This window comes from Microcystis sp. CS-574 (genome assembly GCF_028329095.1).
Taxonomy (GTDB): Bacteria; Cyanobacteriota; Cyanobacteriia; order Cyanobacteriales; family Microcystaceae; genus Microcystis; species Microcystis ichthyoblabe_A.
On sequence record NZ_JAQMSY010000253.1, the window covers coordinates 1 to 49,288 of the forward strand.

General features: G+C 44.3%; 37 protein-coding genes and 1 pseudogene. 13 read left to right on the forward strand and 25 right to left on the reverse strand.

Annotated features, from left to right (window positions below; translation table 11 throughout):
- Positions 1–40 precede the first annotated feature (40 nt).
- Positions 41–337 (forward strand): NAD(P) transhydrogenase subunit alpha, encoded by a 297-nt coding sequence (locus PN470_RS20650; protein WP_002733247.1) that lies wholly within the window; start codon positions 41–43, stop codon positions 335–337.
- Positions 334–1,743, forward strand: coding sequence for an NAD(P)(+) transhydrogenase (Re/Si-specific) subunit beta (locus PN470_RS20655; RefSeq protein ID WP_002733654.1), 1,410 nt, complete (start codon positions 334–336; stop codon positions 1,741–1,743). Before PN470_RS20650 ends, PN470_RS20655 begins: the two co-directional genes overlap by 4 nt.
- A gap of 59 nt (positions 1,744–1,802) precedes the next feature.
- Here PN470_RS20655 and PN470_RS20660 read toward each other — a convergent pair whose 3' ends face one another.
- The 15 genes and pseudogenes from PN470_RS20660 to PN470_RS20730 form a co-directional block, all read right to left on the reverse strand.
- Complete coding sequence (locus PN470_RS20660) at positions 1,803–2,042, reverse strand: hypothetical protein (protein WP_002794195.1); 240 nt, start codon at positions 2,040–2,042, stop codon at positions 1,803–1,805.
- A 446-nt stretch (positions 2,043–2,488) separates the two neighbouring features.
- A pseudogene (locus PN470_RS20665) lies at positions 2,489–2,809 on the reverse strand (RNA-guided endonuclease TnpB family protein); the annotation flags it as partial.
- Between the two features lie 499 nt (positions 2,810–3,308).
- Positions 3,309–5,039, reverse strand: a complete 1,731-nt coding sequence (locus PN470_RS20670; RefSeq protein WP_272105019.1) for an Rqc2 family fibronectin-binding protein — start codon at positions 5,037–5,039, stop codon at positions 3,309–3,311.
- Positions 5,040–5,240: 201 nt separating this feature from the next.
- A complete protein-coding gene (locus PN470_RS20675; protein WP_002734055.1) occupies positions 5,241–5,915 on the reverse strand; it encodes a DevA family ABC transporter ATP-binding protein in 675 nt (224 codons plus the stop codon).
- Between the two features lie 48 nt (positions 5,916–5,963).
- Positions 5,964–7,160, reverse strand: a complete 1,197-nt coding sequence (devC, locus tag PN470_RS20680) for an ABC transporter permease DevC (RefSeq protein WP_016517232.1) — start codon at positions 7,158–7,160, stop codon at positions 5,964–5,966.
- Positions 7,157–8,479 (reverse strand): ABC exporter membrane fusion protein, encoded by a 1,323-nt coding sequence (locus PN470_RS20685; protein WP_002753531.1) that lies wholly within the window; start codon positions 8,477–8,479, stop codon positions 7,157–7,159. Before PN470_RS20685 ends, devC begins: the two co-directional genes overlap by 4 nt.
- Positions 8,480–8,557: 78 nt before the next feature.
- Complete coding sequence (locus PN470_RS20690; protein WP_272105020.1) at positions 8,558–9,583, reverse strand: SGNH/GDSL hydrolase family protein; 1,026 nt, start codon at positions 9,581–9,583, stop codon at positions 8,558–8,560.
- A 73-nt stretch (positions 9,584–9,656) separates the two neighbouring features.
- Positions 9,657–10,028, reverse strand: coding sequence for a hypothetical protein (locus PN470_RS20695; protein WP_002753524.1), 372 nt, complete (start codon positions 10,026–10,028; stop codon positions 9,657–9,659).
- 128 nt (positions 10,029–10,156) lie between these two features.
- On the reverse strand, positions 10,157–11,920 hold the full coding sequence (locus PN470_RS20700) for an NAD(P)/FAD-dependent oxidoreductase (RefSeq protein ID WP_103112240.1): 1,764 nt from the start codon (positions 11,918–11,920) through the stop codon (positions 10,157–10,159).
- A gap of 47 nt (positions 11,921–11,967) precedes the next feature.
- Complete coding sequence (locus tag PN470_RS20705; RefSeq protein WP_103112241.1) at positions 11,968–13,332, reverse strand: flavin-containing monooxygenase; 1,365 nt, start codon at positions 13,330–13,332, stop codon at positions 11,968–11,970.
- 84 nt (positions 13,333–13,416) lie between these two features.
- Entirely contained in the window at positions 13,417–14,178 is a 762-nt protein-coding gene (locus PN470_RS20710; RefSeq protein ID WP_016517237.1) for an SDR family NAD(P)-dependent oxidoreductase, read from the reverse strand.
- Between the two features lie 127 nt (positions 14,179–14,305).
- Positions 14,306–16,117, reverse strand: a complete 1,812-nt coding sequence (locus PN470_RS20715; RefSeq protein WP_272105021.1) for an NAD(P)/FAD-dependent oxidoreductase — start codon at positions 16,115–16,117, stop codon at positions 14,306–14,308.
- A gap of 141 nt (positions 16,118–16,258) precedes the next feature.
- A complete protein-coding gene (locus PN470_RS20720) occupies positions 16,259–17,812 on the reverse strand; it encodes a thioesterase family protein (RefSeq protein ID WP_103112243.1) in 1,554 nt (517 codons plus the stop codon).
- A gap of 66 nt (positions 17,813–17,878) precedes the next feature.
- Positions 17,879–21,328 (reverse strand): SDR family NAD(P)-dependent oxidoreductase, encoded by a 3,450-nt coding sequence (locus tag PN470_RS20725; RefSeq protein ID WP_272105022.1) that lies wholly within the window; start codon positions 21,326–21,328, stop codon positions 17,879–17,881.
- Positions 21,329–21,349: 21 nt separating this feature from the next.
- Positions 21,350–24,394, reverse strand: a complete 3,045-nt coding sequence (locus PN470_RS20730) for a type I polyketide synthase (RefSeq protein WP_271939643.1) — start codon at positions 24,392–24,394, stop codon at positions 21,350–21,352.
- A 465-nt stretch (positions 24,395–24,859) separates the two neighbouring features.
- Here PN470_RS20730 and PN470_RS22450 point away from each other — a divergent pair, with 465 nt between their 5' ends.
- Positions 24,860–25,096 (forward strand): DUF6444 domain-containing protein, encoded by a 237-nt coding sequence (locus PN470_RS22450; RefSeq protein WP_370445054.1) that lies wholly within the window; start codon positions 24,860–24,862, stop codon positions 25,094–25,096.
- On the opposite strand, the gene gcvT is transcribed toward PN470_RS22450, so the two are convergent.
- Complete coding sequence (gene gcvT, locus PN470_RS20735) at positions 25,065–26,171, reverse strand: glycine cleavage system aminomethyltransferase GcvT (protein WP_103112284.1); 1,107 nt, start codon at positions 26,169–26,171, stop codon at positions 25,065–25,067. The two genes, PN470_RS22450 and gcvT, sit on opposite strands and share 32 nt — an antisense overlap.
- Before the next feature lie 353 nt (positions 26,172–26,524).
- On the opposite strand from gcvT, the gene PN470_RS20740 reads away from it, so the two are divergent.
- On the forward strand, positions 26,525–26,866 hold the full coding sequence (locus PN470_RS20740; protein ID WP_069474035.1) for a hypothetical protein: 342 nt from the start codon (positions 26,525–26,527) through the stop codon (positions 26,864–26,866).
- Positions 26,867–27,002: 136 nt separating this feature from the next.
- Positions 27,003–27,161 (forward strand): hypothetical protein, encoded by a 159-nt coding sequence (locus tag PN470_RS20745; RefSeq protein ID WP_155117891.1) that lies wholly within the window; start codon positions 27,003–27,005, stop codon positions 27,159–27,161.
- 140 nt (positions 27,162–27,301) lie between these two features.
- Here the strand turns inward: PN470_RS20745 and PN470_RS20750 are convergent, their stop codons facing one another.
- Positions 27,302–28,999: a serine protease gene (locus PN470_RS20750; RefSeq protein WP_271939645.1), complete on the reverse strand. Its 1,698-nt coding sequence runs from the start codon at positions 28,997–28,999 to the stop codon at positions 27,302–27,304.
- Positions 29,000–29,162: 163 nt separating this feature from the next.
- Positions 29,163–30,260: a tRNA preQ1(34) S-adenosylmethionine ribosyltransferase-isomerase QueA gene (gene queA, locus PN470_RS20755; RefSeq protein ID WP_002733726.1), complete on the reverse strand. Its 1,098-nt coding sequence runs from the start codon at positions 30,258–30,260 to the stop codon at positions 29,163–29,165.
- A gap of 160 nt (positions 30,261–30,420) precedes the next feature.
- Here queA and PN470_RS20760 point away from each other — a divergent pair, with 160 nt between their 5' ends.
- Positions 30,421–30,810, forward strand: coding sequence for a hypothetical protein (locus PN470_RS20760; protein ID WP_002733765.1), 390 nt, complete (start codon positions 30,421–30,423; stop codon positions 30,808–30,810).
- A gap of 3 nt (positions 30,811–30,813) precedes the next feature.
- Here PN470_RS20760 and PN470_RS20765 read toward each other — a convergent pair whose 3' ends face one another.
- The 3 genes from PN470_RS20765 to PN470_RS20775 form a co-directional block, all read right to left on the reverse strand.
- Positions 30,814–31,866 carry an LOG family protein gene (locus PN470_RS20765; RefSeq protein WP_271939646.1) on the reverse strand — a complete coding sequence of 351 codons (1,053 nt, stop codon included), beginning with the start codon at positions 31,864–31,866 and terminating at the stop codon, positions 30,814–30,816.
- A gap of 134 nt (positions 31,867–32,000) precedes the next feature.
- Positions 32,001–32,675, reverse strand: coding sequence for an HAS-barrel domain-containing protein (locus PN470_RS20770; RefSeq protein WP_002740888.1), 675 nt, complete (start codon positions 32,673–32,675; stop codon positions 32,001–32,003).
- A 2-nt stretch (positions 32,676–32,677) separates the two neighbouring features.
- Positions 32,678–32,872, reverse strand: coding sequence for an NAD(P)H dehydrogenase subunit NdhS (locus PN470_RS20775; protein ID WP_002732940.1), 195 nt, complete (start codon positions 32,870–32,872; stop codon positions 32,678–32,680).
- Positions 32,873–33,041: 169 nt separating this feature from the next.
- Between PN470_RS20775 and PN470_RS20780 the strand changes: the two genes are divergently transcribed.
- The 7 genes from PN470_RS20780 (at position 33,042) to prmC (ending at position 46,118) form a co-directional block, all read left to right on the forward strand.
- Entirely contained in the window at positions 33,042–33,221 is a 180-nt protein-coding gene (locus PN470_RS20780) for a hypothetical protein (RefSeq protein WP_002731657.1), read from the forward strand.
- Between the two features lie 270 nt (positions 33,222–33,491).
- Positions 33,492–34,826: an AAA-like domain-containing protein gene (locus PN470_RS20785; protein WP_069475039.1), complete on the forward strand. Its 1,335-nt coding sequence runs from the start codon at positions 33,492–33,494 to the stop codon at positions 34,824–34,826.
- A 167-nt stretch (positions 34,827–34,993) separates the two neighbouring features.
- Complete coding sequence (locus PN470_RS20790) at positions 34,994–36,826, forward strand: carotenoid oxygenase family protein (protein WP_272105023.1); 1,833 nt, start codon at positions 34,994–34,996, stop codon at positions 36,824–36,826.
- Positions 36,823–42,978 carry an AAA family ATPase gene (locus PN470_RS20795; RefSeq protein ID WP_271937273.1) on the forward strand — a complete coding sequence of 2,052 codons (6,156 nt, stop codon included), beginning with the start codon at positions 36,823–36,825 and terminating at the stop codon, positions 42,976–42,978. Before PN470_RS20790 ends, PN470_RS20795 begins: the two co-directional genes overlap by 4 nt.
- A gap of 625 nt (positions 42,979–43,603) precedes the next feature.
- Entirely contained in the window at positions 43,604–44,038 is a 435-nt protein-coding gene (locus PN470_RS20800) for a hypothetical protein (RefSeq protein ID WP_002733588.1), read from the forward strand.
- 389 nt (positions 44,039–44,427) lie between these two features.
- Positions 44,428–45,228 (forward strand): Tic22 family protein, encoded by an 801-nt coding sequence (locus PN470_RS20805; RefSeq protein WP_271937276.1) that lies wholly within the window; start codon positions 44,428–44,430, stop codon positions 45,226–45,228.
- Positions 45,229–45,233: 5 nt separating this feature from the next.
- Positions 45,234–46,118, forward strand: a complete 885-nt coding sequence (prmC, locus tag PN470_RS20810; RefSeq protein ID WP_271937278.1) for a peptide chain release factor N(5)-glutamine methyltransferase — start codon at positions 45,234–45,236, stop codon at positions 46,116–46,118.
- Here prmC and PN470_RS20815 read toward each other — a convergent pair.
- Genes PN470_RS20815 through PN470_RS20830 form a run of 4 tightly spaced genes read right to left on the reverse strand, consistent with a single transcriptional unit; the run spans position 46,115 to position 48,999 of the window.
- A complete protein-coding gene (locus PN470_RS20815) occupies positions 46,115–46,651 on the reverse strand; it encodes a hypothetical protein (protein WP_271937280.1) in 537 nt (178 codons plus the stop codon). The genes prmC and PN470_RS20815 overlap by 4 nt on opposite strands.
- Positions 46,615–47,316 carry an orotidine-5'-phosphate decarboxylase gene (gene pyrF / locus PN470_RS20820; RefSeq protein ID WP_271937282.1) on the reverse strand — a complete coding sequence of 234 codons (702 nt, stop codon included), beginning with the start codon at positions 47,314–47,316 and terminating at the stop codon, positions 46,615–46,617. Before pyrF ends, PN470_RS20815 begins: the two co-directional genes overlap by 37 nt.
- A gap of 14 nt (positions 47,317–47,330) precedes the next feature.
- Positions 47,331–47,795, reverse strand: a complete 465-nt coding sequence (locus PN470_RS20825; protein WP_272105024.1) for an MEKHLA domain-containing protein — start codon at positions 47,793–47,795, stop codon at positions 47,331–47,333.
- 22 nt (positions 47,796–47,817) lie between these two features.
- The gene (locus tag PN470_RS20830; RefSeq protein WP_272105025.1) at positions 47,818–48,999 is read right to left on the reverse strand and encodes a M20 family metallopeptidase; all 1,182 of its coding nucleotides are present in this window, start codon (positions 48,997–48,999) and stop codon (positions 47,818–47,820) included.
- Positions 49,000–49,288: the final 289 nt, after the last annotated feature.

Here is a 49,288-nt window from a genome sequence, read left to right on the forward strand (position 1 = left end):
CACCCCACACCCCACACCCTATCCCCTATTTCTTTAACCAATGACTGCCCAACTTTTAACCGCTTTAGTGGTATTTGTCCTCGCTTCCTTTGTCGGTTTCGAGGTGATCAATAAAGTCCCTCCCACTCTCCATACACCCCTGATGTCGGGAGCCAATGCAATTTCAGGTATCGCCGTTGTCGGTGCGCTCCTCATCGCCGGAGGCACGGATTGGCACGAATTAACCGTAATTTTAGGGTTAATTGCCGTTATTTTGGCGATGGTTAACGTGGTCGGTGGTTTTGTCGTTACCGATCGAATGCTGCAAATGTTCAAGAAAAAAGAGGCTAAATCATGAATAATGCCCTGATCACAGGGATCGAGTTATCCTATCTACTCGCCGCCATTTTATTTATCATCGGTCTTAAACAATTATCTTCCCCCGCTACCGCCCGTCAAGGCAATTTTCTGGCTGCCATCGGGATGCTAATCGCCGTTATTGCCACCTTAATCAATCAAGAAATCCTCAGCTATGGTTTAATCGCCGTAGCGTTGGTGATTGGTTCAATTATCGGCCTAGTTTCGGCGCAAAAAGTCCCGATGACAGCTATGCCCCAAATGGTGGCGATTTTTAACGGTTTAGGCGGTGCTGCCAGTGCTTTAATTGCCATGGGCGAATACTGGCGTTTACTGCAAAGTGGTGAAAATATTGCCTTTGACTCGATACTGATCGCTATTTTGGGTATATTGATCGGTGGTGTCACTTTTACCGGTAGTGTCCTCGCTTTTGCCAAATTACAGGAATTAATCAGTGGTGCACCCGTAACTTTTCCTTTCCAGCAACCCTTTAACATTCTCTTACTACTCACCTTTTTAGGGGGTAGTGTCTATCTCTTTTTTAATCCCACCTCGATCGATGTTTTCCTGACTTTGGTGGGACTTTCCCTAATTTTCGGGGCTTTATTCGTGCTTCCCATCGGCGGCGGCGATATGCCCGTGGTTATCTCCCTCTTAAACTCTTTTTCGGGACTTGCCGCCAGCGTAGTCGGTTTTATCCTGATGAATAGTATGTTGATCATCGCCGGTGCTTTGGTGGGTGCGTCGGGGATTATCCTAACTCAGATCATGTGTAAAGCCATGAATCGATCGCTGGCTAGTGTACTATTTGGGGCATTTGGTACCGGTGCTAGTGCTGGAGGCGAAGCGAGCGCCACTTCTAGCCTCGATAAATCGGTTCATGCTATTGATTCAGAAGAAGGGGCTATGATGCTCGGTTATGCGCGTTCTGTGGTGATTGTACCAGGTTACGGCATGGCAGTGGCCCAAGCACAACACGCAGTGCGAGAATTGGCTGAACAGTTGGAAAAAAATGGCGTTGAGGTTAAATATGCTATTCACCCCGTGGCGGGAAGAATGCCAGGACACATGAATGTATTATTGGCCGAAGCTAATGTTCCCTATCCGCAGCTCTACGATATGGATGATATTAATCCTGAGTTTGAGCGCGTCGATGTGGCGTTAATTATTGGGGCGAATGATGTGGTTAATCCCGCTGCCCGTCATGATAAAGCTAGTCCGATTTATGGAATGCCGATTCTGGACGTGGATAAGGCACAGCACACGATCGTGATTAAGCGCAGTATGCGATCGGGTTTTGCCGGGGTAGAAAACGAATTATTCTACAATCCTAAAACTTTTATGCTCTTTGGTAGCGCTCAAGATGTGGTAGCACAATTAGTATCACAAGTCAAGGATTTGTCATAATTCTTGACAAATAGGACGGGGTGAAAACCCCGTCTTTTTTTTATCGGATTTTTCAGAGTTTAAAGATAATCAAGAACTAATTCCCCTTTGCTCACTTTTTCGGTAATTAAAGTTCTGACTAACTCTAATTCTTCCAGGGTCACTTTACCATCAGACCTCATAGCTAGAGCAATTCTTTCCCTTTCCCCTTGAGTGATCACGCCATCAACACTAGCCTGTTCGATAATAGCGCGCAACTTTTCTAGTTCCTGATGTTCTTCGGCGGTTAATTCTGCTTGATTAGGACGAGATATTTCCATAAAAATTTCTCCTTGAGTGATCAATACAAACTTGATAATTTTTTTCTAAGTAGTAGAAGCCATGGCAGTTATCCCCAGTCAGGATCAGGAATTACGGACGATGCCTAATCAGTTTACACTCCATATTTGCTCGGAAACCCTCTCAACAAATACGTTTGTATTAAGAAACATTAATAAAGCTGAGAGCCTTGACTATTGCCTCTGATCTATTCCCTTGCCTCACGGTTAACTTTAATTTTGTTCGACCACTTAGAGTTGGCGAATACATTATAGCAGTTATCTTAATGGTGAGAGAAACGCTGTAGTATAACTTTGTGTCTTTGTGCTTGACGAAAAAAGCTGTCTTGTCCGCTCCAGAAACTAGGTTAATTTAATCTAATTCTACCCCCAAAGCTCGCAATTTTGCCTCTAGCATTTGCCCTCTTTGTTCAGCAGTTTCTGCCCGTTACGGAATGGGAATGTTTTTTAAACTTAGGGTAGCCTTTCTTTACTTTAACTTTATTTTGGCAATTATCGTAAAAACGAGTAATTGCCCGCAAGGTTCTTTCTACAGCAGTCTGGCAAGCATGGGAGTTTAAATCATCAACAAATTTAAACTCTTTTCTTAATGCTGTGTTGTACCGAAATAACTCGGTTTTGCCAACACCCCGATTATCCATCCAATAACGCAGGACTTTATTCCGAACAAATTGGGTTGTCCGTATTGCTTCGTTAATGGCTTCTATCTGATTAGGTTTTGGCTTAACCTTGCATTTTAGTACAAACATTTTGACGATGCTTGACCGAGTATCAACATCTTAATACAAAATTCCTTAAGTTGACAATACATATTTATTTAAAGCTGCCCGACCCTACACTAAAGGAAGGGTTTGTACCCAAATTTTCGATCAAACTAATCCTATTGAAAGATTAAAAAGGGTTTTACCATTATTCAGCAAGCCCTAATTTAGGTTATACTTCTGGCTGAATGGAAATTAATTTTGCACCATTACAAAATGTGAGACGGGGACGATCACGGAGTTACAGAACCGGTTAGGTTAAGATAAAATACCAGTGGTCGCTTTAATATCACCTAAATAGTCGGTTTTTTGTGTCTTTCCCTCGACTATCGGCTGCTACCACTGGTTTGCTGTTGTTTGTTGTTGTAATCTGAGGAAATATAGTTCTTGCGTTCCCAAGCGCCTGAACTGCATTTATCTCTCTAGTAAAAATTGTAACAGACAATACCCATTTTGTGTAAAAAAAAGTAAACGATTTGGTAAAAAATTATTTTTTGCGGTAATCCTCAACCCTCTGAGGACAGCCCCAGATTACTGTTTCCTGTTTGTAAACCACCATACCGGGCTTTGCGCCCTTGGGTTTATAGACGTATTTAGGACGGGTATAGACAACGGGAACCTGTTCACTATGGCGAGCGCGGCTATAATAAGCGGCGTAATCGGCGGCAAATTGCAGATCGGCGGCTTCTGGAACTGTACCGGGACTTAAACGCAGTAAAACGTGACTACCAGGGATTTCTTGACTATGAAACCAGATATCGTAATCGCTGGCACTACGAAAAGTTAGCCGATCATTTTGACGGTTATTTCTGCCAATCCATAATTCGACTCCAGAGGGAGTAGTAAAGCGCATGGGTTCGGATTCTTTATTATTCGTCCGATTACGCTGGTAATTGCTTTCTAGATACTTCTGTTGAATTAATTCTTCTTGTATCTCGTCTAATGCCTCTAAATCTTCGCTGCTGCTATAATTTTCTAGTTGACTTAAACTCGATCGCACCTGTTCGAGATAATTAATTTCACTGACCACTTCCTCTAATAAAGGTTCCACCGCTAACCTGGCCCTTTTTAATTTCTGATGTTGTTTATACAAATATTGGGCATTCTGCACGGGATTTCTTTCGGGATCGAGAGGAATAATGACAGGTTCTCCTGTTTGGAAATCCGCCAAAGTAATGCTAGTCATTCCCTGCTGTATTTGCTGTAAATTTGCCATTAATAAATCCCCTTGCTCTTTATAGCGATCAGCATGAGCAGATTCTGCTAGTCTTGTTTGAAATCCTGCCGCTTTAGTTTGCAGTTTAGTCAGTAAAGAGGTGATTTTTTGGTTTAATTTTTGCTGTAGTTGTCGAAAGTTTTCTTGATTAATTTGGTCGCTATAATAACGGTTTAATAATTCTTGGACATTTTTAGCCGCTGCCAGCATCTCCCCACCGATAACTGTATAACCTTCTCTCGTCCATCCCGGTTGAAAGGTTTTATTTTCAAGGATTTTTAACCATTCTTGCCAGGCCGAAAAGAGCTTTTCCCAATCATTATTATCTAACTGATCCGTGTTTAATTTTGGGTTAATTTTGGCTTTTTGTAACAGCGATCGAGCGATAACGGGACTAACCCCACGATAGGTACTAACTAGCTGTTTTTCGATAGTTTTAGGGATTAAACTAACTCGGGTTTGCCAACTGCTCAAGGATTCTTCTAAACTGGGATTTGTTGCCAATAAAACGGGGGGTAGTTGATAGGTTTGTCCCGTTTGTACGGTGCGAACACTAGACTGGGTAGCATTAACTTGATGGGCAACGGTGACAATTTGATTGTCAGCCGCAGTTAAAATGACATTGCTATATTTGCCCATAATTTCTATATACAAATGCCACAGCGCCGGATCATCGGGACGTTTGGCAAATTGCAGATCAATGACTCTTTCCCACGGGGCAACAAATGCTAATTTTGTCAGGGCAAAACCATTGAGTTGATGACGCAATTGATCGCTGAAAGTGAAGGTATCAGGGACTTTCGGCGGTGGATCACCAATATGCAGCCGCGCCCCTTGGGGATGCCAAGAAATAATTAACCATCCCTTGCGATCGAAGGTTCGTAAATGGAGGGCGATGGTTTGGCGATCAATTTGATACACTTGTTCTAGTCTGGCTGGCAGCCAAGGGGCGGCAATTTCGGCACAAGTGGCACTGAGGGTGGTAAAGTCTAGGGATTGCATTTTCAGGATTCAGGAAATCTTCTCGATGCCAAAGGTGGCACCGCCAAGCATGAAAATATAATAGCTTCCCACTAAGGCTAAGACAAAAAAGTTGTTTCCTCAATTAAAAACAGATTTGGTGTCAGAATCTATCGGTGGAGGTATCCCAGTCTTAGCCGAAAAGCTGAGGAGCGCCTTTTCTGAGTTTTCTCTGGATGGCTATTAGCAACTGCACAAGCGTCCATCTTCCATGTGAACAATGCGATCAGCAATATCTAAAATCCGATTATCGTGGGTAACGAGTACAATAGTACGGCGCTGTTCTTTGGCTAAACGTTGCATCAAATTTACCACGTCTCGTCCCGTTTTACTATCGAGGGCGGCTGTTGGTTCATCGGCTAAAACTAATGGGGGATTACCGGCCAAAGCTCGTGCGATCGCTACCCTTTGTTTTTGTCCCCCGGATAAGCTATCTGGATAATAGTCGATCCGATGTCCTAAGCCGACTTTTTCTAATATCAAAGCAGCGCGTTCTTCTGTTTCCCGTCCGCCGAGATGTTCCTGAAGCTCGATCGACATTTGTACATTCTGTCTTGCGGTTAGAAAGGGTAACAAATTATGGGCTTGAAAAATATAACCAATTTGACGGCGGGTTTGGACTAATTGTTCTTCACTAGCCCCCCGTAATTCTTTTTCAAAATGCTGTAAGCTTCCTTCTTGAACAGAGCGTAGGCCACCGATTAAGGATAGTAAGGTTGTTTTTCCGGAACCAGAGGGGCCAGTTAAAATAACGATCTCTCCCGCTATGATTTTTAGGTTGATCTGAAAAAGAACTTGTTTTTTCAGCTTTCCTTGACCGAAATAGTGATTGAGGTTTTGAATATCAATAACGTCCATAGACCGCTTTGTTCCTTGAGATGAGGTATAGATATTTGTTTCTTTTTTCTAAAAAATATCCGCCGGATCGGCATCTTGCAATTTTTTAACAGCAGTGGCTCCCGAAACGAAGGCCATGACTAAGGTTAAGATAAAGACAAAAACCGCTCGATCAAGCGACATATTGACAGGTAATAAGGTGGCATTTTTAGTAAACTCATATTGAATATTAGCGATCAAAAAACCTGGAATATATCCGAGAACAGCAATTAAAAAAGCCTGTTGTAAAACCATTGATAAGAGATAGCGATGACGATAGCCCATTGCCTTTAGGGTGGCGTATTCTGAAAGATGTTCCGAAACATTTGTATAGAGAATTTGATAAACTACCACCACACCAACAATAATTCCTAGAGCAACTCCTAGGTTAAAAATAAACCCGATCGCCGTGCTAGTTTGCCAATATTTTTTTTCAAAGTTAACAAATTCGCTTTTCGACAAGACTCGAACATCTTTTGGCAAGTATTTTCTGAGTTTTTCTAGGGTTTTTTGAATATCTTGATCTGGTTTTAGTTTAATCAAACCCACATCAATAAAGCCTTTTTTGCGATTATCAAAAATTCGTAAAAAATTTATATGGCTAGTCACTAAATTTCCATCGGAGCCAAAGGAAGTCCCAAACTGAAATAAACCCACCACATTAACCTTGCGATTTCCGTTGGGATTTCCCAACTCTGTGCTTACGCTTCCATCCCTGCGAAAATCTTGGGCAATTGTCCCGAATTCACTACGAGAACCCTGATCAAATAATACCGTATTAGGCATTTTTAATTTCTCGATATTTTCGGTAATTCCAGGCAAATTGAGTACGGGGTGTCTCAGATTAATACCAAGGACAAAAATATTACGCCAATAATTACGAGTATTAGGATTTTTCCATTGAGCAAAATCGAGATAAATCGGGCTAACGTAATCGACTTCATCAAAAGCAAGTGATTGTAAAAGTCGTCGTTCTGGGAAACTTTTCATCGCAATTAAGGCAGTCGAGCGAGGACTGATTAAAAAAATATCTCCTTGTAAACTTTGATGGAAACGAACGGCACTATCGAAGAGAGCATCGCGAATCCCCAACTGCATAAAAATAATCACCACGGAAAAAATTACGCCTGAAAGAGCCACCAGTAGACGAACTTTTTGATGCTTTAGCTGTAGCCAAGCCGTGGCTAACTTAGTGCCTCGTTTCTGGAATAATTTTCGCTTATTCACTTGGTTTCTCCTTGATTTTGGGCATTGCTATCCTCAATTACCACCGTCACTTCCAAATTGCTTAAGCCAGATACTTGGGTGCTCGATTCGGGGGTAAGGCGAATTTTCACTTCCACTACCCTGGCATCGGCATCGGCTACCGGATCAGTACCAAGAACATTTTGCCGGCCCACTTGTAAACCAATTTCGCTAACAACTCCCGTTAATTCTCCGGCTAAACCATCACTCCGAATCGTAGCGGTTTGTCCGACGCGTACCCGTTGAATGTCTGTTTCATAAACTTCTGCGCGAACATACATTTCCCCAGTTTCACCTAAATCAACAATCCCCTCATTGCCGACAACTTCTCCGGGCCAGGTACGAATTTTCAGAATTTGACCGCTTTTTGGTGCTTTTACATAGGCTAGGTTTAATTCGGCTCGGGCCCGTTTTACCAAGGCTTGATCAGATATTAATTGGGCTTCGGCAACTTGGACATCGACAGGACGAACTTCGGCGACCGCTTCTAAAGCCGCTTGATTGGCTTTGATCTCTTGAGCAAGGGTGGTTCGGGTGCGATCAAGATTGGCTTTGGCCTCCTGAATACGTTGCTTCATGGTGCGCTCAATTCGATTCAGATTCGCTTCCGCTTCTTGTAAACTTTTAGCTATGGTTTCGGCTTGTAGACAAAAGCGGTCCCGTTCTTGCTCCGGTACAGCCCCATCTAGGTACAGGGTTTGATAACGGCGGCAATCCGTTTGTGCGTTGATTAATTCGGCCCGAATTCGTTCGATAGTTGCCTTTCGGGCCGAGGTTTCCCCTTGTAACTCCGCTTCTAAACTGGCAATGGTCGCCTGTTGGGTAGCAATCTGTCCCCTTAATTCCGCTCGTGTTTTTTGGAAACGAGCATCTTGTGCGGCCACATCTCCCTGTTTTGCCCCCGCTTTAACTTGCGCTAAACGGGCCTCGGATATTTTCCTCTGGGCTTCGGCTTGGGTTAAAGCGGCTTGAAGGCGCTCATGGTTGTCTAAAATTGCGATAATTTGACCATTTTTCAGATGATCTCCTTGTTTTACTAGGAGTTGGGCTACCCTCGTTCCCTCCATGAAAGCAGGGGCCGAGATTTTAATCACTTCTCCCTTGGGTTCGAGATAGCCTCTGGCGGAGATAGCAGTGGGACTAATCTTCGATGGGGAATAAATCGCCGCCGGAGCGGGGCTATTCCCTCGAAAACGTAAGAGAAAATAGGTAGCACTCGAACCAGTTAATATAGCAACTGTAATGACAGTAACACTTGTTATCCAGCCTCTAGGTTTCACAAAAAATGCAGATTTAACCATTGTTTAGTTGATTCTAACCAAAAAATAAGGGCAAAACAGGAAACTACCGAGACTGTACAAAGGCCGACGGGGAAGGAGTTAGGGATTTTTTCGGATCATTCGACCGATGAAAGCAAGGGCAGAAACGAAGAATATAGCCCCACCGGTAGCTGGTTCGGGGGTGGACTGTAAGCTCGATTGAGCAACGGCGGCGATTGCTCTTTGTCCGGCGGTCGAGGGATGGAGTTGATCCCAAAAAAAGTAACTATCGGGATCACTACAAACACTCACAACCGGATTAGTGACTAGACAGGGTTCTGTTACGTTACTAAACCCAAAACGAGCGGGATTGGCTTGTAATTGGTTGAAACTATCCCAGAAATCTAGAGTCATAATTTTTACCTGGGATCCAAAGGTTGTTTGCAAATGGTTGATTCGAGTAAATAGCAGCTCTCGATGCTCTGTGGTGAAGTGATTGAGAGCCGCTTCTCGTCCGGTCCCTTGCACAAGAGGCACTTTTCCTAAATCGAAAAGATTACTGACCATGATTTGGCTGGCCCCCATGCCAACAAGAGCGCGAATAGAAATTTCTAGATTGTTCACCGCCTCTACTGGCTCAGTGATGCCGCCAAACACATAGTCATTAGCTCCGGCAGCGATGATATATAATCCCCGAGGATCGGCGACCGTTACGCTATTAAGATATTGATTGACTTGCGTGAGGACTCCTGGCCAACTTGGATTAATCGTGTTCAGCGTCCCCGTATTCGCTCCGCCAAAAGCAAAATTGGTGGCGGCATTAACCGTTAATCCCAGAGATTGGGCTAGATATTCCACCCAAACCGGGCCATTGGTAAAACGTCCCTCGGCATACAGGGGAACCGGTGGAAATGCTCCACCAGTAGCCTGATACACTCGACCTATATCTACGTTGCTGTCACCAAAAACATAGATTTCATCAATGTTAAAGCTACTCGCTTGAACCGAAGATTGTATTACTCCTGCACAGAGTAAGGAAAGAGAACCAATCCCAAAAGCTTGAAAGGTTATTGTTCGGAGAGGATGTGTCCTCAACCAATATTCAGGAAAAATAAGCGAGACAGATAACCTTTTACTTGTGGACATATCTTGAGGTTTTCGGAAATAAATAAAAACACATTTTCTGAGAAATGCTATTAAAATTGAGCAAAACAATTCCCTAAGAAGTTATTTCCTCTGGCAATTGACAAAAAGTTACCACGATCTGACAAGAAGGAATTCCATTGGCTAAAAATAGATAAAGACAAGCTCGTTCGGATGGTTTTTTTGACCAGCAATAAACCGGGATACCTTGTTGATTAGATGCGGGTTGCTCTGAAGCGTAAATATCGAGAAATAGGGGAGTTTTTCTTTTTTGGTCTGAATTGAGAGGACAAAGAGCAGCAGCGAGGATAAAAATAGAGCCAATTTCACTTAAGCGTCTTTGCTCTAACGAAACTAGATTGCCAGACTGTAGAGATGCTAATTCTTTTTCGGTCAGATTTAGCCCTAACGATTTGACCCCTTGATGAATTTCTTCATAGGTAAACATGACTTTTTCCGAGTAATTCTTAAGAGCAAGAATGGAGAGTTGTCAGGAAATAAATAGGTGGCTATTAATCATATTACTTGATCATCCTAGCCGCACCTATTCCTAGAAAACACCCTTGATAAACACGGCTAAAACCAAGGGTTTAAAGAAGATTGATATTGATAATGTTTAAATTCCTCAGTTGTGCAAGCAATTTGATGATTATGAGGAATTTTTTTCATCTTTAATCGATGATAAAATTCTCCGAACGAGGCGACCCCTGACAAAAGCAAGAGTCGCAGGAAGTGATAGAGATGTTTAGGAGCTATTACTCCCCCCAAACCAAACCCCTTCCACTGAAAAACGAGATACCAAATCGCTCCATAGAAATGAGTGTATTTGATGCTCGTAAAGATGTTACTACGAAAAGGCTCATATTGAACATTTTCTAGGAAGCTATCAAAATGGACTAGCGGTTGATAGTCACCTAGTAGCTGATCCCCTCGATAACAATCCAGTAAGCCTAGGTTAGCTTTTCGTTCAACTAATTGATTTAATTGTTCGTAAATCTCGACAAAAAGTGAATTGACTGTCTGACGATGAATCTTGACAAATCCCTCAATAAAGGAAACATTAAGATGCCATTTTCCCACATACAGGGGTACCAAAATTCCGAACCACCATATGTACTCGAAATAGATTCGCCAACTCATGATACTGGCATGACCGAGTTGAGTTTTGTGATCGCGCATAAGTTGATTCACTCCTTCCGCTTGTGCGAGATTAAATTGGTTGTAAGCTACGCGTTTAACCTCGGCATCTGCTTCTCCTGCTAACTTCGATCGAATGACTTCAGTAACACTTTCGATGGCAAAAGTGGTCAGGGATGTACCCATAGAATAAAAAGCATCGAAAATATAAGCCGCATCCCCAATCACATACCAATTATCTGCCGAAAGAACTTCCTTACTGGTGTGAGCGATTCTCGGCCAGTAGTGAAAATCGATCTTCTCTCCACTGCTCAATAAATCATAAAGAAGTTTGTGATTAGCTTTGAGAAATGCGTAAAACTTCTGTTCTTGATTTAGATAATCGGCGGGAATAATTTCATGATGATGGATAACTCCGATCGAAATTTCTTGAGTGTCTGTGTCCGTGGGAATCATCCATAGCCAATGACCTTGCCCGAACCAGTGATTAGTGGCATAGTAGTGACTACAGGATGTGGCTTCTGGATCATAGCCAGAGTGAAAAAGAGTTCGATCAATATTTTTAACCCGTACCCATGCCGAACCCGTATTTACACCACAAAGATGCTCCGGATCGAAAATAACATTATCCGTTTTTTTGCCGATAATAAATTGACGACCAGCGGCATCTACTAAATGTTTAGCGGTTAATTCAATCACTTCATCGTGCAATTTCACCTTGACTTGATGGGGATCATTTCCGGGATGAATAGTAACATCAACGACACGACCATTATAAAAATCAACTCCCATTTCCTTATTCATTCGTAACAGATCCCGCTCAAATTTAGCTCGATTCATTTGGCTAGAGGCAAGGGGGGGCTGTCGATTCGTCCAAATATGGTAGTAATCCTCGATGGTATCGGTTTTGTGAGAATCTTTTGGCCAGTGAAAATTTAAGCCAAATTTGGGAGGATGATTTTCAATCATGTATTCGTAAAGACCCAACTCTTTACAAATAAATAAATTAGCAATTTCTACCGTTGACTCGCCAATTTTTAGATCCTTATCGCTACGATTTTCTGGACGAGGATCGATTAAAGCGATCTTGATATTGGGAACCTTAAGCATCAGGTGACGGGCTTGGCAAACGCCCGCAAAACCAGCACCCATAATCACAACATCATAGACGAATTGCCGAACAGAATTAGTGGTTTTCATCATGACAATTACCGAGAACAGGAGTAAATAGAGACAGTGGAACAGAAAATTTAGCTGATCGTGCTAACAATGTGGGCTGGTAACAAAGAATTGGCTTCAGATTGGAGCAGAGGTACCGCTCCCCTGGAACCCTTTTTCATCTCATTTTTCACACGAGCAATATAAGGCTCATAATCCACTTGCATTGTGTGACGGGCTGAATAACCGTAACGTTGACAAACTTGTTCTTTTTCTTGGAAGATTTCCCGTTTCATTGTCCTAGAATCGGGCAACTTGTACTCTCCTAATAAGTATTGACTAATCCACTGACTTTGTAATTCAGCGATCGGCATAACCGGACCGATCGGTTGTAATAGGCCAATAAAAAATAAATCGCGATAGTGAGGGTGAAAAACATGATGGAATAGTTGTACCTCATTATTTTTAACCTCGATCACTTCTGAACGGAAAAAAGGAAAGCTCACGTTATAGCCAGTGCAATAGATAATTTCATCCACTTTTTCTCGGCTTCCGTCCACAAAGATCACTCCATCTCCATCTAACTTTTGAATGTTGGGTTTCGGTTTCACTCGTCCGTGAGATAGGGCGGAAAAAATATCGGAACTGATGGTAGGATGAGCGTGCATATAAGGATGATCGGGATCGGGGAGACCATACTGGCTTAATTTTCCCACCTGCAATTTCACCGCAAAAGCTTGAATTTTTAATTTCCAGGAGAACGGTAAAAAACGAGGAATTGGCGCTAGATCAAGCGGGGTTCCTAAAACGTGTTTAGGAATAATATGAAAGCCGCGTCTTACGGATAAGTAAGTATTTCGAGCAATCCGAGATACTTCAACGGCAATATCCATCGCAGAATTGCCAAAACCGACTACAACAATATTTTTATCCTGATAAATTTCCCCACTCTTATAGTAATGACTATGGGTTTGTTTGCCCTCAAATTCTCCAGGAAAAGACGGGTTAGGCCAACGAGGATTCCAGTGGTGTCCATTGGCAACAATTAGGGCCCGATAATTATGGCAAGATTGATCGTCGAGAGTAATTTGCCAACCACCCAATTCTAGGGGTTCAGCTTGAACGACTTTTGTTTGAAAATGAATATGGGGCTTAAGGCCAAAATGCTCGGCATAATCATCAAAGTATTGAGCGATTTGACTGTGATGCGGGAAATTAGGATACTCCTCTGATAAAGGATAATCGGAGTATTGCATCAGTTGTTTGGAAGTGTTAATATGCAGGGAGCGATAGGCACTGGATAAACCATTGGCATTGTTATAGACCCAAAGACCGCCCACACGGTTACTCATTTCATAACAATCAAAGGCAATTCTTCGCTCTTTTAAGACCTTACAAGCTGCGATGCCTGAAGCACCAGCACCGATAATACATACTCGATCGAGCAGGGGATTCATCGTTCTATGTTCTCCAGAGTTTCAAAATTTCACTCGAAAAAGTCAGGGAGGAAATCAGGGGTACCCCTGATTTCCAGAGGAAATTTAATGTTGTTCAACTACTCGATAATGATGTTCCAGAACCGCCGGAAAAGCACCCCGTAGGATGGGCAATAAACGCTCTGTCCAATTCATAAAAACATTCGGTTGGGGACGCTCGATCGCTCGGGCAATTACTGCCGCCACCGTATCGGCTGAAGCCATCGGCACTGGAGAACGACCATCAATTAAATGCCCGGAACGCTTTTGGGCAACTTGCCAAAATTCTGTCTGAGTTTCCCCAGGACTCACCAAAACGACTTTAAATTGATGGCCCATCTCGCGGCGAGCAACGGTGAGTAGGGATGAAACCGCGCTTTTCGAGGCACTATAAACCCCGTAACCCGTGGGCAAAGCATAGGCAACGACAGAAGAAACGCCGACAAAAACACCTTCGTGAAGATGGGGAGCGCTAGCTTGTAAGGTGTAGAGTAAGCCGAAGAGATTCACATCGAATAATTCTCGGGCTTCCTCCTCGCTGGTTGCCAAAATCGGCTTTGTAATGCCGAATCCGGCGTTGGCTACGGCGGCATCTAAACCCCCTAACCCGGCGAAATGATTGATCGCCTCGAATTGTTGGCGACGGTCGCGCACATCGAGAGGATAAAGGTAGGCCTTACCCCCCGCTGCCTGTACTTGTTGGGCAACCTGTTCTAGCTTATCTTGACGACGGGCTGCTAATCCTAAAATATGACCCTCTTGCGCTAATTTAATCGCTAAAGCTTGGCCAATGCCACTAGAAGCACCAGTGATGAAAATACGTCGCATAATTCCTCCTAAGATTGGATAATTGAACAAGAGCAGGGATATTTTTGATGAGAGAGAGAGAAAAGAAATCAGCTTTTTCTCGGGGGGTAAACATTGTCTGAACGGGGTAACTTACCCTAGAAAATATCTACACTTGCAAGGGAACTTTTTCCGCTTCCATTTCCAGAGATTTAGTATCTACTCCCTCGACTGTCCAAGGTTGAAGGGTATCCCCATACTGATACTCTCGAAAAGCCTGTCTCATTTCGGCGATCAATCGGCTTTCACTGCCATGATTCCCAGTTAAACTATAGATGATATCTCCCAGACCAATGTAAATAGAGGTGGTCAATAATTTTGCCATTGTCCCCAGAGAACGGGGGTGGCAAACTTGGGACAGACCGCCACTTTTCCATTGCAGTTTTAGATACCAAATGGTCAGATAGAAGAAGGTTTTCTTCATGCTGGTAAATACGCTGGTTTGTTTTGGTTCATATTGGGCATTTTCGAGGGCGTGGGTATAACGCTTAGGGGTGTGATAGTTCCAAATCAGTTGATCACTACGGTAACAATCCATTAAGCCGATATTTTTCTTTTCGTCCACCAGTTGATCGAACTGATCGTGAATTTCATAAACTAGACTTCTGAGGGTTGTTTGGAAAGTTTGGACGAACTGGGGGATAAACTCTAAGTCTAAGTGCCATTTGCCCACAAAAATGGGGATCAAAATGCCAAACCAAATCATGTTTTCAAAGTAAATTCGCCAACTCATAATACTGGCATCTCCCAAGTGACGACTATGGTTATGCATAAAGAGATTAATCGAGTTGATCAGAGTCAGATTGAATTGATTGTAGGCTTGGCATTTTTCCGCCGCGTTGACTTCTCCGGCTAACTTGGCACGAATAATCTCTGTAATACTATCGATCGCTGATACGATCATCGTCGATCCGAGAGAATAAAAAGCATCAAAAATACAAGCAGAATCGCCAATCACATACCAATTATCGGGAGAGTATAGGGTTTTACTGGTGTGAGCGAGCCTCGGCCAGTAGTGGAAATCAATATTCTCGGCACTGGTGACCAATTGATAGAGAATATTATGGTTTGCCTTGAGAAATTCATAGAATTTTTCCTTACTATTGAGGCTTTCACTGGAAATATAATCATGGTGGTGAATCACACCGATCGATAATTCCATTGTCTCTATATCAGTGGGAATCATCCATAACCAATGACCTTTACCAAACCAGTGATTGGTGGCGTAGTAATGACTACAGCTTGCTCCTGTGGGGTCGTAACCAGAATGAAAAATTGTTCGATCGACATTTTGAACCCGAACCCAAGCTGAACCAGTATTTACCCCATACAAATCCTTAGAATCGAAACTAATATTATTAGTTTTCTTGCCGATTAAAAATCTTCTTCCGGCCGCATCTACAAGATGCTTACCCTGTAACTCGATCGACTCGTTTGGTAATTTAACCTTAACGGTATGTAGTTGATCATTCGGGGTCAAATCGATATCCACTACCCGGCCATTATAAAAATCTGCGCCCATTTCCCGATTCATTTTCAGCAGATCGCGTTCAAATTTCGGGCGATTTAGTTGCGTCGAAGCTAAATCCGGTTGCCGATTTGCCCAGATATGAAAGTAATCATCGATAGTTTTTGTCTGATTATTGCGCTTGGGCCAGTGAAAATTCAGACCGTATTTCGGGGGATGATTTTCAATTAAATATTCGTACAATCCTAAATCTTTGCCAAAAAATAGTGTCGCTACTTCAACTGTAGATTCTCCTAATTTGAGATCCTTTTCTGTCCGATTTTCGGGACGAGGATCAATCATAGCGATCCGAATATTAGGAATTTTGAGCATTAGATGTCGAGCTTGACAAAGGCCAGCTAACCCGGCCCCCATAATAATTACATCGTAAGGGCGATTAGACATATTTTTCACGGTAACAACTCCTAGGATTTAAAAAACTTTGGTGGCTTGAATATAGCCGCTCAAGAGATAGGAAAAAACTGATTTAGGGAATACTTCAACTTCGCTAGATTTTTTTCTGGAAAAATTCGGCCAAGAAATTGAGCGATCGGCTCAGAAAGCGTCTTGAATAGTCGAAGGTAAAAAACTGGGTTGAAATTGGCCTTGTTGATCGGCAAGAAGCCAAATTACATCCTGTTCTCCCACGGCAAGTTTCTGGAAATTACCCGCCGCATCCTGACGGAAATACTCGAAACCTAAGGTCATTCCCCGTTCAAATACAGCCCTCAGTTGCATAGAAACGTGAATTTCTTCAAAAGGGAGAGCTTCTCGTAAATAGTCAATCTGACTACGAAGACAACGAAATTCTCCTCGTTGGCCAGAACGTCCATAGAATTCGGGGACTAGGGAGTAACCGAAACGATCACGTAAACGACCTTGCCAATCACTATAGATGGCGAAGTTAATATTTCCGATCGCATCCGTTTCTTCTAACGAGGTGAGAAAGGATTCTTGCCGGAGTAATTTTCCTTTCTCGCGGGGATAATGGCCGCGGTAGAGTTCCTTGCCCATGGAGAAAAGAGAAGGAACTGGCGAAGTTTGAATCGGTTCATAAAGACCCGCCATAAAATCCGCTAAAAACTGGGGCAGGGGGTGAATTTTTGAGCCTTGACTAGGAGAAATTTCTGTCCAAGTCATGGTTAAAGTACTATGGGCAATTTTTGCTCGTATCTCTTGCTCTGTCACCCGAAACCAGTCGTAACCAAAATTAACAGTTGATCCAGAAACTTCCTGCACCCAAAAATGAACTTCTACTTGATCCTGTAGTCCTAAATCTCCAAAAATCTCTACTTGGCTACGATTGGTTACCATTCCCCACCGTCCCGTTTTGAGATATTCCCCCAAGGTATGACGGATCGGTTGAATTGCCCGGTCTCGTACTTGTCCCATCCAGTGAAAGAAGTAGGAAAAATAAACATTTTGGCTAATGGTTGCCGTTTCCTTGTAACCCACAGGCCAGCGCCAGATTAGTTTTTGCAAGGGAGTGGAAACGGTGGTTTGGGGAGGGGAGGAAATGGGAGTTGAATTGACCACCACCGCTACCATTCTTTGAGGATTGCGGGTAAGTTTCACCGGAAAGGTAAGCACAGATAAAGACTGACCGGCAACGAGGCCTCGAAATAAAACATTTTCTCCGAGAGATCGTTCTAAAACTAAGTCGATGTCCATGGCTTGGGTAGCTTTCCGGAGAGCTTCTAGGGCGGCCCAGATGCGAGTTGCTGCCTGGTCGATCGATTCTACTCCTCGAGCGAGTAATTGTTGAAGTAGAAGTTCTCGTTTAAAACTCAGTAAAGCGATCCAATCTTGGGGACTTCGTTGAGTAATGGGGGCGATATCGCACCCTTGCCGACCATAACCGGAGACACACAGACAGAATTGCTCATCATGGGATAGGGAAACCCCGACATTTTCCACTCCCGCTCCTTGCAGAATCGGTTGACCTGATGTTAACCACTGAATTTCAGGAGTTTGAGGGAGTGGTAAACCATCAATCCCCGGGGGAAGAGTTGTTCCAGAAGTGATCGAATATAGCGGTGCTTTCATCGTTTTCCCTGGTTCCCAAGAATCAACGGCGGAAGTAATCGTATCTTGTCTGAATTTGCCCATCTTGAAACATTCTCCGAAACTAGGTGGAGAGAATGAGACGTTTTTCGCACCATTCTCCCGGAATGATTAGGAAGGATTGAGGAAATTTCCGACTGTTTTGGCGAATAAGGGAACTTCCTGTTGTCGGCGCTCACTGCTGGGTAAATTTTGTAAACCGGGTTGATAGGTGAGCGCTAGGGTTGGGGCATCGATCCCGAAGGCTTCGGCCGACTGTTTCAATTGTTCTTGTAATCGCCGTTCGTCCCGTTGACCAGGATTGGCGATTTCCTCCGCCGTGGGATTGTCGCCTCGATGTTCTAGAATCCTTAACTGATAACCTTCTAACGTTTCCAAAACCTGCCCCTGCTCGTTGACTGCCGTGACAGTGGTACGATACTCTTTGCCCTCGCGTCCTTCATTGATAGCTAGTCCAAAACAGGATTGGTTCCGGGGAATTTGGTATAGATCAATACGATCAATGCGGATGGGTAAACAGATATCTTGAGGGATAATCGGTTGTACTGATTGCAGAAGAGAGTCGCGATAGTAGGGATCACCGAGGAGGAACGGGCCATCGGCTCGATCGAAGGTTTCTTTTTCCGCTCGTTCGCCGCCTACTTGGGTGGAGAATAGGAATTCTTTCGAGTTGAGACGATAGACATTTTTCAGTCGTTGAAAACGGCTTCCTTGAAAGAGTAACCAACCGTAAAGATCCTGTTTGGGGTCAAGATCTAGGGGTCGCTCGGGTACAGTTACCGTGGAGAGGGGAACTTCGGCGCTTTGATCGTCGAGAATCAAGGTGGCGGCAAAATGGGCGATGGTAAACCCTGTCCGTTCCGTACGGATTTCGGCGCGCACTTGTAGCGGCTCAAGAGGAGATTTCTTTTCGAAAACTCGCGCCCAAATTTCGATCTCTACTCCCTGTTCGGGATCGACAACGATCGGTCGCTCTAAGCGGATATCTTGCAGACGAAGCCGAGAAAATGCTGTTTTTTGGCTGACATAGAAGGCGGCCTGAGCCATCGCTTCTAAACCGAAGACAGTGGGGAAAAGATAGGAACCGTTATAGATATGATCCCGAACATAGGAGTCTTGAGTGAGGGTAAGACGGGTACGGAAACCCACTTCTACTCCCAATTCGATGGTGTGAATATTCTCGATAAATGAGAAAGAGGCGGGGGGTTCGTAACGATGGGTACGCCATGTATCAAAGCCCCGTCGCATGGTTTCCACGCCGCCCAATTTGGACGTGACCACTACTTGAGAATCGCCGGGATCTTTAAACATCAGTTCTAAGAATCGATTGACTCCATCTTCTGTGGGCATGGCCTCAATGCCCATCCGGTTGAGATTCCGAACCGTTCCCATGCGTGCCCCCATGCCCACTTCTGACCAGACGCTAAAGGCGATCGCCAAAACCGACGTTTCTGGGTGTCTTTCGCCAAAGTTGCGAAGTAGAAGGTCGAGGGATTCATTGGAAAAGCCATACCAAGTATTCCCGGGTAATCCCAAAACCGCACTAATGGAGGAGAATCCGACAAAAAGTCGCGGCGGCATTTCTTCTAAGGCTTCCATTAGGTTCAAAACGCCCAGGACTTTGGGGGCTACTTCCGATTTGGCCTCGCCGAGAGTGGAATTTTCCACCCGACGGGGTTTGTTTAACGCCGAACCATGAATCACACCGGTGATCGGGCCTAGCTCTTGGCGAACACGAGTAACTAGCTCTCGGACAGCGATCGCATCGGTGACATCACAGGAATAGTAACGACAGATCAGCCGTTCTTCCGCAAACGCCCGTAGGGTTTGGGCGATCTCGCGCGCACTAGCATCAAGGGGATCATCTTGGGGATGGGGAGAACGCCCCACAAGGGCGGTTTTGACTCCAGTGAGTCGAGCGAAAGCGATGGCACATTCGGCGGTAATTCCCTTCGCACCACCGGTAATCAATACCACGTCCTCCGTTGACCAAGATAGGGAACGGGAAGCGTATTGGGTGCGATCCTGTACTTTCGGGCGAGGAAGGCGACGGATCGATTGTTCATCGTAGCCCACGGCTAAATAGGCTTCTTTGCGTCCGATTTCACCAATGATGGTTTCGGTCAACGCGGGCGAGGGGTTTTGGTTGGGTAAATCGATCACCCGTACCTTCAGATCTGCCCGCTCTAAATGCAGACTAGCGGCAAAGCCCATCGTACCGCATTGTTCCAGATTGCTCATTCCGGGTAAACGACCGAAGTGACCTCCCCCGAATTGAAGATAGGCGACGGTGACATATTCCCGTTCTAATTGCTTGGCACTGAGGGGAGTGGCGATCGCTCTAAGGCGAGACATAGCTCGTAGTAATCGCGCCGAGGAATCGCCATCCCCTCGCGCTTTTTGCGGCAAAATTCCCAAGAAGTGCGTATATTTCGGGTTTTGAATCCCTCCTTGCCAGGCCATTTCTTCGTAGGTGATCTTCTCGACCATCGCACCCTTGTCTTGCCAGTGCTTCTCCAGCATCTGCACCCAATCCGTTTCTTCCGATTCCGCGACGATGAGAATGCGCGCTTCTGGCCAATTGTCGTAAGCAAATAAATTGGCGGTTTCCCAGTTTTCTCTTTCCTCTGCCGGCAGCTCGATCGCTTCTTCGGGGGAATATTCTACTACGAAGTTACGAACCCAAGGAGAAGAGCTAGAAGCTAGAGAGGGAGCGGTTGGGACGGGTGAAGGATTGTCCGTCCCGAGCGATTGACTATGTTTGGCTAAAATCTCAGCGATTTCGCTCAAGGGGGCATTCGCAAACTGAGCGGGGTCGAGCTGGCCGGCAACGCCCAACTGTTTCGCCGCTTCCGCTACTAATTCTGCGGTTTTAATGGAGTCTAAGTTCAGGTCATCCAGTAAGCGCGATTGTAGGGACAAACTATCGATCGGAAACCCCGTTTTTCCGGCAACCAATTCTAGCAAGAGGCGAGAAATCGTTTGCACATCCTTTCTAGATTCTGTAGTTACCACTGGATTCGGGGTAGAAGGCTCCATTGAGGTAGGCATCACTTCTCGCACGGCTTCGAGAATTTCTTGAAGAGATGCGTTCGCTAGAGTGGTCGGATCCACTTTTCCCGCTACCCTGCACTCCTTGGCAAAATCCGCGATTAATTCCCCTCCCTTAATAGAATCCAAATTTAAATCATCTAGCAGTCTTGCTCCTAGGTGAATAGTATTTTCGGGAAATCCCGTTTTCCGCGCTACTAAAACAATTAATTGGGTTTCTAAATTGGCAGGAGGTTGGCTGGCCACGGTGGGTACAGATTTCGCGGGAGCAGCATCGACCATAACCGGTGGTTTTATCGTAGGATTCTCTGGGATTGAAGCCGAAAAAGAATGCGTCGGACTTTTCCCATTGTTCGGGATATCTGAAGGCTTAAAGTTACTGCCTAGAGACTGTAAATCGGCGCGGATTACTTGAGCGAGAAAGGAACCTCTTTGCTGAAAATAAGCTGAGAGAATTTTGACAATTCTCTCATTCATTTGTTCGTTGGGAGAAAGTTTTTCGTGAGTCATGGTATCATCCAGCGAATAGGTTTACAGGAAAGAGAGGTTTTCTAAATCAGCCCGAATTAATTCGGCTAAAAATGAGCTTCGTTGCGAAAAATAATGACTGAGAAGGTCACTCATTTCCTCTGTGGATAAAGCAGGTAAGTTCTCTAGAGAAGCTGATTTAGATGTGGTTTGAAGTGGAAAAGGGATGATTTGATCGAGTTCCTCACGCTCGAAATCGAAGGAACGCTCACAAGGATTATCAATGAACAGGCGTTCTGACGCTGGAATAAATGGACGAATCAACCGATTTTCGTAGAAAAAATTCCAATTAATACCAGTTCCTTGCACAAATATCGCCGCAATTGCTGTATTCAGATCTCGTGTATTACCCACTTGAGATTCTAGGGGCAAACAGAGGGGAACTTCAGCGATTTCCGCGGTCAATCCCGAAAGAACTTTTCCTGGACCCACCTCCAATAAGAAGTCACATTGACGAGCAATCTGTTGGTATAGAGAAATAAAATCAACTTGTGCAGTAATTTGGTCAGCGAAGTGTTCTGATAGAGAAATTACTTGGGAAACTTGCTGTCCTGTTTTACTAGATACTAACCACAACTTCGGCGTTGGATATTCCGCAAAAGAGCAAGTTTGGCGAAGTTTTTCCGCCGCCGCCGCCACCATTTGCGAGTGAAAAGCGTTAGCGACGGGTAATTTTTTTCCTTGAATCCCTCGCACCAAAGCCCTTTCAAGAACCGCCAAAACACTATCGACCTCACCCGAAATCACTGTTTGCCTGGGGCTATTTAAATTGGCGATTGTCACATATCCCGCGACTCCTCGTAGTAACTCTTCCGCTTGAGAACGGGAACAAGCTAAACTGGCCATTGTCCCTGTAGTGGAACTACTCTCCGTCATCACCTGTCCCCGGAGGGCGGCGAAACAAAGTAAAGTTTTTTCGTCATAGCAATCCGCCGCTTGGAAGGCCGTTAATTCTCCTAAACTATGACCGCCCACAGCCACTGGTTTAATTCCTAATCGCTGTAAGTATTTCTGCCATAGTAAGGACACAAAACAAACCGTTTGTGGGGCGATTTGGGTCAAGGCTTGGAACCAATTTTCCACCTCTTCGCGATTGATGGCTCGATCGAGAGGACGGTAGATCACCGGACCGATCGGCACAAATCCCGCTTCTTGCAACCATTGATCGGCTTGGGAGAGAAAATCCTGCGCCCAGGGGTAACGTTCCACCAACATCCGCGCCATATTTAAACGTTGTGAACCTTGGCCGGGGAAGAGAAAGCCGATTTTGGTTCGTTGCACCTTTTCGGCTAACCAAAGATCCTTTTGGGGAGAGACGCGCATTTCTCCGCTTCTAAGGGGGGACTCTGTGAGCAGTAGGGAGAGGCGATCGAGTCCCGTGGATAATTCCCCGGGAGTTGCTGCGATCAGGGCGGCCCTCGTAGAGCAGTGTTCAGGTAATTCTTGCGCCAATTTAGCCGCTAAATCGGGCATTTCTGCCAAACTCATGCCTTCTACTCGCGGTTTCAGCTTTTCGACGATTTTGAACAGGTCTGTCGTTGAATTCGCCCCAAAAACAAATAACTCTGTATCTTGGTTAGACACGAATAAAGCCCGTTCGGCTATGCCAGATTTGAGACGAGTTGTCGCCGGATCGCCGGAAGAAAGGGTCACATGGGAGTTAATGCCCCCAAAACCCATCGCCGACACTCCTGCGCGTAAAACCTCCGTTTCTGGGTAGATTTCCCCTAGTTGCACTGGATATAAACATTGGGCGCTCTCCTCGAAAACGGGATTCGGTTCTTGACAGTTAACGGTAGGGGGAACGATCCGCTGATTAACCGCCATGACCGCTTTAATGAAACCCCCGATCCCGGCCGCCGCTTTCGTATGACCAACTAGGGATTTAAAAGAAGTCATGCCACAGGAACGAGGGGGGGCAGGTTTCGAGGCGTTCATGGCTAGGGCTACCCCTTCAATTTCAGCCCGATCGCCTACGGGGGTTCCGGTTCCATGTCCTTCAATAAAATGAAGAGACTGGGGACTATAACCGGCTTTTTCGTAAGCTCTTAATAGGGCTTTGGACTGTCCCACCTTAGAGGGTGCGGTAATGCCTCCTTTGCCGTCGGAGGACAGAGCCCAGCCGTCCAACAGGGCATAAATGTAGTCGCCATCGGCCTGTGCGTCCGCTAAGCGTTTGAGGACAACAAAACCACATCCTTCTCCTGGAACAAAACCACTGGCTCGGCGATCATACACTTTCATATCCTGGCTGGTTAAGGCGCCGGTTTTGGCGAAACCAATTAATTCAAAGGTATCGAGACTGATATCAATGCCACCGGCTAAGGCCATGTCTAAATCGCCATTACTTAAAGCATTGGCGGCAGTGACAACGGCGATTAGGGAGGAGGAACAAGCACCATCAACCGTATAACCACCACCGTCAAAATTAAAAAAGTTACAGATTCGTCCGGCTATGGTGTTGGACAGTCCCCCAGCTAGGGTATCTTCGGTAATGGGTGGGAAAACGGATTTATAGAATTTCTCCATTGTTTCGAGAAGTTCTTCCACAATTGTTCCAGACAGTCCTTTGACTTCGGCAGCAGCCCGCAAGGCTCTTCGTACGTAGGGCCAACGTAACCGCATCACATTCGATCGAGTATGTTCTCCAGTTAAGGAATTGCCGAGAATGACTCCAGTTTTCTGGGTGGGAACGGTATCTCGACGATACCCAGCATCTTCGATCGCTTTGTCGGCTATTTCTAAGGCTAACCAATGCACGATGTCGGTTCCATCGACCGTTTTTTTGGGAACTCGACGATTAATCCAGTCGAATTGAAAGCCATCAATGAAGGCCCCGCGTGTTCCGTAGGTTTTATCGGGAGTGGCGGGATCGGGATCATAATATTCCGAGAGTGGTAAACGTTGATCGGGAAACTGGCGAAATTGACAACGACGCGCTAAAATGTTCTCCCAAAGTTCGCTTAATTGTTTGGCACCAGGGTAATGGCAACCCATTCCGACAACGGCTATAGGATGGGCGATTTTATCGCTTTGAGTTTTCGGCATTTTTTTCCTTGTTTTGAGGACAATAATTGTGTTTGATAACTATCTGGTTATCCTAGGAGCGGGGGAACCCAGCCAGGTCTTTTTTCGGTATTTCCCGAAAGCTTATGATTTATTGTCATTTAGCAATTACAACTATCTTATTGGCACTCAAAATAACCTTGATAAAATCACGGTATATAAGCCAAGGTATTCAATTATTCAAAGGATTTTCCAGAGAAATGTTAAAGGGAAAACTTTAGCATCTACTCTATAGTTGTAACTTGTTCACAAGTATATGGGTAAGTTTCAGCAGTGACAATCGAAGTTTGGGATGTTAAGGGAGAAGATAAGCGGCTCTTCTGGAAGTTTAGGATGTTAAGCAAGAAGATAAGCTGCTCTTCTCGACTTTGTGTGATCATCAGTGCTGATCATTCGTAGGAGTCTTGGCGACGGCAAGGCTTTGAAGAGTCAATTCGGGAGCATCTCATTTATGCATTAGACAAGGAAAATCAAGCTCTGCGGGAAAAGATAGCCGAGCTGGAGAGGAGACTGGGATCAAATACTCAGAATAGTTCTCAGCCTCCTCAACAGACGGACTTAAGAAGGAACAAGGAACAAACAAGTTTTTACTCAAGTTCTCAAGGGGGAAGTTCTGGTTTTTTCCTAATTTGTCAAGACCTCGGTAGTTACGTTACTTTTTACTTTTATAAAAGGGTTTTTTAACGACGGTAGCGGGGTAGGTACTGCCGCGAATTTCCACTTCGAGCGCTTGTCCGATCGAGGCGAAAGGTGTGGGAAGATAGGCTAAAGCGATCGCTGTGTTTAAAGTTGGTGATAAAGTGCCACTGGTGACTTTACCCACCACTTCCCCAGCGAATACTACTGGATAATCGTGACGCGCGATATGTTTGCCGGACATCTGCAATCCCACCAAGCGCCGATTGACACCATTAAGTTTTTGGTCTTCGAGGACATTGCGACCGATAAAATCGCTTTTTTCTGGCAGATGAACCAACCAATTTAAGCCAGCCTCTAGGGGACTCGTGCTATCGTCGATATCCTGTCCATAAAGGGCTAAAGCTGCCTCTAAACGCAGGGTATCCCGGGCCCCCAAACCGCAGGGAGTCACCCCTAAATTTAAGAATTCTGTCCAAAGTTGCTGCCCGATTTCAGGGGGGGCCATAATTTCAAACCCATCTTCTCCCGTGTAACCGGTCCTAGCGATAAAAACTTTTTCCCCGAAAAGCTGGCTTTCCCAGTGATTAAATAGGCCAAAATCGCTTAATTTTTCCCCGATCAAGGGCTGTAAAATTGTCGCTGCCTTTGGTCCTTGCAGGGCAATTAAGACCCTTTCTCGCGATAAATCCTTTAATTTGACCCCCGATCCCTCTAAATTGCCTAAAATCCATTCTCGATCTTTATCGGTGGTTGAGGCATTAACAATTAATACGCCTTGGCTTTCGCTTTGGTAGTAAAAGATAATATCATCGATTATGCCACCGTCTGGGTTAAGTAAAACGCTATACTGTGCCTTTCCTGCCCTTAAACGGGCTAAATTAGAAGGAACTAGGGTTTGGAGAGATTGAACCAGATTATCTCCAGTTAAGATAAATTTGCCCATGTGGGAAATGTCAAACATCCCGACACCGTTGCGGACAGCATTATGTTCGATTTTTAGGCCGCTAAACTGTATCGGCATCTCCCAACCCGCAAAAGGGGTAAATTTGCTGGTTTGTTGGGCAATTAAGTTGTATAAGGGGGTACGAATAGCGGGGGAAGTTGCTTCTTGGTTAGCCACGGTGTTCTCGATCAAATGGTTTTCTGCCTAGAGTAGCATAGCAGTTATCAGTTATCAGTGACCAGTTATCAGTTATCAGTTATCAGTTATCAGGCAACACCAGGACAGGTGAAAACCATCTCTCGTTTTCGCGGTTAATAAGGATCTTCGTTACTCTTTATGTTTTTCTTGTCAAAAATAATGATAAGATTGGATGTATTCTATTCCCGCTTATGTCTAACTCTTATTAATTTTTCTTGGAGAGAGGGAAAAATGGGGAGATTGGTTATTTTCTTATTTAACCACTATACCTTTAAACCCTTATCTTGACTAAAGTAGGATAGTAACGCTATTGTAAAAAACAGGATAGAGTTATGTCGCTAACAATAAAGAGGATAATTTTTTTTACTATTTTGGGTGGGTTCGCATTAGCTTGGATAAACGATAGTTATTTTCCGACTCAAAAGGAAACATATTCCCCCTCATCTTCAGAAACTCAAAAGGAAACATATTCCCCCTCATCTTCAGAAACTCAAAAGGAAACATATTCCCCCTCATCTTCAGAATGGGATGAATATCAACAAGCGGATGATCCAGCGACAAAGCTTGTAAAAAATTGTGCATCTGAGGCGGGTATTCCAGAAAATGATCCAAAACACGCAATCACTCCCTACGAAATGCAAATACTGACAGATTGTATAGATCGGAACCGATAGCTTATATCACTCTAAATATCAGACTGATAACGGTTAGAAAAAATGTGGTCGCTACCTGTATTTTAGGCTATTATTTAATTGAAATAAAATCTATTTTCCCCAATGACAGCCATAAATCTACCCCCAAAGCTGTCTAATGAATCAGAAAAAGATTATCAAATTTTTCTTAGTTATTGCCTTTTGGGTAGCGATCGCTAAATCAGCAAGCTTGCCAAGAAATCAGTGGGAAAAGCCGGAGGATCTGAAAAAAGGCTATATGAGTTATCTTCTCAATTCCAATGGTGCGATCAAGTGAAAAACTATGATGCTGCCATTGCCGAGTTTACTGGGGAAGTTTTAGCCGAACAAGTTGGCAAGGATGTAGTTAGTTCAGGGCAAGCGAGGTGAAATTAAATATAAGATGATCCCTACTTAATCATTAAATTTGTCATATTTTTACTTGACAATAACTTGCCACTCCCTTAACCTTTCTCGCACTCTGTCAATGGGAATTGCTAAACCGCAGCCTAATTTAACGGCATTTTCTAGGGGTTTAGGAGTGGAGGGATTATCACAAAATAAACCCGCTTGAGAAATCACTCCCACCACTTGATTTTTATCGTTTAAAACTGGACTTCCCGACTGTCCAGAAACGACAAACATGGACAAACTTAAGGATTTTTCGTTATTATCATTAACCGTGCCTTTGCTGACAGTCCAATCTTTTTGATTAAAAGGATTACCGATCGAGATTACTGGTTGATTAGGGGCAATTGGCAGGGGTGCTAAAGCTAAAGGTTTTAAATCTGGGGGGGGATTTTTTACCTCTAATACTGCTAAATCGAGCCAGTCGTTAGGGGGGGTAATGTGGAGAATTTTAGCTTTTGAACGCTTGCGGATTTTTCCTTGGGGTGGTTGGCTATAATACTCCACAAAAATGCGGGATCCTGCATCGATTTCTTGACGGGAATTCGTCACCACATGGCGGTTAGTCAAGATCCAAGCTGTGTCTTGATTTCGTTTTAATAACCAACCAGTGCCGATACCATTTTTATTTTTGCCGCGAATGACAATTTTAACAATTGAGCGTTTTAAATTCACCAGAGGATCACTCTTAACACTGGGAATTATCTCTGGCATTTTTAATAATTCGGGATTGTCGTGAATTAATCGCCCCCGTTGGATTTCCTGTAAAATAAATCTAGCTTCTGATAAATTGGGATCAATTTCTACGGCCTGCCGACACCAATTTAGACCCTCATCGATCTGACCGTTGTTGATATAGATATAACAGAGATTTTGGTAAATCTTAGCATTTTTAGGGCTAATTTGCCGTGCCTGTTGAAAAACTGCCATGGCTTCCCCTAGTTTTCCCTGTTCCGCTAAAGCTTTACCTAAATAATTATAAATATCCCCATCTTTAGGAGCGTAAATTAAAGCCTGTCGATATATTTGCTCTGCTTCCTCCCATTTCCCCTGTTTTGCCAGGGTTTCTCCTAATTTTTTGTAGGTTTCACCCTGATTAGGTATCAATTCTAGAGCTTGCTGATAGGCATAACTGGCCTCTGGCCAGAGTTGCTGTTCACTGTAGGCCTTTCCCAGATAAAAATAGGCTTTTCCCTGACTAGGATCGAGAAAAACCGCTGCTTGCAGAGCTTTCGCCGCCTCATCCCAACGTTGTAAACTATAGAGGGCTTTTCCTAGCTGAAATTGCGCTTTAAAAGTTGGTTTAATGATCATTGCTTTTTGGTAAGCATCGATCGCCTCTGACCATTTTTCCTCCTGCGCGAAGATATCCCCCAAAGCCACTAAATAATTACTTTGGGAGGGTTCCATCGGTGGTTTATGATTAACGATAAAGCCACGATCATAGGCTTGTAAGGCTTCAGAATAGCGTTTTTGACTTTGCAAGACCTGAGCGATTTTTATATGGGCTTGGACTGAATTTTCGTCAAAAGATAAAACTGTTCGGTAAGCAGACAGAGCCGATTCCTTCTCCCCCGAGGCCAAAAGTCGATCGCCTTGCCAGAGATAGGCCAAGGCAATAAGATAAAAAATAGCAAAGGGAGCGGCGACGATGAAGGCAATAATTAAAAATATTTGCAGGGGTTTGCTAGAATAGCGGCGACCGATTTTAATGTCTTTTCTTTTCATTTCTTGGTTAGGATAGACAACAGGCTAGAGGTGGTTCGATAATCGACCTAGACCAATTTAGATGCGCGGGCCGCTTATACATATTTTTCCCCTTTCCTGTTGCCCTTTCCGCAGTTCTAGCCCTCCTTCTTTCTGGGGTGTGGATGTAATTTTGTCCAACTACTTACCGATTACTGCTGCAAGCGCTGGGTAGGATTAACATAGCGTCACCGAAGGAATAGAAACGGAAACGCTCTTGGATAGCTGCTTGATACAATGCCAATAGTCTTTCCCGTCCGACTAAGGCACTGACTAACATCATCAAACTGGACTTGGGTAGGTGAAAATTAGTGATCATGCCGTCGATAACTCGCCATTGATAACCCGGATAGACAAATAAATTCGTTTTTCCCTGAAAAGCGGTTACTTTATCGCTCTTAGTTTCTTTAATTGCCCCTTCCAAGGCGCGAGCTACCGTAGTTCCTACGGCGATAACCCGGCCACCTCTAGCCTTTGTTTGGGCAATTTTTTCGGCAGTTTCGGCGGAAATCTCTAAAAATTCCCGGTGCATTAGGTGTTCTGTAATATTTTCCACTTCCACGGGGCGAAAGGTTCCCACTCCCACATGAAGGGTGATATAGGTGGTATCTATACCCTTCTGGGCGAGCTTATGGAATAATTCGGGAGTAAAATGTAATCCGGCCGTGGGAGCGGCTACAGAACCCTGTTTATAACCGTAAACTGTTTGATAACGGTCTTCTTCCGCCTCTGATTCGGTGACGTAGGGGGGGAAAGGAATATGACCGTACTCCTCCAACATATCCCAAAAACTGCGTCCGGGATGACGTTGAAATTCCAGCAGACGACCACTGGTGTTCAGATCTCGATCGATTACTTTCGCTAACCATAATTTTTCTTTGTTTTCCGTTCGCCCTGTTTTCGGATAAAAAAGGACTTCTGAACCGACTTTAAAGCGTTTTCCCGGTTTCACTAGAGATAACCAACGATGGTCATCTTGTTCTTCCAATAGTAATATTTCTATGGGTGCGCCGGTGGTTTTACGACCAAATAAACGGGCCGGAATCACGCGGGTATCGTTGAGAACCAACAAATCCCCCGGCTCTAACCAAGTAGGTAAATCCCGAAAAATAGCCAAATTATGACTATTAGGAGAATCTACCACCAAAAGACGGGAACTGTCTCGGGGTTCTGCGGGATTTTGGGCAATTAACTCCGGAGGAAGGTGATAATCGTAGCTGGAGAGTGATTGGTCAGGGATCATCGTCGTTATCATCATAAAGATCTTCGCAAAAGTCGGGTAATTCTACCCAGGCGAACTTCACTAAATCGGGGATTTCTCCCCTTGGTATCTGGAACGGTTTATCGTCAGACTAGAGATATAACACTAATCGTGACTGTTAGCCAACATCCCAGCGGCCAATATGGACTATCTCTATTTTCTTGCTAACGCTAGTTTAACGCTACGAGTCACCGAGTACCTGCGATCGATGACTCATCTACCCTCCTCCGTCATGACGGTTATTCATCAGATTAACGGTTGGGTGGTCAAGGTCAAGTTTAATCAAATGCTTACTCCTTGCCAACACGGGGATTTTCGCGCCTACATGAATGAGTTAGGGATTCCCTATCAACCGGAAATGCGTCTCCAGATGGTTTTTTGGAGTTTGGAAACGGGACAATCCCCCATTGATGTCATGCGTCGTTACCAAGTGGCGATCGTCTCCCATGGTACCCCGGATCAGCAAGATATAGAGGCTTTTCGGCAACAATTTACTAAGGGTTTAGGATACTGTCCAGAAACTCTGGCCTAGTATTTATTTTCTCTCGGGATGCTCTTCAAGGGCAACTACAGGACTTAAATCGTTGATGTGATCAATTAATTGATACAAGCGTCCGTAACTCTTGCCGTTGAAGTAAAAAACTAGACGAGGTAAATGGTGGCTGGAATCCCGATTCTCTCGTTCTAGAATTTGACTGGGTTCGATTTTCCCTTTAACTAGGATATCGCCGAAGTTTTGGTTAATTTGTTCGATCTGTTCCTCGCTTAGTTCGTGATTAAGACGAATAACAAAGGATTCTCCCACAAAACGGCTGGAGTGATAGACCCGATAGAAGTGGCGAATTGTTTGACAAGCGTGGTTTAGATCGTTGGTAATAGTATAAAAATTCCGATCTTCGGCGGATATCAGTCCTCTTTTTTGCAGATTTTCACTAATTTGTTCTTGCCAAGTTTGCCAGTAATCCCCATCAGGCTCATCAATTAATACTAGGGGTGCAGGTCCGTATTTACCGGTTTGACAGAGGGTAAGCGTCTCAAAGGCTTCATCTTGGGTGCCGAAACCGCCGGGGAATAAAGCTACTGCGTCACTTTCCCGCAGAAAAAATAGTTTTCTGGTAAAGAAATATTTAAAATCGATTAATTTGGCATCATTTATGATATAAGGATTAGCCCCCTGTTCAAAGGGTAGCTGAATATTTAATCCGAAGGAATTTTCCCGTCCGGCGCCTTCATTCCCTGCCTGCATGATACCGCCGCCAGCACCGGTTAACACCATAAAACCGTACTGACTGATACAGCGTGCGAACTCTACTGCCAGACGGTATTCACTGCTCTCGGGTTTGATGCGTGCCGAGCCAAAAATGGTCAGTTTACGAATGTGACGGTAGGGGTAAAATACCTGAAATCCCTTTTCTAAATCTTCGATCGCATAGGTTAGAATTTTCCAATCGAGGCGATCAATTTCCTCCTCGGCAATTCTGACTATTGCTTCCAGAGATCTTTGAATCCATTTGCCATCTTTTAAGTGGGGCAAATGTTGCACCAATTTCAGCAAGTCTTCGGTTAATTGAGAATAAGAGTTGTCCATTTATCAGGTATCAGTTTTGCAGCAATCCAGATATGAATGCTAATTGTACAAAGTATCCACAAGTTAACTTGGTTTGGAGTTTGAAGAATTGCTCAGAAGACAATTCATAATTAAAATCAGCAACGCCGAATCATCTAAGGACTAATATGAATTTGACTGAGAATATAACGCAAGCGATCATAATCATCTTTAAGTAAAACACTTAACTGTCTGCCCACATTCACTAACCATTGTCGATCGGCTTGACGCAATTGATACATCTGACGGATAGAAGCGGCTGCCAAAGCTTCCACGGGAGTATTTTTGACCTGTAATAAAATTCTTAAAAAGTCTAATTGTTCACTAAAATAAACCACTTCTAACGACTCACATTGATAAACTGCCTGATGAATTTGTGGAGGGCGGGGAGGAATATATTGATAGATATAACCTCGACCGGAACCATTGCCATTAAATTGTCCTGATAGGGTTTCAAAACCGACAATAGTTGCCCGAAATTCCGTTTTTAACATAGCGAAAATCTGCGGCTGTTGTTCCCGCAATTCAGCCAAAGATAACCCCAAAGCTCTAGCACGATGTACCGAATCGATGGGGGCAGTGGTGGCAAAGGTGACAATCCCAAAAATCTTATTACCCGTTTCTTCATCGTAGGCTTTTACCCAACTACCAAAAGCGGGCATAAAAGGAAAGTTTAACTCCTCTGGTTCCAAACATTGCGCTAAGAACTCGGTCGTCGTCGTCTCGATAACTTCGGCGATATGATCGGGATGGCGGTTATCCGTGGCTAATTGCGGTAAGGGTGGACGCATGGTTATTTTTTGCCTTTAGCCGGGGCAATAATTAGTTCTTCTAATTCCGAGAGATTAAAGGTGACTAACTTATCCCAGTTGCCCCCCTCAAAAAGAACGGCCACTTTCCCATCGCTTAAACGCTGGGCTAAACCTTCAAATTTATAGTAGGTATCATCGGGATTGGTGACTCGAACGGTACTACCTGGCAAAATCATAGGATTGACGACGAAATTATAATTACTGTCTCTTAGCTTATCAAAAATTAGTTATCGCTCGTCGAGTGTCGGCTGGCAATAAAATGAAATATGACGGGATTTGGCATCATCCCCAGAGGACAGACTACTGTTCCCCACAAATAGCCTTAACTGTGTTGGGAGTATAGTGATGGCCGCCTTAGCCCAAGGAAGACTGCGGCAAAAACAGGATTTGCTGGTAGAAGCACTCTCCGGTCGGGTGCGTCCCGGTCAGCAATTTATTCTCGCCCAGTTACTAAGTCTGATTGACAGTATTGACGAGACGATTGCCCAGTTTGACCGAGAAATTTGTGAAAAAACGTCTGGTTAAACGTTTAGAGAAGCTTGGTTATCAAGTTACTTTTGAGCCTGTTCCGGTTGTCTCTTAAATTGGTCTAGAATATTTCCCAGTTGGGCTGTCGCCTTTTCCTGACTTCAGCCATCTACTGCCGTGGTTTTGTGACCACATTGTCATTTTCAAGTCAGTCAGGAGACAGGTTTTAGGTGTTGGGGGTTGGGGTTTTGGGGTTTTGGGGTTTTAGTTCAATTCCCTCACTTCCCCATTCCCCCACCTCCCCATTCCCCCACACCCCTAATTCTTATGAGAGATTCCCTATCGAGCCGTCTAAGAGTACAACAACACTGCCTCAATCAAGTTAAATTAGCCGTGAGAAAGCAGGGCTTTAGCAGTCAGCGATCCTTAGCCAAAGAAGCTGAATTTAGTCTGGCTACTGTCAGCAACTTCCTGACTGGTAAACCGGTAGAACAGGCCACTTTTGAACAAATTTGTCGTCGATTATGCCTCGACTGGCAAGAAATCGCCGCCCTGAATTTTGAGCTAAAAACACCCCCTCAAGACAAAATTCCGGTTAATTCGGCAGCCAAGAGCGAAAAATTGGAGACATTGCCCCCCTATCCTAATGGGGCTGTTCCCCTTGGTTCCCCATTTTATTTAGAACGTCTTCCCCTCGAAGAACAGATAAGGCAGGAAATCAAGAAACCGGGGGCTTTAGTGCGGATAAAAGCTCCCAAAGAAATGGGCAAAACCTCCCTACTTTTGAGAATGCTCGATTTTGCTAAACAGCAAGGCTACCGCACGGTGAGTTTGAACTTAGAACAGGTGGACCAGACGATTTTGGCTGATTTAAACCAATTTTTGCGCTGGTTATGTGCCAATGCCGCCCGTCAACTACAGTTAAAACCGCAATTAGATGAGTATTGGGATGAGGATTTAGGTAGCAAGATTAGCTGTACGGTTTACATTCAAGACTATCTCCTGGAATCGATTACCGCCCCCATTGTCCTCGCTCTCGATGAACTGAATCAGATTTTTGAACATCCCCAAGTGGCCAAGGATTTTTTACCGCTGCTGCGTTCTTGGTACGAAGAATCCAAAACCCTACCTATCTGGCAAAAACTCCGTCTTATCGTCGTCCATTCCACAGAAATTTATGTTCCCCTGCAGCTCAATCAATCCCCCTTTAACGTCGGATTCCCCGCACAGTTAAGTCATTTTAGTCTGGAGGAGGTATTGCAATTAGCCCAACGTTATCAACTCACTTGGGAAAATCAGGAAAAAGTCCAACAACTAATGGAGTTAGTGGGAGGACATCCAGCTTTGGTACAAACTGCCCTCTACTATCTCAGTCGGGAGGAAATAACCATGACGCAAATATTAACCAGCGCCACCTCTGTCACCGGGATCTATGCCCATCACCTGCGGCGCCATTGGGCGGTATTAGAACAACAGCCGGAACTAGCAAAAGCCCTCGACCGGGTGATGAGCGCGGTGGAACCCGTACAATTAGACCCAATTCTCGCTTACAAACTCAGCAGTATGGGACTACTCAAACAATCGGGAGATAAAGTAGTACCAGGCTATGAATTGTATCGACGCTATTTTTTAGAGGTGAAATCCTCTATCAGTTATCAGTAAACAGTAATCAGTTATCAGTGAGGGTGTAGGGTGTGGGGTGTAGAGTGTAGGGTGTGGGGGGAATAAATAAAATAATCTCCTGACGACCGGCTCCTATCTCCTGACTCCTATCTCCTGACGACCGGCTACTAACCCCACCAACAAACTTTTTGCCGCAAACTCTACTTATGAATATGTCAAACAAAGATACTGTCCAAAATACTGTCAACGTTAGCAATTTTAGTCGCTCGCAACTCGGTCGGCCGGATGAGAACAATTTATATAAGGCAGTCGCCACAATTACTGAGGGACATTGGCCGGAAAATCTGTCGGGATACGTTTTTATCGTCTGTCCTTTTCATCGAAAAAATGACCGTCATTTGTTCTCTGGCGAAGGTGTAATTATTAAATGGGACTTGCAAGGTAAAAATAATCAAGTTAACGTTTACAGTAAAAAACTAAAAACTTGGGATAGTTTTTGGCGAAAAGTTTTACCTATATTTAATATTAGTCAAGCCACTTTTCCCGCTGTGGTCAGCATTTTAGGTTCTTCGGAAATAGCGAATACTGCTATGGTTAAACTAGAAAAAGTTTCCAAAGATAAACAACTAGAAGAAACCAGATTAATTCTCACTGCCGATGCGGGACGTTACTGGGAAGTGGATCCCGTTTCCCTTGATACTATCACTCCGATTGGTTATTTTGACCAACATATTGTTTCCGTGCCTTTGTCTATTTTCCCAGTCCTAGAAAATACCGCTCACCCCTTCTACGACAAAAAGACCCAAGAATTTATCACCTGTGAATTAAAGCTAAAACTTATATCGGGAGGTATGTTAAAAGATTTAGATAAATCGGTGTATATTGTTCTTTGGGATCAACAAAAACAACTTAAACCCTGGAAACTACAGGGAGCTATCCTCGATGGTAGTCCCCATTCGGTCATCGTCACCGAGGATTATATCATGATTCCCGATATGCCTTTTCAGATGGGAGTAGCCAAACTATTAGGTATCAGAATCAAGCCTGAAGAAACCTATCCGAAAACTCAAATTTATCTGGTTAACCGTCAAGATCTCAAGGAAGAAGAAACCACCGTTCCCTCGCGATTAATTACCTTCAATGGCGACAGTTATCACTTCCTTTGTAGTTACCATAGTACCAACGGTCAAATTCAGATTGTGGCCATCCAAAATGCCACTATTAGTTTAACCGAAGCGATCGAAAAAGACGATATCCAACATTTTACCGGTCAGGGTTATCCCCCCGAATACCACGGCATCCCCTGGATGTTTTCCTTTGACCCCGGAGTGCTGCGCAAAGTGGTTATCGAAGATGCCAGGGTGATGAGCGAACAAGCTTTCATCCATCCGGGGTGGTTCTCTACCACTCTCTACACCGCCGACCCGAGGGAATTGGAACAGGGATACAGCGCTATTTATCAGGTTTATGTCGGTTATGTGCGCGAATTAATCTGTCGTCGTCAGTATATGGATTGTCGCGACCAGAGTAATCGCATCCTCAGGGATGCCGAACTTCCCTGTCATGACTTGCCCTCGGTATTAGCCAAGGTTCCCTTCGATAAGGATTGGAATCAGTTAACTGAACAGATTAGCCAAGAAAAAAAAGCCAGTGATACTCATGTATCACATTTAGGTCGGGGACTACTGGATTTTTATGTTTGTCCCGATGGCTATATTTTAGATAGCATTCAGTTTATTCCCCAAGAACAGGGCTATCTATTGACGACGGTTTTAACCCCGACCAGAGTATTAGAAGCTTGGTTATTTAACCCTGACAATCTCAAGGACGGACCGATTGCTAAACTGAGTTTGCCGGAAGATGTTCACTTTGGTTTTACCTTGCATTCCGAGTATTTCGAGCAAGTGTTGCCTTCTCCCCGTCCTTCCGTCTCACAGGTAAATCGAGTCCTGTCAGCCTTGCGGAGTCTTGTTTTAGTTCCCGTAGAATTTTTCTTGGGGAGACCCGCAGCCGTTTACAATCGCCGAGTAAAAAAATGATTGTTCTCAAAGGATACGACATTCTTGCCCAGGTTTACGAAAGCGTTAACTCGGAAGTCTATCGGGCCATTCGCACCGTCGATAATCAACCGGTTATGCTCAAAATCCTCAAGCAAGAATATCCAACCGCACAAGAACTAACCCATTACAAACAGGAGTATAAAACCATCTGCGGCCTGAACTTCGAGGAGGCGATTAAAGCCTATGGTTTAGAAACCTACCGCAGAACTCCCGTGATTATTTTGGAAGATTTCGGGGGTGTATCCTTAAAAAAATGGCTAGAGGGCAAAAAAACTCTAGCCTTAAGGGACTTTTTAAGTCTTGCACCCCGAATAGTGGCTAATTTAGAGAAAATTCACAACGCCAAGGTTATTCACAAAGATATTAATCCTGCCAATATAGTTCTTAACCCCGAAACCGGACAGATTAAAATCATCGATTTTGGCATTGCCAGCGTCCTGCGGCGGGAAAATCCGGGGCTAAAAAATCCCAACGTCCTTGAGGGAACTTTAGCCTATATTTCTCCCGAACAAACCGGACGGATGAATCGCAGTCTCGATTACCGTACAGATTTTTATTCTTTGGGCGTTAGCTTCTATGAACTTCTCACCGGACAATTACCTTTTCGGGCTAAAGATGCTTTGGAATTAGTTCACTGTCATCTGGCAAAACAACCTCTGGAGATTAATAGTCTCGTCAGGGAAGAAATTCCCCCGGTGGTGGAGGCAATCATCAGGAAACTGATGGCTAAAACCCCGGAGGAACGATACCAAAGTGCCTATGGTATTCGGGCAGATTTAGAAGAATGTTTAAGACAACTAGAAACAACGGGTAAAATTGAGGATTTTGTCATCGCTGGGCAAGATCTAGCCAATCAGTTCCAAATTCCCCAAAAACTCTACGGTAGGGAGACAGAAATCGCCACTCTCCTCACTGCTTTTCAACGGGTAGCCACGGCGGCTAAAAACTCCTCTCACACCGAACTGATGCTAGTTACGGGTTATTCTGGCATGGGTAAAACCACCCTAGTTAGGGAAATTTATCAGCCAATTACTGAAAAACGCGGCTTTTTTATCTCTGGTAAATTTGACCAATTTCAGCGCGATACTCCCTACGCTGCCGTGGTTAGCGCTTTGACTCATCTTGTCAAGCAACTTTTGGGGGAAAGTCAGCCACAACTGCAACTATGGCGACAAAAACTCTTAAAGTCTTTGGGGGCGAATGCACGGGTTATTATTGATGTGATTCCTGAACTAGAATTAATTATCGGTCCACAACCAGAGGTGTTACAATTAGGAGCGATCGCTACTCAAAATCGCTTTAATTTAGTCTTTAAAAATTTTATTCGGGTCTTTTGTTCCCCAGAACATCCCTTAGTCATCTTTCTCGATGATTTACAATGGGCAGACTTGGCTAGTCTCCAGTTAATAGAATTAATTATGCTCGATGGCGATATGGACTATTTATTTTTAATTGGTTCCTATCGCAGTAACGAAATTAATTCCACCCATCCCCTAAGTGCTACTCTCGATAAATTAGAGCAGGGGGGCATAATTATCAATCAAGTTATTTTAAAACCTCTGGGTCTTGAACAGGTCAATCAGTTAATTGCTGACACCTTAAATCATTCACCCGAATATGTGCAATCTTTGTCCGCTTTAGTCTGGCAAAAAACCCACGGGAATCCTTTTTTTGTCAATGAATTTCTCAAAACTATCTACTGGGAAAATTTGCTATTTTTCCAACCGGGGCAGCAAACAACCACTAAAACCGATAATAATAGGGGTTATTGGCAATGGCATCTCGGCCAAATTCAAAGGATTGGTAGTACCGATAATCTGATTCAATTTATGATGGGCAAAATGCAGAAATTGCCCCCCGAAACCCAGGAAACTTTAAGTTTAGCAGCTTGTCTTGGGGCAGAGTTTAATTTATATAGTCTGGCAGTAATCTCTGAAAAATCACCTCCAGAACTTTTACCAATTTTAACTTCTAGTAGCGAAGCTGGTTTAATTATTCCCCTCTCAGAATTGGATGAACAATTACTGATTCAAGAATATAAATTTGCTCATGATCGCATTCAACAAGGAGCTTACGCTCTCATCGAAGACAGCAAAAAATCTTTAATTCACCTAAAAATTGGTCGCTTACTTTGGCAGCATACTGCCGCCAATGAATTATCGGAAAAAATTTTTAAAATAGTCGATCATCTCAATCTTGGTTATCAACTAATTAGCGAGGAAAAAGAACGAGAGTCAGTGGCTAACTTGAATTTACTAGCAGCCCAAAAGGCAAAAGCCGCTAATGCCCAAACTGGAGCCTTAAAATATATTAAAATCGCTCAAAAACTTCTCAAAAAAGCAAGCTGGAAGAATAACTATCAACTGACTTTAGATATTTATTCTGAAGCCACAGAAATCGCCTATTTAAGTGGAGATTTTGAGCAGATGCAGTGCTGGGCTAATCTCGTGTTAAAACAGGCAAAAACAACCCTAGATAAGGTGAAAGTTTATGAAGTCATCATCGAAGCTTATCAAGCCCAAAATCACGAACTAAAAGCGGTAGAAATTGGTTTATCCGTCCTCAAAAGCCTAGATTTCGAGATTCCTGAATCCTTAAAATCATCAGATATTCAGGAAGAACTCAATAAAACTAGGCAAAAATTAGCGGGTCAAAATATCGAAAATTTAAGTAATTTACCGCCGATAAATGAGGAAGAAAAATTAGCAATCATGAAGATAGCGAGTGCCATATTTCCTCCTGTTTATATTGCCGCCCCTCATCTCTTACCCATCCTAGTATCAAAACAGGTTAACTTATCAATTGAATACGGCAATAGTTATCTAGCGGCTTTTACTTATGTCAATTATGGCTTAATTCTTTGTGGTCTTTTAGAAGATTGGGAAACGGGTTATCAATTTGGACGATTAGCTTTAAACATTGCTGATAAATTTCATGCCAAAGCCCTGATGCCGAAAATAATTGCCGTCTTTTCCGCCACTATTAGTATCTGGAAAGAACCGATTAAAAATTCCCTGTCTTTGTTAAAATCTTCCTATCAAACCGGTTTAGAAATGGGCGATCTCTACTACGGAACAACCTGCGCCTATCTTTACTGTTTTCATTCCGCCTTTATCGGACAGGAATTAACCGAATTAGCTAGAGAAATAGCTAACTATGATCTGGCTTTTGTTAAGCTCAAACAAGAAAACACCCGCAACTATCTAAAAATCTACGGACAAACAGTTTTAAATCTGCTGGGGCGCTCGGAAAATCCCAGCCGTTTAGAAGGAAAATACTATCAAGAAACTCTTATGTTACCGTACCATCTAGAGGCTAATGATCTCTATGGTCTCTGTGCTTTATTTGTCAATAAATTATACCTTTGTTATCTATTTGGACAGTACAAACAAGCCATTGAAAATGCTAACCAAGCCCAAAATTATCTAGGGGGAGCCACCGCTACTTTATTGATTTCTCTGCATAATTTCTATGATTCCCTCGCCCATTTAGCTATTTATAATCATCTGGACAATGACCAAAAAAAGCAAGTATTAGAACGAGTGACGAATAATCAGAAAAAGCAACAGGAATGGGCCAATCAAGCCCCCTCTAACTATCTCCATAAATTTTATTTAGTGGCAGCGGAAAAGGATCGAGTGCAGCAATCCTATCTAGAAGCCATAGAAAACTACGATCTAGCCATCGCTAAAGCCAGGGAAAATGAATACATTAATGAAGAAGCACTGGCTAACGAACTAGCGGCGAAATTCTATCTCGATTGGGGTAAAGTAAAAATTGCCAAAACCTACATCAATGAAGCTGCCTATCTCTATTCTCTTTGGGGAGCAACAGCTAAAGTCAAAGATATAGAAAGCCGCTATTCTCAGTTAATGGTCAATAATTATGGTTCCAATTCCCTGACCGAAACCACGAGAACTACCACCAGAAAAAATTCAGTTAGTCATGCGGGAGAACTGTTAGATTTAGCCACGATTATGAAAGCATCCCAAGCCATTTCTAGTGAGATAGTTTTAGATCAATTACTCGCCACCCTGATGAAAATTCTCATCGAAAATGCTGGGGCGCAGCTGGGCTATCTTATCCTAGAAAGCGGCGGACAACTATCGATCGAAGCCTCCGGTTCAGTGCAGGAAGATAGGGTGACAGTCTTTAAATCTAATGCGATCGAAGAACATCTTCCCGTCTCAATTATTAACTATGTGGCCCGGAGCGGTCAAACCGTTCTTAATAACGATGCTGCCCATCAGGGCAATTTTAGCAACGATCCCTATATTAAAATCCATCAAACCAAATCGCTGCTTTGCACACCCCTACTCGACCAAGGACAACTGCGGGGAATTGTCTATCTAGAAAATAATCTCACCGTCGGGGCTTTTACCCAAGAAAGATTGGAAGTGCTGCAATTGCTCTCTAGCCAAGCTGCCATCGCAATTACTAACGCCAAACTCTACGCCGAAATCAAAGCCAAACAGAGACAACTAGCGCAATTTTTAGAAGCCATGCCAGTGGGGGTATTTGTCCTCGATGCCGACAGTCAACCCTATTATGCCAATCAAACCGCCCAAGAGATTTTAGGAAAAGAGATAGTTAATATCACCACGGCTAATCAGTTGGGGGAAACCTATCAGTTATATCAAGCTGGAACCGATCGATTGTATCCCACAGAATACCATCCGATTGTCCGAGCTTTAAGGGGGGAAAAAAACACGGTGGATGATATAGAAGTTCACCAAGGAGAGAAGATTATCCCCCTAGAAGTGTATGCCACGCCCGTTTTTGACGAAAAAGGAGAAATTATCTATGCGATCACCGCTTTTACCGATATTAGCGAACGAAAACAGGCGGAAGCGGAACGGATTCGCTTTACCCAAGAATTAGCCGAGTATAGCCGCACCCTAGAACAGAAAGTGCGGGAGCGCACCCTGGAACTCAGCCAAACCCTAGAAATTCTCAAGGCCACCCAAGCAGAATTACTGTTTGAAAATGAACTGCTCAGAAGTACCGAAGAATCTAGCACCTTTGACTACCAAGTGGGGGGCAGTTTGCCTATGGATGCACCCACCTACGTGGTCCGCGCCGCCGACCGTTATCTCTATAAAGCCCTCAAACGCGGCGATTTTTGCTATGTTCTCAATCCCCGTCAAATGGGTAAGTCTAGTTTAATGGTACGCATGATCGATCACCTCCAACACGAGGGCATCTGTTGCGCTCCCATTGATTTAACCCGCATCGGCAGTGAAAATGTCACTTCTGACCAATGGTACAAGGGGATAGCCTTCGAGTTAGGACGACGTTTTGGCCTGCTCAAAAGGGTCAATCTGAAAGCTTGGTGGCAAGAACGGGAAGATGTCTCGGCAGTGCAGCGCTTGGGCGAATTTATCGAAGAGGTGTTATTGCTGGAAGTGGGGATAGTGGAAGGTTCTCCCCCGAAACCAATCGTGATTTTTATCGATGAAATCGATAGCGTTTTGGGCTTAAATTTTGCGGTTAATGACTTTTTTGCCCTGATTCGTTCCTGCTATAACCAGCGCGGTTTTAACCCGCTCTATCGGCGTTTGACCTTCGCTTTCTTCGGTGTTGTCACCCCCTCCGATTTAATTACCGACCACCAAATCACTCCTTTTAATATCGGTCATTCGATTCAATTGGAGGGTTTTAAGGAACACGAAGCCCAGCCTTTACTGCGCGGATTGGCCGAGAAATTTAGTAACCCGCAAACTGTCTTAAAAGAAGTCTTTGCCTGGACAAACGGTCAACCTTTTCTGACCCAAAAACTCTGTCAGTTAATTCGCACCGCCACCTCGCCGATTCCACCCAATGGTGAGTCCCTCTGGATTGAGGACTTAGTACAGAAGAAGATCATTGGCAATTGGGAGGCTCAGGATGAACCGGAACATCTGCGGACTATTCGCGATCGGCTTCTCAACAGTCATCGCTCCCAGTTGCTCCTGAGACTCTATGAACGGATTTTAAGGGAAAAAGAGGTGATTGCCGAGGATAGCCCCCCAGAAAAAGAGTTACTTTTATCAGGGTTAGTGATCAAAGATCAGGGCCAGCTGCGGGTCCATAATCCCATCTATCAAGCAATCTTTAACCTCCATTGGCTGGCCCGGGCAAAATCAACCTAGTAAGTAGGTAGATGTTAAAAGTTGTCAGATTTCCCCCCTTTATCAAGGGGAGATTAAGGGGGGATCGGCACTTCCTTTATTAAGGGTGGCAGGGGAGATCGAAGGTAAAATCAGCCAATACTAAATCCTGTTTAATAAGTTATAGGATAGTGGGAAGTTAAAGTTAGATTGGGAGTTATCAAACTATTAAAAATAGATTTGCTATTACACCCTAAGCAGTCGCTGATTTAGCAGCACTCGCTCCTATCATTCGAGAGATCAAAACCCTGGAAGTCCCCAAAAACTCCAAAATCTGAATCGCTAGTTGGGGAGAGAAATGTCAAGATTTATTAAATATAGAGAAATTGCCGCATGGGATATAATATATATGGTTGCCTATTAGTCTAAGTCAAATGAACATTAGACCTCTTGCAAAAATCAAAAATCTTCCGTTAGGTGAGGAATCAGGTTTCGGCCGTGAGACTTCGGAGTGAGACTTCGATGGATCAGATAGTGATGCCATTCAGACTTAAATTGACCTTTTAAATACAGCAACTTTTTCTGGAATGTAGTGATTAGGAACAATTTAAGAATACTTTCTCACCTAGCCCGAGCTTTTATTTAACTAATTCCGAGGATAATTACCGTGAAAACAGCGAAATATCCCGAAAAAATTGCCGCTCTCTGGACAACATTCCTCTTGGGAACTCTATTTCACACCCAACTGGGGTTAATGCCACTCTTCCATGGTCAATCGATCGTCGAGAGTCATCAAACCAGCAATCTCGATCCGATTTTCTGGGGAATGTTGCTCTTTTTTTTGCTGCCAATGTTAGCGATTATCGGGGTCAATTTTAGCGAAAGTCGCTCCTTGCGAAAAGTCCATTTCTGGCTGACAATTCTCTATTCTGTCTTGAATTTAGCCCATCTGATCGCCGATCTTTTGGTTAGACCGATCGCCTGGTATCAAATTGCTCTCATGGCAATTTTATTGATCATCGGACTGATTTTAAATCTAGTTTCCTATCAATGGCTGCGGTTAGCGATCGCCCATCCGCACCATCTCTCGGAAAGTCATTAGTAGTGCCAAGATCAAAAGGTGGCCCGTTGACTAACTGATTCAGACAAAAGGATGCCTTTTGAGCTCAAGTTGGGGCTTATTAGGGTAAAAGCCAGCTTAAACCAGAGCTAAAGGGATTTTTTTCTGAGAATTTAACTTAAAAAATCTAATTAATCCCTATTATTTCCCAGATCAGCCCGTAAATTGTTCCTGTTTCCGGGCTGACGCTGCCACCTCATCTCACCAAGTGCGGATCTTTTTAGCTATGATAGTTCAGAACCAAGCCAATAAAGGGAACTTTTGGGGCTGGTTATTCATCAGAAAACTCCTAATCGGAGGAGTTAAGCAGACGATATAGTTCAGATTAACGGCAAATATTGGTTAATAGTAATAACGAGGTAATTATTTTGATGAAATCTCTCATTCGTTGGACGGCAACTCTTGGTTTAGTAGGAACGACAATGTTGACTTCGCTGCTGGGCAGCTATTCTAAAGCACTCGCTTTACCAGAAGAACAAATCGTCAAAACCTTGCAGTCTGTACCTGTCTTCGCTATTGCCGATGATCAAGGAGTTCCCCTAATTGCCGTGGGAGAAAAAGAACAGAAATTCACGGGAGTTTTTATCAGTCGGCAGGACGCACAAAACTTTTTTGAACGACTGAAAAAAGAGAATCCTGAAGTGGCCAGCAAAGTTAAAGTTCAGGCTGTTTCTTTGGCACAGGTCTATAAAATGCAAACCAGTCAAACCGATCAAAATCGTCTAATTATCGATTTTGTTCCCAAAGAGTCGGAAGTAGAATCAGCGAAAAAACTGCTCAGTGAAAGAGGTCAACAATATCAAGGTGGTGTACCTTTGTTTGTGCCGAAAGCAGGAAAAGAGAGTAATTTTCTGGTGATCAGTCGCAATAATCAGGATTTGATTCCTTTCTTCTTTGAAAAGGCCGCCGCTTTGCAAATGGTAGAACAATATAAAAAAGCTAATCCCGCAGAAGCGACCACGGTGAAAATTGATGTTATTCCCTTAGAAAGTGTCATCGCTACCCTACAACAAAGCCAGGATGAAGCTTTAACCAAAATTCTCCTCTATCCTAGCCAAGAAACGATTGATTTTATTCGGGCAAATAGCAACCAAAATGCTCCCAACCAACCCCCGGCAAATCAGCCACGCCCTAATAATAATACCAATAATCCCCCCGCCCCCAATCGTTAAGTCTTGTGTCTGCGAGTATTTCCGGTCAAGAATTAAGTCAATGGCGCCAACAGGCGATCGCTGATTTAGAGCAAGCGCAACTATCTCCGAAAGAAGTGGATATCTTTCTGCAAGCAGTGACAGATTTAGATACTCTTTCCCTGCGCTTACAATCCTTTCGCGAACGAGAAAAAATCCCCTTGAGTTATTCTTGGTCGGAAATTACTAAACGCTGGCAAAAACGCCTTAAGGCAAGGGTTCCCTTGCAGTATTTGCTCGAATCGGTGGTCTGGCGTGATTTTACCCTGAAAGTCTCCCCAGGGGTCTTAATTCCTCGTCCCGAAACCGAGTTATTAATCGATATCGTTGGAGAAACCGTCAGAGGAGACGACGTGGGAATCTGGGTAGATCTGGGAACCGGTAGCGGTGCGATCGCTATTGGTTTAGCCAGTATCTTGACAAAAGCAGAGATCTATGCTATTGATTACAGTCAAACGGCTTTAGCGATCGCCAAAGAAAATATCATCAAGACGGGTTTTGCCGACAGAATTATCTTAAAACAGGGTTCTTGGTGGACACCCCTAGAGAAGTGGAAAGGACAGATTAGCGGTATGGTGTCCAATCCCCCCTATATTCCCAGTGCAGAAATCCTCGACCTACAAATTGAAGTGCGGGAACATGAACCCCGTTTGGCCCTCGATGGGGGTGAAGACGGATTGACCGCGCTGCGCTATCTAGTGGCCACTGCTCCCGATTATCTGCGATCGGGAGGCCTTTGGCTAGTGGAAATGAGAGCCGGTCAAGGGGAAAAAGTAGCGCAAATGCTGGAAAATCAGGGCAATTATCGACAAATTCAGATTATTAACGACCTAGCAGGTTTCGATCGCTTTGTTTTGGCCGAGCGAATTTAGCGCAATGTACCCGCTTCGCAGTCCCGCAGCCAGAGACGCACCGCTTGGCCGATGGTGCCTTGGCTGGTTTCTAAGGGAGGTAAGGGGACTTGAGCAGGTTCAAGGGCAGCTAATTGACTGTAAATCGTCACTAATCGCCATCCTTCCCCAGTTTTAGTTAAAAATAACCAGTGATAATTTTGGAGAGTGACAGAGCGATTTTTGCTATACTGACGCTCTAAAGTCGTAAAAAAAACCTGTTGAGTGTCATCGGCAATTTGACCGGAATATTGATTAGCACTTAAAGGTAGGGGTGCAAATTCAGGACGACCAGCAATAATCACAAAAACTGGTGTAGATAATTCTTGATCGATTTGGGAACGGGTAATAACTCGATTAGCATAACCGGGTAAATCTGACAAGAGGTGATCGACTAAAAGATTTAAATCCTCCGGACAGCTAGAAAGAGGAAGACTAACTGCTGGCAAGTTAATCCCGAACATAACCAGTAATACCCCTAAATATCGGCTAATTCGTGACAAATTTTTGCCCATGCTATTTTTGGCTCCTCGGCACCAGTGATCGGTCGTCCAATTACTAGATAATCAGCCCCAGCTTTAAGCGCTTGGGCCGGAGTCATCACCCGACTTTGATCCCCTTTGCTTGACCAGGAGGGACGAACTCCGGGGCAAACTAAGAGAAAATCCTCTCCACAGACGCGACGCAATTGCGCCACTTCTTGGGGAGAACAAACCGCCCCATCAATTCCCGATTCTTTGGCCAATAATGCCAGATTTAAGGCATATTCCGATAGTTCTAGGGGAATTTTGAGGTCGAGGGCTAATTCCCTGGCGTTAAGGCTGGTTAAAACGGTGATAGCGAGAAGTTTTGGCGGCGATAGCAGGTCAGATATTGCTCCTTTCGCCGCCGTCATTGCTTGCCGTCCGGCCGTAGCGTGCAGGGTGAGTAAATCCACTCGATAGCGACTGGCGGAACGACAGGCCCCGGCGACCGTATTGGGAATATCATGGAATTTAAGATCGAGAAAGCTCTTTTTTTGTCTTTCTTGCAGAATCCCTAGAATTTCTGCACCGCTACTGACAAATAATTCTAGTCCCACTTTCCAAAAATTGACTTCTGGCAGCAGATCAAGCAGTGCGATCGCTGATTCTAAATCCGGCACATCAAGAGGAACAATAATTCGGTCTGAGTTGGTCATATTGGGGCGATAAATCAGAGAAAAATCCAATCGGCAAAAGTGGCAGCCTGTCCGCAATAAATGCCATCACGATCGATGATATTCCAAACGATCGCTTTTTCAATGCGAAATAGTTGACCGTTTTTCGTGATCCTTACCCCGTGATAATCGTTGATATAGCCCTGTTTTTTGACTAAATCCAGCATTTTTTGGCGTTCTTGGGCGATTTCCTCTCCCTCTACCGTCGCTCGCGAAGGAGTTGTTAATAATTCTGGCCAAGTTAAACCCCAGAGATCGAGGGCGGTGCGATTACCATAATTGAAGATCGGATTAGTTTGCGTACCGTGGGAAACCAGCACAAAAGGGGCATAAAAGAGCATTTTACTCTGTTCTTTGCCAGTACCGATCCGGGGTAAAAGCGATCGCCCGATTAACTGTTCATAACTATCCAGCAGCAATTCTGTCCAAGCTATAATAGCTAAATCTTGCCAAATTTCCATAAAATTATCTTGAAAAACCGGTTTAATCTTCCCTTTGCCAATATTTATAGGCCGCGTAGGCTAAAGTAATCACTCCCGTCAGAATTGCCGACTCATCCACTAAAAATTCCGGATGGTGAAGGGGGGGATTGAGGAGGTGAGGAGAACCCACTCCCAGACGGAACATTGTCCCCGGGGCCTGTTGCAAATAAAGGGAAAAATCCTCGGCCCCCATGGAGGGTTCCGAGAGAATTAAAACCCGATCCTGTCCCCAAGCTTCTAAAGCAGCTTCTTCCACCAAACGAGTTAAAAATTGGTCATTTTGTACCGATGGCACACCCCGACGATAATTTACTTGACATTTAGCGTTATATGTGCCACAGACATTCGTGACCAAACTCTCGATCCATTCTGGGAGATGGGCGTGGGTTTCTGGGTGCAGCGATCGCACTGTTCCTGCCATGCGTACCTGATCGGCGATGACGTTGGGGGCGCGACCACCGCTAATCTGGCCGATGGTGAGGACAATGGGACGCAAAGGGTTTTGAGTCCGACTAATTGCCTGTTGCAAAGTGGTGATTACTTGCGAAGCGATCCAGATAGCATCGATCGCCTCGTGGGGCCGGGCCCCGTGGCCGGATTCCCCTTGAATAAAAATCTCCAGATCGTCGGCAGCCGCAGTTAAGGCCCCGTAACGAACCCCGATCGATCGGGCCGGAATCGAGGGGAAAACGTGCAGCCCGAAAACGGCGCTGACATCCCGCATCACCCCTTCCCGGATCATCCAATTGGCCCCCTGGGCGATTTCCTCTGCTGGTTGAAAGAGAAAGCGTATTTTTCCCTGCAAAGGTTCCGAGAGACGGGAAAGCACCATCGCCGCCCCTAAACCGACGGTAGCATGAACATCGTGACCGCAGGCGTGCATAATCCCCGGTTTACGCGAAGCAAAGTCTAAATCGGTCTTTTCTTGGATCGGTAGGGCATCCATATCGGCCCGGATGGCTAAAATCCTTCGATCACTGCCTTTTCCCGCCAATTCTCCCTTAACTCCCGTTTTTCCCACCGCTTCCTGCACCGATAGACCACAGGAAGACAAAACCCCGGCAATATAGGCGGCAGTTTGATATTCTTGCCCGCTTAACTCTGGATTCGCGTGAATGTGGCGGCGAATCTCCACTAATCGGGGTGCGAGACTCTCGGCTATGTTTTTAATCTCGGAGAGCATGAAACCAGTTTTACAGTATCTTTAGGGTTAATCATAGAGCATTTTTTACCTGAAAATTGGGCTTGGCTGATTTTCAGTCTCAACTGTCTTCTCGGCACTCTTTCAACCCGGGACTAAGCTAATTTGTCAAGAGGATACGGGAGTTAAGTAGGTAGGCGTTAAAAGTTGTCAGACACCCCCCTTATCAAGGGGGGACTAAGGGGGGATCGGCACCCCCCTTATTAAGGGGGGACTAAGGGGGGATCGGCACCCCCCTTATTAAGGGGGGACTAAGGGGGGATCGGCACCC

Excerpts from the sequence above, each read along its gene's own strand:
- PN470_RS20785 (WP_069475039.1), top strand. The coding sequence starts at position 33,492 with ATGAGAGATTCCCTATCGAGCCGTCTAAGAGTACAACAACACTGCCTC.
- PN470_RS20695 (WP_002753524.1), bottom strand. The coding sequence starts at position 10,028 with ATGTTTACCTATGAAGAAATTCATCAAGGGGTCAAATCGTTAGGGCTA.
- PN470_RS20765 (WP_271939646.1), bottom strand. The coding sequence starts at position 31,866 with ATGGACAACTCTTATTCTCAATTAACCGAAGACTTGCTGAAATTGGTG.
- PN470_RS20690 (WP_272105020.1), bottom strand. The coding sequence starts at position 9,583 with ATGTCCACAAGTAAAAGGTTATCTGTCTCGCTTATTTTTCCTGAATAT.
- PN470_RS20815 (WP_271937280.1), bottom strand. The coding sequence starts at position 46,651 with ATGGGCAAAAATTTGTCACGAATTAGCCGATATTTAGGGGTATTACTG.
- pyrF (WP_271937282.1), bottom strand. The coding sequence starts at position 47,316 with ATGACCAACTCAGACCGAATTATTGTTCCTCTTGATGTGCCGGATTTA.
- PN470_RS20650 (WP_002733247.1), top strand. The coding sequence starts at position 41 with ATGACTGCCCAACTTTTAACCGCTTTAGTGGTATTTGTCCTCGCTTCC.
- PN470_RS20760 (WP_002733765.1), top strand. The coding sequence starts at position 30,421 with ATGGACTATCTCTATTTTCTTGCTAACGCTAGTTTAACGCTACGAGTC.
- PN470_RS20710 (WP_016517237.1), bottom strand. The coding sequence starts at position 14,178 with ATGCGACGTATTTTCATCACTGGTGCTTCTAGTGGCATTGGCCAAGCT.
- PN470_RS20740 (WP_069474035.1), top strand. The coding sequence starts at position 26,525 with ATGTCGCTAACAATAAAGAGGATAATTTTTTTTACTATTTTGGGTGGG.
- PN470_RS20775 (WP_002732940.1), bottom strand. The coding sequence starts at position 32,872 with ATGATTTTGCCAGGTAGTACCGTTCGAGTCACCAATCCCGATGATACC.
- PN470_RS20770 (WP_002740888.1), bottom strand. The coding sequence starts at position 32,675 with ATGCGTCCACCCTTACCGCAATTAGCCACGGATAACCGCCATCCCGAT.
- PN470_RS20700 (WP_103112240.1), bottom strand. The coding sequence starts at position 11,920 with ATGATGAAAACCACTAATTCTGTTCGGCAATTCGTCTATGATGTTGTG.
- PN470_RS20795 (WP_271937273.1), top strand. The coding sequence starts at position 36,823 with ATGATTGTTCTCAAAGGATACGACATTCTTGCCCAGGTTTACGAAAGC.
- PN470_RS20805 (WP_271937276.1), top strand. The coding sequence starts at position 44,428 with ATGAAATCTCTCATTCGTTGGACGGCAACTCTTGGTTTAGTAGGAACG.
- PN470_RS20705 (WP_103112241.1), bottom strand. The coding sequence starts at position 13,332 with ATGAATCCCCTGCTCGATCGAGTATGTATTATCGGTGCTGGTGCTTCA.
- PN470_RS20825 (WP_272105024.1), bottom strand. The coding sequence starts at position 47,795 with ATGGAAATTTGGCAAGATTTAGCTATTATAGCTTGGACAGAATTGCTG.
- PN470_RS20720 (WP_103112243.1), bottom strand. The coding sequence starts at position 17,812 with ATGGGCAAATTCAGACAAGATACGATTACTTCCGCCGTTGATTCTTGG.
- PN470_RS20830 (WP_272105025.1), bottom strand. The coding sequence starts at position 48,999 with ATGCTCTCCGAGATTAAAAACATAGCCGAGAGTCTCGCACCCCGATTA.
- PN470_RS20750 (WP_271939645.1), bottom strand. The coding sequence starts at position 28,999 with ATGAAAAGAAAAGACATTAAAATCGGTCGCCGCTATTCTAGCAAACCC.
- PN470_RS20660 (WP_002794195.1), bottom strand. The coding sequence starts at position 2,042 with ATGGAAATATCTCGTCCTAATCAAGCAGAATTAACCGCCGAAGAACAT.
- PN470_RS20670 (WP_272105019.1), bottom strand. The coding sequence starts at position 5,039 with ATGCAATCCCTAGACTTTACCACCCTCAGTGCCACTTGTGCCGAAATT.
- PN470_RS20780 (WP_002731657.1), top strand. The coding sequence starts at position 33,042 with ATGGCCGCCTTAGCCCAAGGAAGACTGCGGCAAAAACAGGATTTGCTG.
- PN470_RS20685 (WP_002753531.1), bottom strand. The coding sequence starts at position 8,479 with ATGGTTAAATCTGCATTTTTTGTGAAACCTAGAGGCTGGATAACAAGT.
- PN470_RS20675 (WP_002734055.1), bottom strand. The coding sequence starts at position 5,915 with ATGGACGTTATTGATATTCAAAACCTCAATCACTATTTCGGTCAAGGA.
- queA (WP_002733726.1), bottom strand. The coding sequence starts at position 30,260 with ATGATCCCTGACCAATCACTCTCCAGCTACGATTATCACCTTCCTCCG.
- PN470_RS20655 (WP_002733654.1), top strand. The coding sequence starts at position 334 with ATGAATAATGCCCTGATCACAGGGATCGAGTTATCCTATCTACTCGCC.
- PN470_RS20790 (WP_272105023.1), top strand. The coding sequence starts at position 34,994 with ATGAATATGTCAAACAAAGATACTGTCCAAAATACTGTCAACGTTAGC.
- PN470_RS20730 (WP_271939643.1), bottom strand. The coding sequence starts at position 24,394 with ATGCCGAAAACTCAAAGCGATAAAATCGCCCATCCTATAGCCGTTGTC.
- PN470_RS20725 (WP_272105022.1), bottom strand. The coding sequence starts at position 21,328 with ATGACTCACGAAAAACTTTCTCCCAACGAACAAATGAATGAGAGAATT.
- PN470_RS20745 (WP_155117891.1), top strand. The coding sequence starts at position 27,003 with ATGAATCAGAAAAAGATTATCAAATTTTTCTTAGTTATTGCCTTTTGG.